Origin of the sequence: Butyrivibrio sp. NC2007 (genome assembly GCF_000421405.1) — a bacterium.
Lineage (GTDB): Bacteria > Bacillota > Clostridia > Lachnospirales > Lachnospiraceae > Butyrivibrio.
This window is the reverse complement of record NZ_ATWY01000009.1, coordinates 1-57,671: the sequence shown is the minus strand read 5'-3', so window position 1 is coordinate 57,671 and position 57,671 is coordinate 1. Positions and strand designations below refer to the sequence as shown.

Below are 57,671 nucleotides of genomic sequence, written 5' to 3'. Positions count from 1 at the left end.
GCTTGAAGTTGCTCCCGGTGTGACTCTTTAACAGACGACTTAAATAAGCCGTCGAATAGCCGGTTACAGACGCAAGTTCATCAAGAGTACCACTCTTATAGTTATGATCGATGTACTCAAGCGCATTGATGGTTGTCTGCTGGCCCTTTGAGCCCATGTCCTTAAGGGTGTCGGAAGAGAGCGCAGCAAGATTCATCAGTAAAAGATCCATCGTAGTATTTACAATCTGGTTCATGCCTTTGTGGCCTGAGGTGAGCGTCCAGATAAGATTCTCAACAAGATTATCCACAGCGACCATATCTTTTGTGTGATACAGAAGATAGTCGCTGTGATTTTTTTTCTCTGACAGCGAAGTGATGATGAAGTCACGCAGCACGTTCTCTCGGTCATAGGAGACATCACTCCGGGAAAAGAACTCCGGGAGGATTATAATGTTTACCGCTATATCTTCGCTGCTACATGGCATGATCTCATGCCTGGTGTGACGGTTCATCAGAAGGATATCTCCTTCGGATAAAAAGAGAGTATCGCCGTCAACGATCTTGGTAGTCAGATTTCCCTTTATCATCACCAGCATTTCTATATAGTTGTGCCTGTGCACCGGGAAGTACGCAAATCTGGTGTGGGGACGGATGGCAATGAGCTTACCCTTCTCAAGGAGCTTGGCAGCATCGATGACAAACTCATCCTCGGAGGTGTAAATATCTTTTGAAATAGCGCCGTTTTCCCTGATAATGCGCTCTTCCTCCTCGGTCATTTTACTTAAGGTTTCAACAAGTTCTTTTCTCATAAATCACCCATAACAATACATGTCAAATAAGGTCCTATTTTGTGAGAGATATGGTCCTAGAATATTCCTCACATATCCCATATTATAGCATTGTTGACACTAAATGTATTGGAGTTTCGATATGAATAAATATTTTCTTGCAATTGACATAGGTGCATCCAGCGGACGCCACATAATCGGATGGCTGGAAAACGGGCAGATGCAGCTTAAGGAAATGCACAGATTTGAGAACAGACAGCTCCAGAGAAACGGCCACCTTGTGTGGGATACGGACAATCTCTGGAACGGGATCATAGATGGACTTAAGGCCTGCAAGGCAGAGGGCATGATTCCTGAATCCATCGGCATCGACACCTGGGGTGTTGACTACGTGCTCCTTGATGAAGCCGGAGAGATGCTGGGTGATGCGGTTGCTTACAGGGACCTTCGAACAGAGGGTATTGAGGAAGAGGTCTTTTCCCTCATTAGTGAAAAAGAGCTCTATGAGAGATGCGGAATCCAGAAGCAGCCCTTCAACACGATATATCAGCTGATGGCACTTAAGAAGGAAAGCCCGGAACTTCTGGAGAAGGCACAAGCTCTTTTAATGATGCCTGACTACCTGGGCTACAAGCTGACAGGCGTAAGGAAGCAGGAATACACCAACGCCACCACTTCGAACCTGGTAAATGCGGCCGGCAAGACTTGGGACATGGAAGTGATCAGAAGGCTTGGACTTCCTGAGAGACTCTTTGGAGAGTTGTCGATGCCCGGCACTGTAGTCGGTAATTTGGCAAAAGACATTCAGGAAGAAGTAGGGTTTGATGCAACGGTAATCCTTCCTGCAACCCATGACACAGGCTCAGCTTTCCTTGCAGTTCCGGCAAGAGACGACTCATCGGTGTTCCTATCAAGCGGAACCTGGAGTCTTCTTGGACTTGAGAACAAAGAGCCTATAACAAGCGAAAACGCAAGGCAGCAGAACCTCACCAACGAGGGCGGCGCCTGGTACAGATACAGGTTCCTTAAGAACATCATGGGACTGTGGATCATCCAGTCCATAAGGCGAGAGCTTAACGGCACGGAATATGTCGAAGGCAGAAAGAGTAAGTACGCAGACGGCAAGAATTACAGCTTCCCCGACCTCATTGCAGCAGCAAGGGAATGCGCAGATTTCGGGGCAGAGATAAATGTCAATGATGATGCATTTCTTTCACCCGAGAGCATGATCGACGCCATCAAGGACCACTGCAGAGAGCATGGTCAGCCGGTTCCCGAGAAAGTGGGAGAAATCATGCAATGTGTTTATCGTGGACTTGCAAAATGCTACGCGGACACCATAAAAGAGATTTCCGCAATCACAGGAAAAACCATCACATCCGTCAACATCATCGGCGGCGGATGCCAGGATGCCTATCTCAATGAGATGACAGCACAGGCAACTGGCCTTACTGTCTACGCAGGACCAATCGAAGGAACAGCGATCGGAAATCTTGCCATTTTGATGATCGCATCAGGAGAGCTTTCTGATCTTCAGGCAGCAAGAGATGTTATCTATAACAGTTTTGAGATAAAAGAATTCAGAGCATAAAACTATATAAACGGAGGAAATACGAAATGAGTTACGAACAGGCAAAAGAGAGATACGCTGCAATCGGCGTTGACACAGAAAAAGCAATCGAGAAGCTTAAGGAGGCTGAGATCGCGCTTCACTGCTGGCAGGGAGACGACGTAAGAGGTTTTGACACAGACCCAAGCAAGCCCCTTACAGGCGGAATCCAGACAACAGGAAATTATCCCGGAAGAGCAAGAACTCCCGAGGAGCTCATGGCTGATATCGACGAGGTTTTAAAGCTTATTCCCGGACGTGCCAAGATGAATCTTCACGCAAGCTATGCAATCTTTGATGATGAGAACGGCGGATGGGTAGACAGAGATAAGCTTGAGCCCAAGCACTTCAAGAAGTGGGTGGATTTCTGCAAGGCTAGAAACCTTGGATGTGATTTTAATCCTACATTCTTCTCACACCCTAAATGCGATCCGCTCACTCTTTCTTCACCCGATGAAGAGACGAGAAAGTTCTGGATCGAGCACGGCAAGGCATGCATCAGGATTTCCAATTACCTCGCTGAGGAGCTTGGCGAAACCTGTGTAATGAACATCTGGACAGGCGACGGCTTCAAGGATATTCCTGCAGACCGTAAGGGGCCAAGAGACCGTTACAAGGATTCCATCGAGCAGATCCTCTCAGAGCCCTTTGATTTTAACAAGGTTAAGCCCTGTGTTGAGTCCAAGGTTTTTGGAATCGGCGTAGAGTCCTATACAGTAGGTAGCGCAGAGTTCACATTGTCTTTTGCAGCGACACATTCAGACAAGTGCATTCCTCTTATGGATAACGGTCACTACCACCCAACAGAGGTTGTAAGCGACAAGATTCCTGCACTCCTGTCATTCTATCCCAACATCGCACTTCACATCACAAGACCTGTGCGCTGGGATTCAGACCACGTTGTACTCTTTGATGATGAGACAAAAGAGATTGCCAAGGAAATCGTACGTTGTGGCGGCCTCGACGGAAGAGTATTCATGGCACTTGATTACTTCGATGCATCCATCAACAGAATCGGCGCTTGGGCAACAGGCTTCAGAAATACTCAGAAAGCTCTTTTAAATGCCCTGCTTACACCTAACGAGGAGCTGAAGAAGTTACAGGATAATTCAGAATTCACCAAGCTTATGATCACACAGGAAGAGCTCAAGACCATGCCATTTGGCGATGTTTGGAACGAGTACTGCAGAAGATGCGGCGCTCCGGAAGATGGCAAGTGGTTTGAGGAAGTTGAAAGGTACGAAAAGGAAGTTCTCTCTAAGAGAGTTTGAACTTTGAATTTATAAATAATAGGAGATGACTGGTAATATGAGAGTTTTAGACGCAGAGTTTACACAAGGCTTTATCCGCATGGCAAACGACGGATGGGAGCAGGGATGGCACGAGAGAAACGGTGGCAACCTTTCCTACAGAATGAAGCCTGAAGAAGTTGATATGGTAAAAGAGGAGTTTTCTGCCGGTGAGTGGAAAGAGATCGGAACAACAGTCCCTGACCTTGCAGGTGAGTTCTTCATGGTGACCGGTTCCGGAAAGTTCTTCAGGAACGTTATCATCAAGCCTGCTGAGAGCTTCGGCATCATCGAGATCGATGACAAGGGCGAGAACTACCGCATCATGTGGGGCCTTGAGGGCGGCGCAAGACCTACCTCCGAGCTTCCTTCACACCTTATGAATCATGAGGTTAAAAAGCGCGTGACAGGCGGTAAGTACAGAGTTATTTATCACGCTCACACAACAAACACCATTGCTCTTACATTTGTGCTTCCTCTCACAGACGAGGCTTTCACAAGAGAGCTCTGGGAGATGGCAACCGAGTGCCCTGTAGTATTCCCTGATGGAATCGGCGTTGTGCCGTGGATGGTTCCCGGCGGAAGAGAGATCGCAGTTGAGACCAGCAAACTCATGGAGAAATATGACGTTGCAATCTGGGCTCATCACGGAATGTTCGCAGCAGGAGAAGACTTTGATCTTACCTTCGGCCTTATGCACACAGTTGAGAAGTCAGCAGAGATCCTGGTTAAGACTCTCTCCATGACAGGAGCAAAGAGACAGACCATCACACCTGATGATTTCAGACATCTTGCTAAGGACTTTAAGGTTACACTTCCGGAGAAGTTTCTTTTTGAGAAAAAATGAGTCACTGGGGACGTTTCAGTTTGACTCAAAATGAGTCACCGGGGACGTTTCAGTTTGACTCAAAAATATATCAATTCACAAGAAGGAGGGTTATAAAATGGCAGATCGTATCGTTTTAAACACCGTGTCTTACCACGGAGCGGGGGCAATCAAGGAGATAGTAGGAATTGCTCAGCAGAAAGGATTCAAGCATGTATTCGTTGCTTCAGATCCTGACCTTATCAAGTTTGGGGTAACAGCTAAGGTTACAGATCTTTTGGACGAGGCTAAGATTCCTTACACTGTTTACTCAAACATCAAGCCCAATCCCACAATTGAGAACGTTCAGAGTGGTGTTAAGGCATTCAAGGAGTGCGGTGCAGATTCAATCATCACCATCGGCGGCGGATCCTCAATGGATACAGCTAAAGCTATCGGCGTTATCATCACAAACCCTGAGTTTGAGGATGTAAGAAGCCTTGAGGGCGTTGCTCCTACCAAGAACCATGCGGTTCCAACAATCGCAGTTCCTACAACAGCCGGAACAGCAGCTGAGGTTACAATCAATTACGTTATCACAGACGTTGAGAAGAAGCGTAAATTCGTTTGCGTCGACACCAACGATATTCCTGAAGTTGCCATCGTTGATCCTGATATGATGAGCTCAATGCCTAAGGGCCTTACAGCTTCAACAGGTATGGATGCACTCACACACGCTATCGAGGGATACACAACAAGAGGTGCCTGGGAGCTTACAGATATGTTCCACTTAGAGGCAATCAAGCTTATCGGCGCTAACCTTCGTGATGCAGTTGAGAACAAGCCTGAGGGAAGAAAAGGAATGGCTATGGCTCAGTACATCGCAGGAATGGGCTTCTCAAACGTAGGTCTTGGAATCGACCACGCTATGGCACACACTCTTTCAGCATACTATGACACACCTCACGGTGTTGCATGTGCTATGTTCCTTCCAATCTCAATGGAATTCAACCGCGACTACACAGGTGAGAAGTACAGAGAGATTGCAAGAGTTCTCGGCGTTAAGGGTGTTGACGAGATGAGCCAGGAAGAGTATCGTGATGCAGCTATCAACGCTGTTAAGCAGCTCTCCAAGGATGTTGGAATTCCTGAGAAGAACGAGAAGATCAAGGAAGAAGATCTTGATCAGCTTGCAACAGATGCTCTTGCAGATGCATGCTATCCCGGAAATCCCAGAGAGGCTACTAAAGAGCAGGTTATCGAGATGTTCAGAATGCTTATGTAATTTTTGTACCGGTTGTGCTTATTGTGCTTATTGCGCGCTCCGCTTACGGCGGGGCGCGTTTTTTGTGCTCCTGATTTTGAGCCCCGGGGACGGAGTCAAGGGCTCATTTTTTTGACCCCTGGGGACGGAGTCAAGGGCTCATTTTTGACCCCTGGGGACGGGGGTTAGGGACCATTTTGGGTAGATGCACATCGGAATACATCACAAGAATGGTTATATTGATCCGTTGGTTTGAATTGATTTTTGAAAAGCATCACAAGAGTTTCTATATGAAAAAATAGTTGGAAATTGCAAAGATTATTTAGGGGCTGGGGGCAAGAAAACTTGATGCCTAGGGCTTTTCATACATCACAACTACCGGCCTACGGATATCATGTGATGCAGTTACTCATTGAGAATGAAAATCACTTTTTACAATTTCCAACTATTTTTTATATAGAGAAATATTGTGGGGTGGCCGAAATTACGTTTCCAACCAAGACCCTGTTCATTGGCCTGTTGTGATGCACTATCTGCTTGCCCCTGTGTAATAGATGGTAATGAAGTGTGATAGAATTAATTATGAGTCAAACTGAAACGTCACCGGTGACTCAATAATAGTAATACAATTTGTGGTAAAGACTGGAGATAGATATATGAAGCTTAGCAAGAAAAAGCTTATTCCATTTATTCTGGCGGCAGTAATTCTGTGCAGTATTGTTTTGATGAGTGGCTGCAGAGACAGTGATGCAATTGATAAAAAGCCGGATGAAGAAACAACTCAGATTATAGACAATACATCAGAAAACATAGTTGGAAATTCATCTGAAAATGCAACTGAAACAACCGACCCAAAAACAACTGATTCATCAGGAGATATAACAGACAATCCAGAAGATAAAGCAATAGATGATGAAACCAACCAAAACCTCGACGCAGTCATCTCAGCCATGTCCATGGATGAAAAGATATCTCAACTGATAATCCCCGCAATCCGAACCTGGAATGATGCAGACGTCACTGACCTTAGCGCTGCACCGGAACTTGCAAGCGCCCTCACAAACCATCAGTACGGCGGAATCATCCTCTTTGGCGGAAATATCACAGGAGCTGAGCAGGCAACAAGACTTGTTTATGACCTTCAGGAAAACAACATGCAGATAGAGGACGCATCAGCCCACATCCCATACCTGATGCCCGTTGACGAAGAGGGCGGAATTGTCATCCGCCTTAACACCGGAACAAGAATGACCGGAAACATGGCAATCGGAGCCACAACAGATGCGACTGCGAACGCAGAAATAACCGGTAGCATTCTTGGCGAAGAACTTGCTGCAATTGGCTTTAATACTGACTTTGCGCCGGTAATTGACGTGAACAATAATCCGGCGAACCCTGTTATAGGAACAAGGTCTTTTTCTGATGATCCTGAAATCGTGGCGAGCCTGGGCGCAGCATATTCGAAGGGACTATCCGGTAGCAATATAATCGCCACCTACAAGCATTTCCCCGGACACGGCGATACCGAAGTGGACAGCCACATAGGGACTCCGTCGGTGGAAAAGACCTATGAAGAGCTTAAGGAAAACGAACTTGTGCCCTTCAAAAAAGTCATAGATGACGGCGCGGACATGATAATGACAGCCCACATAACCTATCCTCTAATCGATGAGGAGAAGACCTTTGGTGACGGGCAGACCAAGGGCTTTTTCCCCGCTACGATGTCTAAGAAGATGATCACCGACATCCTCCGCACGGACCTCGGCTATGACGGCGTCGTTGTGACGGATGCCTTGGAGATGGGCGCAATATCTACAGCAGGACTTGTTCCGGGAAAAGAGAATTCGGAGGAATATGGTGTTGGAATTGCGGCGGAGGTTATAAATGCCGGTGTGGACATGCTTTTGCTTCCGCTTGATCTCAACAGCTTGGCAGCAGCAGATTATTACGATGATTATATTGCAGGGATAGCTGACAAAGTGGCCTCGGGTGATATTAGTGAAAAGAGAATTGATGAGAGCGTTAAACGCATCTTAAGGCTCAAGGCCAAATACGGAATATACGACCCGGATGGAGTGCCTAAAGAAGCTGCGTCAATTGATGAGAGAGTCGCAAAGTGCAAGGAGATAGTCGGATCCAAAGAACACCATGAAAAAGAAATAGAGCTTGCAAGGCAGGCTGTTACTGTAGTTAAGAATGATGGGGATGTTCTTCCGATTAAAGATGATACAAAGAAGGTTGTGATATTAGGGCGTCAGGCAGGCGATGCCACTGCGATAAAATTCGCGTTTGGCGAACTGGTAAAGAGTGCTGAAGTAGATTACTACTACGATTCTTCCGTGGGTGCGATCATGCATTACACCGAGAGCATGAAGAAAAAAGTTCGTGCTGCAGATTATGTCATCGCATTTTCTTATGCCTCCGGAAGCAGCGCACTTGATAAGAGTGACTCTCAGTTTATTGCATTGCATGAAGCTATGTCTGACACTCATAAAGCCGGAGGAAAGTTTATTCTGGTCAGTGAGAATCTGCCCTATGACGCGGCGGTTTATCAGGATGCCGATGCAATTGTCCTTGCTTATATGGGTGCCGGGCTCAATGTTGACCCGACAAGAGATAAGGAAAGCGAAAACGGGATGAGCGCTCGAAATGCCAACGTAGTCGCTGCAATCGAGACAATCTTCGGGGCCAATACGCCAAAGGGCCACCTTCCTGTCAATGTTCCTGTAGTGGAGGAATCGGAAGATGGCACCCTTAAGTATGGTACGAAGTATTTGTATGAAAGAGGCTTCGGCCTGACCTATTGAACGAATTAGGGGAGTCAGTTGGGATGGTTCGGTGTGAGTCAGTGGGGACGTTTCAGTTTGACTCATTTTGCTTCACAAAATGAGTCAAACTGAAACGTCCCCACTGACTCACACCGAACCATCCCCATTGACTCCCCGGACTTTTTTATCTATATGTGTCGGCGGTAATATTATCCAGATCGGCATCCTTAGTCTCTTTTACCTTAACAAGCAGTATAACCAGGCTAAACACCATGAACGGCAGGCAGATGATCATGAAAAGAACATCCATAGGCAGGAAGTTCTGGCACACAATGAACAGTGCCTGGCCCAGGAACATTCCGGCTCCGATGAGAACTGAGATGGTACCCATAACTGAGGAGCGCATGCCTGATGGAGTTGACTCTGCAGGCATTGTCAGGATAAGTGTGTCGGACATTGACCAGAGACCGCCGATTGAGCAGCCGTAAGCAATTCCGGCAGCGATGGGACCAAAGCCGAGTCTGCAGGAGAGCACAAAGGCTAAAAGACCGACAATGGTAAGTCCGCCGAGGATCAGACACACCTTTTTACGTCCGAGCTTATCGGAAAAGAATCCGCTCAGGATCGTCACAAGTCCGTTAAAGAACGGATAGATCACCAGCGCAGTAGCCACCATATCTGTGGACATGGCGCCTTCCAAAACAGTTGCATAATATGAAGTGTAGAAAGTGGTTGCAAAAAAGATAAAGCCTGCAATCAGGATCCACCTCAGCTGTCTGTTGGTAAAGATAAATCGGATGGCCTTGAAAACACCGCCTTCTTCTGATGTACCGTTTGCCTTGTCATCTTTTTTCTTTTGCTCACGCTCTTCATCTGTCAGTGAGAGATAACCAATTCGCTGCTCCACAAATACAGGAGTCTCACGCATAAAGAAATATGAAAGAAAGCCAATAATCAGCGCGGATACCACCGGTATAAGGTAGACCATGCGCCAGCTTGAAGGAACGGTTTCCTTAAGGAACATCCGCGAGAACACTCCGATCAGTGACACGCTCACAAGTGCAATTCCTTTTGCGATAAAGCTGTAGGTGGCACGCTTTTCTTTTGGCGCAGTCTCCATGATATAAAGCACCTGCATATCGTTTGGTGTAAAGAACATCATAAAGAGCATTCCCAGAATGTACCAGACCACGTTCTGTGCGGTCATGACGATACACATTCCAAGCCCCATGCCGATTGTGTTCAGCATAAGAAAGAGCTTTCGGCCGTACTTGTCAGACAGTGCCTTATAGAACGGTGTGATAATAAGAAGCAGATTTGAAAAGACCTGAATAGGAGCCACAACGTTAAATGCACTTGTGTACTCCGGTGAATTGACGTTTCTTGAAGTGATGTTAAAAAGATCGAATAGCACATAGGGCTGCATTGCAGCATTCATGTTGGAGGTGATCTCATCCACGATATAGATTATCGTGAGAACCACCATTGCAAATCCGATGTAGTGGAGTGGCTTTTTTCTTGCCGCCTCCGCCTGTAGCTTTGATAGTTGTCTTAGTTCTTTTTCCTTGTTTGCCATATGTTTCCCCTTCCCCCTTTTGGTGGTCTGCCACCAACTATAATTATAATATTTTTTGAAATAAACAGGAACCAATATTATTTTTTAAGTTTCTTTTAGGTTCGGGTGCCATAATCTCTTTTAGATTAAGAAATAACATGTAAAAAGACATGGATGAATAAACAAGGAGATTTTGACATGAAGAAAAGAGACATCAAAAGAATTTTATCAATAGGAATGGTTACAGTTATGTGTGCAGCAGTTACTGCCTGTGGCGAGGCAGGAGCGAGCACAGCCGGCACTACAACAACTGTTTCAGAAGACACAGCAGCTCCGACAGGAGAAGCACCGGAGGGCGGAGCAATCGACGGACAAGCACCAGATGGACAAGCGCCTGATGGACAGGCACCAGATGGCCAGGCTCCTGGCAACCCACCGGAAGGCGGAGCACCTGACGGCCAGGCACCGGGCAATCCTCCCGGAGGCGGATTCGGCGGCGGAAGCAGCAGTGCAGATATAGATTACACAGGAGCTGAGGAGATAACTTCAGCAGACACACAAAAAGATCAGACTTATGCCAGCACCACAGCAGATGAGAGCGCACTTCTTATCAGCACATCAGATGATGTGACAATCACCAATCCGACAGTCACCAAGACCGGCGACTCTGACGGTGGAGATAACTGCAACTTCTACGGGCTCAATGCAGCAGTACTTGTAAAAGACGGATCCACAACAACCATCACAGGTGGAAGTGTGACATCAGATGCTGACGGCGCCAACGGTGTCTTTTCCTACGGCGGAAACGGCGGCCAGAACGGAGCTACAGGTGACGGAACAAAGGTCATTATCTCAGATACAAAGATTACGACAACAGGCGATGGATCAGGTGGTATCATGACTACCGGCGGCGGAATCACAGAAGCGTACAACCTTACTGTTGAGACCAGCGGCAGATCATCAGCTGCCATCAGAACAGACAGAGGTGGCGGAACGGTTACCGTTGATGGCGGATCTTATACAACTAATGGACTTGGATCACCAGCAATCTACTCAACTGCAGACATTACGGTGTCTAATGCAACTCTTACATCAAACCTTTCAGAAGGCGTATGCATTGAGGGTATCAACTCAATTACACTTAATGACTGCGACATGACTGCAAACAACACCGACACAAACGGTAATGCTACATTCTACGATACAATCATGATCTATCAGTCAATGTCAGGTGATGCGGATAGCGGAACTTCTACATTTACCATGAACGGCGGAAGTCTTACCAGCAAGAACGGCCATGTCTTCCACGTTACAAATACATCGGCAGTTATCAATTTAAGTGGTGTGAATATCATCAATAAAGATGCGGATAACATCCTTCTGTCAGTTTGCGCAGATGGTTGGACAGGTGACACTAACAAGGCGACTCTCAACGCAGATGCTCAGGATCTCGAAGGCACAATCCTTGTAGGAAGTGATTCAGAGCTGACACTCAACCTCGCTAACGGTTCAAGCTTTACCGGCTCCATCGGTGGAAACATCACCAATGCCAAGGGCGATACTGTATCAACAGAGGTCGGAACAGTAGCTGTATCAATCGACAAGAACAGCATATGGACACTTACAGCAGATACTTACATCACATCTTTTGATGGTGATATATCAAGCGTAAATACAAACGGATATACTCTTTACGTCAACGGCGTAGCAATGTAAAAGACAAGCCGGTTCCATGATATGGGGCCGGCTGTTTTTATGATCCCCTGACTCCGTCCCCAGGGCTCACACTACACCTGCGAAATGGGCGTTGGCGCTTAAGGGGTGGTGTTCTTCGTTCAGCATCCTGAACTGTGATGGCGGATAGCCGGTGCTCTTTTTGAAGGCCCTGGTGAATGCTGTGCTGCTGGCAAAGCCCGCCTGATAGGAGATGTCGGTGATGGACAGCTCCGGGTTTGATAAAAGTGTTTGGGCATAGTTTATGCGCATCTGCTGAAGATACTGATAAAATGTTGCTCCGGTATAGTCGCTGAAAATCCTCTCGAAATGGTATTTGCTGAAGCCTGCGTAGGCTGCGATGCTCTCAAGGGTAAGGTCTTCGGTGAAATGCTCCGAGATATAAGCGCATACGTTGCTAAGAGGAATGCTGTTTTTAAAAGTGCCTGACTCTGCAGATAAAGCCGATCCCTGGAAAAGAGAAAGGTTCTTGCCACAGTAGGAAATGAACTGCATCAGTATTGAGTAAATCTCAATCTCGTCGTAGGGTTCAAGCCTGGTAAAGGCAATTGATGTGTCGTCATCATCAATCTGATCCAGCTGCTTTTGCAGAGCAGAACCGAAATATAACTTCATAATTTCATCAATATATTTACAGAGCCTGTCATACACATCCGTAGGACAGGTCTTTTTCTTTATATGAAGAGCAGGAGACATAAGTCTGAATGCTTTCTCAATTTCTTTTAGCGTAATGATCCCTGAAAAGTCGGCCTGAATATAGACCCTTGCACCCGGAGTCGGGGAAAAGATCTCGTGGAGAACCGCAGGGCAGATCATGAGGATATCATCTATCTCGACGTCATAGGTCTGATTTCCGCAGACAACCCTGTAGGGAGCTTCCTTGGGAATGATGATCTCGATGTCCGTGTGCCAGTGCGGAGGAAAGTCGGAATGAAGACGGTTTATGAACATACGAAGATTGGTGCCAACCTTATGATTGACCTTTTCTTTGGCACTGAAACTTAAGTCGAGCTGACTCTTCATACAGATATCCTCCTATCACGATTCTCATAGGCTAAAAATTGCCATAATTCTAAACAGAATATAAATAAAAAGCCTAAATAGTTGCCTTTTTAATGGGTATTATAGCATACAAATTGCGAAATAAATAAAAAATTATGAGCATGTTGCACATTTCAGATAGCAATTTTTGCATGGTGCATAGCAATTATTTGTGAGCATTATTTCGTGAACTCCTTTAAAGTTAAGTCATCGGGGGCAGAAATTATCTGCTAAGAAAAAATAGGAGGGTATAGTATGAGAAATAAAATAATGGCAGTTTTATTTGCATCGGTATTGTCAGTAACAACACTGGCAGGCTGTGGAAGCCAGCCTACAGCTCCGGCAGGAGGCGCTTCTGACACAGGCGCAGCACAGACTGCACAGACAGACACAGCAAAGGCAGATGCTACAACAGCAGATGCACCGGCAGCATCAGCAGGAAAACAGACGGATGGCAAGAATCTTCCTGAGCTTACAACAGAGCCTATGACAATCACTCTTTGGGACATATCCACTGAGGATCCCAACAAGTCTATCTCAGAAGGCGCAGTTGCAAGATTCATGGCTGACTATCCTAACATCACAATCAACCAGGTTCATCAGCAGAACGACAACTACAAGCAGCAGCTGGTTGTAGCAATGAGTTCAGGACAGTGTCCTAACATCTACTGCCACTGGGGCGGCGGTCCTATGGCTGAGTACTACAAGTCAGGCTTTGCAAATGACATCACAGATATGTATGCAAAGTACGATCATCCTGAGTTCGTAGATGCTGCAGTTGCACAGTCAACTTACGATGGCAAGATGCTTGCGATTCCTTTCAGCGGACTTACAGGCTGTGACATTTTCTACAACAAGACAATATTTGCCCAGCTCGGTATCGAAGTTCCTACAACCATCGATGAGCTCGAGGCAGTTTGCGAAAAGCTTAAAGAAAACGGAATCATTCCTTTCTCACTTGCAAACGCATCAAAGTGGACAGGATCTATGTACTACATGTACCTCGTAGCACGTCACTCAGGAAATGCTGAGTTCGATGCAGCCTACACACAGGAAAACGGCGGTTCATTCACAAGCCCTGCATTCATCTATGCCGGCACAAAGATCCAGGATTGGGTTAAGAAGGGATACTTCCCTGACGGCGTTAACTCCCTTTCAGCAGATGATAACCAGGACAGAGCACTCCTCTATGACGGATCTGCAGCAATGATGCTTCACGGCTCATGGCAGGTTGGCGGAATCAAAGCTGATAACGAAGAGTGGTACAACGAGAATATCGGCGTTTTCCGTTTCCCGGAAGATACAGAAGCTAAGGCAGCAGGCGTTCCTCAGAACGTTGAGATCGGAACAGCCATCGGTATGGGACTTACATTTAACTGCTTCAAAGAAGACGGATCTGTTGATCAGGATATGCTTGATGCCTGCTACGTACTTGCAACTCAGTACTTCAATGATGATACCTACAACGCAGCACAGGTTGCAGCAGGAACAGTTCCTTCAATCAAGGGCTTCAACGAGAACATCGAAGATCCTAACAACAAGTACATCATCGATGAGTTCTTCAAAGCATCAAACGTTCAGCTTTGGTACGACCAGTATCTTCCTGCATCTGTAACAGAAGTTCACAAGAACTGCATGACAGAACTCTTTGGACTTGAGAAGACTCCTGAGGAGATCGGACAGGAACAGGATGCAGCAATGCAGAAAGCTTTGGCGGAATAACACACATCCTTAAATATTTTAAACGCTGCCCACGGGGGAGATACTTTCCTGTGGGCAGTTTCCCATGAAAAGATAATTTTGACATAAATCAGGAGGATATATATGGGGAAGGGGAGTAGTAATATAGGGCTCGCAAAGGCTAAAGCCAAGAGTACAGCCCAGGCAGCGACGGTATTTCTTTTACCTGCGCTGATACTTATAGCGGTTTTCATCGTATATCCCGTCATTGATACTTTCTTGATCAGCGGATTTAAGTGGAACGGTATTTCAGCGGACAGGATATATATTGGTCTTGATAACTGGAATTCTCTCATACACGATGAGATGTTCTGGAAGTCTTTTACCCATAATCTCATCGTAATGGTTTTCTCAATCCTGTTGCAGATTCCCATTGGCATGCTTCTGGCTACATTTCTTGATGCCGGAGGCAGGAAATTCAATATCTTTAAGATCATATGGTTTTTGCCGTATCTTATGAGCTCGGTTGCCATCGCATTCCTCTTTGTATATGCGCTTGCGACCAACGGCGGACTTGTTTCCTCCCTCGCAACCATCATTCAGGGTAAAAGAACTACCGTCGACCTTCTCGGTACTGCACCAAATGCTCTTTACACCGTAATAGGGGTTATGGCGTGGCAGTTCACACCCTTTTATATGGTTTACTTTATTGCCGGCTACGGAAACATCGATACGACTATCTATGAAGCTGCGATCATCGACGGAGCAACAAGGGGACAGTACATCCGTCACATCGCGATTCCTCTTCTTGGCCCTATCTTCAAGACTGCCTGCACAATGTCACTTATCGGGTCACTTAAGTACTTTGATATGATCTGGAACATGACCCAGGGCGGACCGGCAGGCACTACAGAGCTCATGGCGACTTACATGTATAAGCTTTCCTTCCAGCAGTTCAATATGGGCTACGGCTCAACGGTTGCTGCAGGAATGTTCATACTGATCACGGCCATAGCACTTCTCTTTAATAGGGTATTCAAGGTTACGGAGGATTATTGATATGAGGGAAAAGACAATTCAGGATGATTATCGTGCATCCAAAATAAAATCAAGAATTGCATGGACCATAGCGATCATTTTTGCGGTTGTTTGGCTCGTCCTTACGCTTACGCCTTTCTTCTTCATGATAATGAACTCTTTCCGTAAGCAGTTTGACATGCTTCAGCAGGGTGTTTTTCATCTTCCGGACCCCTGGTATTTCCAGAACTATGTTGAGGTTGTTACCCATGGATTCTTTGGATATTTCCTGCGAAGCGTTATAGTGGTTGCGATTTCACTGGTGCTTATGCTTGTGATATCTGCATTTGCAGCATATCCTCTTGCAAGAATGAAGTTTAAGCTAAATGTCTTTATATATGCAACAATTGTGGCCATGATGTCGGTGCCTATGCATGTGACTTTGATACCTATCTTCAAGCTCACAACAGCTGTGGGCCTCTATGACAAACTCTGGTCACTGATCGGGCCTTACGTTGCATTTGCACTTCCGATGTCTGTCTTTATCCTGACAGCATTTATGAAAACAATCCCAAAGGAGATCGAGGAATCTGCAGAAATTGATGGTTGCAATCGCTTCCAGAATTTCTTTAAAATGATATTACCACTGTCCAAATCGGGATTATCAACACTGGCAATTTATAACGGCGTTTCAATGTGGAATGAGTTTGCATTTGCTAACACATTTCTCCTATCGCCGGAAAATAAGACTCTCCCTCTGGCACTTGGACAGTTCAAGGGTGAGCACTCACTTAACATACCTATCAACATGGCAGTTCTGACACTCTCAGTCCTTCCCATGATCATTTTGTTTATCGTTTTCCAGGATAAGCTGGTCAAAGGAATGATGGCAGGAGCAGTTAAGGGCTGAGCAAAAACTAATCGAGAAGAAAGAGGTCTTTTATGGTAATTTATGTTGATGCTAATGCAAAGCATGACGGCAACGGAAGTAAGAGTCTGCCCTTTAAGAGAATAAATGAGGCAGCAGCTGTTGCTAAGGCGGGCGATGAAGTCCTGGTTGCACCCGGAACTTACAGAGAATATGTAAATCCCGTAAATGCAGGAAGAGAAGATGCGCGCATTGTTTATAGGAGTCAGGAACCACTGGGCGCTGTTATCACAGGCGCAGAGAAGGTCACGGGCTGGACAAATTATAAGGGAGACGTTTGGACGGCAAGAGTTAAGAACGGTATTTTTGGCGGATACAATCCATACACAACTCTTGTTTACGGCGACTGGTATTTCGCAACTCCCAACAAGCACACAGGCTGTGTGTGGATAAATGACCGCGCTCTCTACGAGGCACTCAGCATTGAGGAGTGCGTGGCAGCAGAGGTTTATGACTGCTCCTGGGATCCGGAGAACTCCAAATGGAAATGGTATGCCGAGCAGGACAAGGAGAAGGATGAAACCGTATTCTACGCAAACTTTGGCGGCGCAGATCCGAACAAGGAAAACGTTGAGATCACCGTAAGGCGCGAGTGCTTTATGCCTGAAAAAGAGGGCGTTGGATATATTACAGTAACAGGCTTTAATATCAACAAAGCAGCAACTACCTGGGCTCCGCCTGCAGCTTATCAGGACGGAATGATCAGTCCTCACTGGAGCAAGGGCTGGATCATCGAGGACTGTGAGATCTGGGGAAGCAAGTGCGCAGGAATCTGTGTCGGACGCTACTACGATCCCGAGAACAGCAATTTCTATACAACCAAGCACGTTAAGAGTCCTACCCAGATGGAGAGGGATTCGGTCTGCCGTGGTCAGTACTATGGTTGGTTAAAAGAGAAGATTGGCGGACATATAATTCGCAGAAACAATATCCATCACTGTGAGCAGGGCGGAATCATCGGCCGTATGGGCGGTGTTTTCAGCATCATCGAGGACAACCATATCCATCACATCAACAACATGATGGAGCTGGGCGGCGCTGAGATCGCAGGTATCAAGATGCATGCAGCCATTGACGTTGTGATGAGACGAAACCACATCCACCACTGCACCATGGGAATCTGGTGCGACTGGGAAGCACAGGGAACAAGGATCACTCAGAACCTCCTTCATGACAATGAGCGTCCTTCATTTGCCAAGCAGCTTCAGGGCGGAATGACCTGTCAGGATATCTTCGTTGAGGTCAGCCACGGACCGACACTTATTGATAACAACATTCTCCTGTCCGATGTTTCACTCCGCATCGCAACTCAGGGCGTAGCTATGGTGCATAACCTCTGCGCAGGCTCATTTACCATGGTGGGAGAGGGAACAACCTGGAGATACACACCATACCATATGCCTCACAGAACAGAGGTTATGGGCTTTATGACAATACTTCACGGAGACGACCGAATCTACAACAATATCTTCATTCAGAAATGGCCTTCTGAGGATCTGGTTCTTGAGAACGACTCTGACCCGAGCCAGAAGCAGATTGAGAACAGAAAGGTCGGAACCTACTGTTTTGACGAGTATCCTACCTATGATGAGTGGATAGAGCAGTTTGATATGGATGAAGAGCATCCGAACATGATGAAGCATGCTGAGCCCCACTTTGGACATCTTCCTGTCTGGATTGATGGAAACGCATACTTCGAGGGTGCAAAAGCCTGGAAGAATGAGAAGAACTCTTTTGCTGATGAATCAGGAAAAGTATTTGTCGACGTTGTGGAGAAGGATGGAGGTTACTTCCTGGATACAAATATCTATGAAGTGCTTAAGGGCTTCAAAGCTGACATGATCTCAACAGATACTCTGGGTGAAGCTTTTGAGCCTTCACAGAAGTTCGAGAATCCTGATGGAACACCGATCACCTTTGATGTGGATTATCTTGGTGAACACAGGGGAACAGAAGTAATTCCCGGACCATTTGCAACTGCAGACGGAGCTTCAGAGAAGCTATACTAAATTGAACATGCTTATGTTATATCCCGCCCGGTCATTTCGACCGGGCGTTTTTGAGCCCTAGGGACGGAGTCAGGGGCTCATTTTTGACCCCTAGGGACGGAGGTAAAGGCGCAGCATAAAGAAACTCCCCTAGTGACTCACACATGCTATAATAGTTCCCAGAGGAGAAAATTGTATTATGAAGATAAAATGTGATTACTGCGGAAATACATACGAGGATACTCTGCACCAGTGTCCTGACTGCGGAGCTCCCAACCCTTCCCACAAAAACGAGAAGGGTCCCAAGACCATTGAAGAACTGCAGCAGTGGTACAAGTACAGAAATCTCCCGGCCCCTGAAGTGACACGATTTTTCATCGGCGTCGACTACAAGGAGCCAAGAGCTTTTGGTATCTATAAAGATGACAACGGAGATTTTATTGTCTACAAGAACAAAGGTGATGGCTCAAGAGCTGTTCGCTATCAGGGCAAGGATGAAGAATATGCTGTAAATGAGCTCTACCAGCGCCTTAAGGATGAGATCGTTCATCAGAAGGCGAACAATAAAGGTGGAGGTGTAACTCGCTCCGGTGGCGGAGGTGGTTTCGGATCAGGAGGGAGATCCGGTTCCGGCGGCGGTTTATTTAATGGTATAAGAAGTCTCTTTTACATAGTAGTCGTCATCATAATGATAAGTGTCTTTGTCAGCAGTCTTCGCGAAAACAGGCACAGAGGCTATTACAGATACGACAATGATGTCTACTACTACATAAGTGATGACTGGTACGTCTATGATGATGGCTGGCGGGAAGTCAGCAGTACTGCTCCCGGCCCTGCAACAATATCGGAGAACTATGATGAATACTATGTTTCAGATACCTGGGATTCATCAATGGGCACAACTGACTGGGATGAATCATCCTACTACGACAGATATCATTCATCCAGCGATGATAATGACTCAGACTACGATTGGGGCAGCGATGACAGCTGGGATTCCGGTGGAACTGACTGGGATTCTGACTGGTAATTCTTTTTTCACGGAGGGGACGACATGTCCGAGAAATACAGCCTTATCTTTCCTGACCAGAAACTTGAATATAAGAAACTCAGCGACCTCACTGTCCATGACATCGGCATGGACAGTGTTCTTATAAAGCTCTCTAAGGAAAAGAATGAGCAGACCTATATTACCAATGTCATGAAGCTCGTGACTGCCGATGCCCACAACGCGCAGTACAGGAGCGATGTCTTTGACGACATTTACAGAAACAAGGCCATGCGGGAAGAACTCTTAGAGCTTTTGGACCGCGTCAATTTCCTGAAAGAGTACGGCAGCTACAAGCATGACGGCGACCATGAACCCGGAGTCTGGGACCTGGTCCACAGGCTTGAGGAAATCCGCGACTATATAGACAGCATCGAGGCGATCCAGAAGTGCCTTGATGGCGCTGACCTTCATTCTGAGGGGCTTCTTGGGCTTAAGAAGTATGTAAACGACCTCTATGAGGACAACGGCTTCGAGGGCCTGAAAAAAGACATTGCAGAGCTCAAGGCAGATACCAACAATCTTAAGAGTGTAACAGTCGGCATCAACCTAAATGAACGCTTTGAAGCCAGCGGAATAGGCCTTATTTCCGTCAACAGCAGGCCATTCTCCAAGTCCACCATGGTCAAGCACTTTGTAGACAAGGTTTCGGCAAAAGACAATGTTCAGGCCTCCACTGACTGGGACGATAATTACAGATTTGATGAGATTCAGGCCAAGGCCCCACTGGGTACAGGTGCAGACTTTATTCCTCCTGTATTCAGCCCGCTTGCCATGATGAGCATGATGAAGGTGTCGGAAGCGGATGATACTACAAAGTCCGTCACCAACTACATGGATAAGATAACAGACAGGATGCTGAGCCAGACGGTCAAGCACCTTAGAACTGTTCTCAATAAATACACTATGGTCACCGTGACCGATATAACCGACCTGATGCCGGAGTTTATCTATTACATCAGGTGGGCTGAATATGTTGAAAGCATGACAGGGAAGGGAGCTGTCTTTTGCAAACCATGTGTCATTGAAGCCGGCAGCAGCGAAAAGTCCATGGATGCGCAGGGAATTTACAACATCAAACTCCTGACTGAGCATGCCGGCGAAACAGCTGCAGACATAGTTAAGAACAACCTTGATTTTACAGATGAGCACACGCTTTATATCCTGACCGGCGCCAACATGGGCGGTAAGACTACGATAACCCAGACCGTGGGACAGCTCTTTTTCATGGCACAGGGCGGAATCTATGTGCCCGGAACCAAATTTGAATATGTGCCTGTGGATGCAATTTACACGCACTTCCCGGCGGATGAGGACAAGACCATGGACCTCGGGCGCCTTGGCGAGGAGTGCAAGCGCTTTAAGGAGCTATACGAACCGGCTACGGGAAAGAGTCTTTTGCTGCTAAATGAAACTTTCTCAACCACTTCGTTTGAAGAGGGGTACTTCATTGCCAGGGACTGCTCCAAGGCAATCCTTAAAAAGGGCATCAGGACCATTTACAACACTCACATGCATAAGCTCGCCATCGAGATTGATGAGATCAACGATGACGCAGTTACTGCCAAGGCAGCATCCCTTGTGGTAAAGGCTGATGAGGGACGACGCCTTTATGAGGTAGAGGTCGGTCCGCCAAAGGGTCTTTCTTATGCAAAAGACATTGCGGAAAAATACGGAGTGACTTATGATATGTTATGTGAAAATTGAGAAAGAGAGGAAACTTTAATTGAAAACACTTGCAATAATTCTGTTTGTGGCAATGTATGTAGGGCTGATCACATTCCCCAAAAGGCGTGCGATCATAGCGCTAGCCGTTGCTGCAATATATATAATTACGGGGATACTTCCGTACAACACGGTATTTTCCGTTGTTGACTGGAACGTCCTACTGATGATTTTCGGTACTTTGCTACTTGTTGATTATTTCATCGATTCCAAGATGCCGAACCTGATCGCGGATCACCTATTGGATCTGGCACCCAACGTTATGTGGGTTACGATCTTCATGTCACTGTTCTCAGGTATCATTTCAGCATTTATCGACAACGTGGCTACACTCCTTATGGTTGCGCCCGTTGGACTTGCGGTTTGTAAAAAGCTTAAGATCAATCCGGTTCCTATGATCATTTCAATCGCAGTATCATCCAACCTTCAGGGAGCTGCAACACTGGTCGGTGATACTACATCAATCATGCTCGGCGCTTATGCCAAGATGGACTTCAACGATTTCTTCTGGATGAACGGAAGACCGGGTATCTTCTTTGCAGTTGAGCTTGGAGCTCTTTTAACCGTTCCGATCATGATGATCCTCTTTAGAAAAGACAAAGAGCCTGTATCTGCAGAAGAGAAGACAAAGGTTACAGATTATGTTCCTACCATCATGATGGTGGCACACGTAGTTCTCCTCATGGCTGCTTCATTCATTCCTGAGAAGCCTGAGATCACAAACGGTCTTATCTGTCTTGGATGTTCAATCGTAGGTATGGTTTGGGAGTACTTTAAGGATCACGATGCTGATCGAATCGTGAGAGTTGTCAAGAATCTTGATTATGACACTGTGCTTCTTCTTACAGGTCTTTTCATGGTAATCGGTGGAGTTACAAACGTTGGACTTGTTGACGATCTTGCAAACTTTATCGTTAAGGCAGGCGGAAACAATCTGTTCCTGCTGTTCACAATAGTAGTTTGGGGATCAGTTCTTATCTCTGCATTTATTGATAACATTCCTTACGTTGCTACCATGCTTCCTGTTCTTCAGGGAGTTACTGCATCCCTCGGAATTGCACCTTATCTTCTGTATTTCGGACTGCTATGCGGAGCAACACTTGGCGGAAACATCACTCCTGTAGGCGCAAGCTGCAACATCGCAGGCGTTGGAATGCTAAGAAAAGAGGGACACGAGGTTTCCTTCTGGGACTTTGCAAGGATTGGAATTCCATTTACCCTGGCAGCAGTTATCGGAGCGTATGTTTTCCTTTGGGTTTTGTGGAGATAATGGTATAATCGATTTTAATATTTTGAATATAAAGAGGAGCTTTAGTTATGGCAGAAGTATATAACCATCACGCAATTGAAAAGAAGTGGCAGAAATACTGGGAGGAGAATCAGACCTTTAAGACAGATGTCTGGGATTTTTCAAAGCCCAAGTATTATGCACTTGATATGTTTCCATATCCTTCAGGAGTAGGTCTTCACGCAGGTCATCCGGAAGGATACACAGCTACAGATATCATGTCACGTATGAAGCGTATGCAAGGATATAACGTTCTTCATCCCATGGGATACGACTCCTTCGGACTTCCTGCTGAGCAGTATGCTGTAACAACAGGTAATCATCCTGCAGGATTTACAGAGAAGAATATTCAGACCTTCAGTAAGCAGCTCAAAGAGCTCGGATTTGACTACGACTGGTCCAAGATGATCGCAACCAGTGATCCCAAGTTCTACAAGTGGACACAGTGGATCTTCAAAAAGCTCTACGAAGCAGGTTATGCTAAGCACATCGACATGCCTGTTAACTGGTGTGAGGAGCTTGGTACAGTTCTTTCAAATGATGAGGTTATTGACGGTAAGTCAGAGCGTGGCGGATACCCTGTTGTAAAGAAGATGATGAAGCAGTGGGTAATCGACCAGCAGGCATTTGCTGAGGAGCTTCTTGACGGCCTCAACGAGATCGACTGGCCTGAGTCAACAAAAGAGATCCAGAGAAACTGGATCGGTAAGTCAACCGGTGTAGAGGTTGATTTCAAGATTGTCGGCGGCGGAGAGTTCTCAATCTTCACCACATGTATCGAGACAATTTACGGTATCACATTCATGGTTCTTGCTCCCGACGGAGAGATTGTTAAGGGACTTATGGACCGCGTTGAGAATCCTGAAGAAGTTCAGGCATACATTGACGAGACACTCAAGAAGAACGACCTTGATCGTACAGATCTTAACAAGACCAAGTCAGGATGTCCTCTTAAGGGACTTTATGCTATCAACCCTGTAAACGGCAAGGAAGTTCCACTCTTTATCGGTGATTTCGTTCTTGCAAGCTACGGTACAGGTGCTGTTATGGCTGTACCTGCTCACGATCAGAGAGACTTTGAGTATGCAGAAGTTCATAAGCTTCCGCTTATCCAGGTAATCAACAATGCAGAGGGAACAGTTGATATTTCCGCACATGCATTTGAGAAGCAGGATTATCTCGGCAAGGGCTGCATCCTTATGAACTCTGAGGAGTTTGACGGCCTTACAGTAGAAGAGGCCAAGAAGGCTATTACCAAGAAGCTCGTAGATATGGGCGTTGCAAGAGAGAAGGTCAACTACCACTTCCGTGAGTGGATCTTCGCAAGACAACGTTACTGGGGCGAGCCTGTTCCATGTGTATACAAAGAGGACGGAAGCATCGTATTCCTCGATGATTCAGAGCTTCCTGTCATCCTTCCTGAGCTTGAAGATTACAAGGGCAAGAACGGTAAGGCTCCTCTTGAGAATGCAACAGAGTGGAAGGCCTATGACAAGAACGGACTTAAGGGCACAAGAGAGACATCAACAATGCCCGGTAGTGCAGGTTCTTCATGGTACTTCTTAAGATATATCGATCCGGATAACGATAAAGAGTTTGCTAATCAGGAGCTTCTTAAGCACTGGATGCCGGTTGACCTTTACATCGGCGGACCTGAGCATGCTGTAGGACACCTTATGTACTCACGTATCTGGAATAGATTCCTTTATCATAAGGGTCTTTCTCCTGTAAAAGAGCCTTTCAAGAAGCTCGTACATCAGGGAATGATCCTTGGCGAAAACGGAATCAAGATGGGTAAGAGATTCCCTGAGTTCGTTGTTAATCCAAGTGATATTGTTGAAGAGTACGGCGCTGACACACTTCGTCTCTACGAGATGTTCATGGGACCTCTTGAGGTTTCAAAACCCTGGAACTCAGCAGCAGTTACCGGCGCAAGAAAGTTCATAGGCCGTGTATATACATTCTTTACAGAGCCTTCTAATATTACTGAGCAGTCAGGCGGAAACCTCGAGAAGGTATATCACCAGACTGTTAAGAAGGTTTCAGGTGATTTTGAGGAACTTGGCTTCAACACAGCCATCGCCCAGATGATGATCTTCGTAAACGCAGTTTACAAGGAAGGCAAGTGCCCAAGAGAGTATGCTGAGAACTTCATCAAGATGTTCTCCTGCATCTGCCCTCACGTAGGTGAGGAGATCTGGCAGCTCCTTGGCCACGATAACACCATCGCATTTGAGCCATGGCCAACCTATGATGAGTCCAAGTGCGTTGAGGATACTGTTGAGATCGCAGTTCAGATCAACGGTAAGGTTAAAGAGAAGCTCTCCATCGGCAAGGAAGATCCTAAGGACGAAGTTATCGCCAAGGGTAAAGAGCTTATTGCTGATAAGCTTGAAGGCAAGACTATTGTTAAAGAGATTTATGTTCCCGGCAGGATTGTTAACATTGTTGTAAAGTGAGCCATGCAGCGAAATAAAAAAGGCCTCCACTCGTGCTTGCACGATGTGGAGGATTTTTTTGTTTCGGTATACGGCGAATGCCGTCAAGCGACACTAGAAGTGCAGAAATCTGTGATTTCGTTGCACTTCTGCGCACAGAGTGGGAATCGCCAGGGCGATTTCGAGCAGGCATGGCGGGGTAGAGGGATTCGCCATGCGATTTCGAGCGAGCATGGTCTCTATTGACTTATCGTGTAGACCAAAGTCATGCTCTTGTGCAAATATTTGATTTGGCATGACTTTGGAACCATGGAAAGTCATGCTCTTCTAAAAAATCTTGATATAGCATGACTATGTTATCATGCGCAACAAGAAAAAATGCTATTGGCATGACTTTCACTACAAATATATTCATGCCGAATAGGCGAATTGGTGCATCCGCATGACAAGCCCTAAAGTGCATGTCATGCCAGTTGATATTTTCCTCTATTGGCATGACTTTTGCTAACGCTTTTGAGTAAATTCATAAACAGTGCTGCGCTATTCAATATACAAGCTTGATCAAGTGCTTTATATGAGCGATATTACGTAAAATTCTTAAGATATACCCTCTTAAAATTAATAATTCTTCATAAATTCTTAAAGACTAATCAGTCTAAATTATGCTAATATCATCATCAGTCTGATACGGATTGTGAAGTATAATCTGAATGTTGATCAGTTATATACCGGTAGTGGCGTTCTGCCATCATCACATCAAATCTCACTGTATTCATTACTAAATCTATCAGTTTTATTACACGAGAATTATCCAGATGACCGGTTCCACCAATTTTTAAGAAATGTCATTGTTAATTGTAGATTATACCAGTGACAAAAAATATCAGAGTAAAGGAAAGTAAAAAGTACAGAAAGTTAAAGGAATAACTATGGAAGACAATAAGAGAGAACTGGAAAAGCAGCTTATTCTGCTGAAGAAACTAAAAAAGCGCTCAGATGAGAATTTGAAAAAACTGAAGAATGCGCCTGAAGAATGTATTCGGACATCCTCAAGAGGAAACTTTCATCAGTATTATCGCAAAGATGAAAATTCGGGAAAGCGTATCTACGTGAATAAGAAGAAGTTTGATGAAATCCGTCCTATCATCCAAAAGGAGTATGAGCTGAAGGTTAATAAAGTGATTAACGAGCAGATTAGCATATTGGAGAAATATATAATTCATAGCAATATTAATGCAATCACAGATATTTACAAAGAAACCAGTAATGCAAAGAAAGCTATGATAACTCCTATAATCTCAACCGACGAGGATTATATCAAAAAATGGCTGGCATCCATGCCACCATGTCAGAATCCATATCCACCAAAGAGATCATTTGAAACCATGAATAAAGAGATATCTAAGAGTAAGAGTGAAAAGATAATAGCTGATACTATGTTTAATATGAAAATTCCGTATATATATGAGCCGCGTTTGGATTTAGACAACCGTATTACCAAGTATCCTGATTTCGTGGCTCTAAATATCAAGAAAAGAAAGACCATATATTGGGAGCATTTAGGCAGGCTTGGAGATGCGGATTATTGCCTGGATAATTTTAACAAGTTAATGATATACGAACAGAACGGAATTGTTCTTGGCGATAATCTGATCATAACCATGGAATCCAATGATATAGATCTGGATATTCACAGTGTATATGAGAATATCAACAGATACCTAATGTAGCCCACCCATCCCCAAAAAAGCATTTGCAAATATACAAAGATGTGATACAATTAGATTGCGCGAAATACAAAACAATTCAGCTTGCACAAGCTTTAAATCAAGAATAAAAGCCCGGGATAACAGGCCTAAAAAATATGGAGGCAAAGTATGAGCACATTAGTAACATTTTTCAGTGCTGAAGGCACAACAAAAGCAGTAGCAGAGGGATTTGCAAAGAAGATCGGAGCTGATTGTTTCGAGATCGTTCCGACAGAGCTTTACACAAAGGCAGATATTAACTACCTCAATCCACTTTCAAGATGTAACAAGGAACAGGTTGGTAAAAAAGATGTTCCTGTTAAGGGAAAGGTTGAGGATTTCGATAAGTATGACGTTATCTACATTGGTTTCCCTATCTGGTATGCAGCAGCGCCAAGAGTAATTTACACATTCTGCAAGGATTATAATTGGGAAGGCAAGAAGGTTTACGCCTTCGCAACTTCCGGCGGAAGCGGAATCGGTAAGACAGCCGAGAAACTCGGAGAGTATATCAAGGGCGCTGCGGTATTGGATGCCAAGCTTGTACATAACGCAGATGAAGTAGCAAATTGGTAAAAGAGATATTAACACAATAAACATTAAGGAGGAAAGATAATGATCTACGATTACACACTTAAGACAGGAAAGGGAGAGGAACTTTACCAAGTTCATCATTGACCGCGAAGGAAACGTGGTTGCAAGATTTGAGCCAACAGCCGACGTAGTTGACGTTGAGGCTTGCATCAGCTCACTTCTTTAATATTTTAAATAATTATACAATTTCCTTCACAAGCATTCTTGACTAACACGCTTTAAAGCGTTACAGTATTAAATAGAATGTTTGTTGGAGGGAAAATCTTATGATTATCAAAGCACTGTTACTGGTGGTATTCTTTGCAGTAATGCTTACAATCGGCTTCATCTGCAGGAAGAATTCCACTGATGTCAATGGTTTCGTTTTGGGTGGAAGATCTGTTGGCCCCTGGGTTACAGCTTTTGCTTACGGAACATCTTACTTTTCGGCAGTTATTTTCGTTGGTTACGCCGGTCAGTTTGGCTGGAAATACGGAATAGCATCTACCTGGGTCGGAATCGGAAATGCCCTTATCGGATCACTCCTTGCATGGGTAATTCTTGGACGTAGAACCAGGATCATGACACAGCATCTTAATTCCGCAACAATGCCTCAGTTCTTTGCGGCAAGATTTGGCGGAAGATCTCTTAAGATTGCAGCTTCAATCATCACTTTCATATTCCTGATACCATACACAGCATCATTGTATAACGGTCTTTCAAGACTTTTTGGTATGGCATTTAATATCGATTATTCTATCTGCGTTATTGTTATGGCAGTACTCACCGGTATTTACGTTATCGCCGGCGGATACATGGCTACAGCCATCAACGATTTCATTCAGGGTATCATCATGCTGATCGGTATCTGTGCAGTTATTTTATCTGTACTTAACAGTCAGGGCGGATTCCTTGCAGCTCTCGACGGCCTTGCAAGAATAAGCGATGAGAGTGTTTCAACAACACCTGGCATCTTCGCATCTTTCTTTGGACCCGATCCTCTTAACCTTGTGGGCGTAGTACTTCTTACATCCCTGGGTACATGGGGACTTCCTCAGATGGTTCAGAAGTTCTATGCGATAAAGAGTGAGAGAGCAATTTCCAAGGGAACAATCGTATCTACATTCTTTGCTTTTGTAGTTGCCGGCGGATGCTACTTCCTTGGCGGCTTTGGAAGGCTCTTTTCCGATAAGGTTGATATCGCTAATGGCGGATACGACTCAATCATTCCTACAATGCTCTCAGGCATGCCTGATATCCTTATAGCTGTTGTGGTTGTGCTGGTACTTTCAGCTTCAATGTCCACACTTTCATCACTGGTTCTTACCAGCAGTTCAACTCTGACTTTGGACCTTTTGAAGGGCCATGTTTACAAGGAGATGGATGAAAAGAGACAGCTCCTTATCATGAGGGCTCTCATAATTGTATTCGTTGCCATCTCTGTTGTTATCGCAATCATTCAGTACAAGCAGAACGTGACCTTCATCGCTCAGCTCATGGGTGTTTCATGGGGAGCTCTGGCAGGTGCATTCCTGGCTCCGTTCCTCTATGGACTGTACTGGAGGGGCACAACCAAGGTTGCTGTATGGGTTAACTTTGTATTCTCTACAGTTGTAATGCTTGCAAATATGGCATTTAGAAGCAGCTTCCCTAAGCTTCTTCAGTCACCGATCAACGCCGGAGCATTCTGCATGCTGGCAGGACTTGTTATTGTTCCTGTGATATCTCTTTTCACAAAGAGACCGGATGCTGCACTTGTGGATGGTGCCTTCGCCTGCTACAACAAGGAGGTCATGGTTCACCAGAGCACATCCCTTTCAGACGAAGAGGAGTAATTATAAAGACTATACGCGCGCCCCGGGGAGACCTGGGGCGATTTTAAATTAAGACATGATTGGAGCGATTAACCGATATGGTCATTGATATTCATACACATACATTTCCGGATAAGATTGCTGCCGGAGCAATAGACGCGCTGAGCAGGGAAGCACACATTAAGGCACATACGGATGGGACAGTTAGTGGGATTCTGGCCTCTATGGAGGAAGCTGACATAGATGTCTCGGTGGTTGTTCCTGTTGCGACAGCTCCGTCGCAAGTTGTGAAGGTCAACGATTCATCGCTGAGAAATAATGAAAAATACTTTGATGAGAATAATGACAGTGATGTATCTGGAAGGAGAAGAGTTCTTTCGTTTGGCTGCATCCATCCTGAGTTTTCTGATTATCGGACGGAGCTAAGAAGAATAGCAGAACATGGGATTAAGGGAATCAAGCTCCATCCTGTCTATCAAAAATGTGACATAGATGACGTAAAGTTCCTTAGAATAATTGATTGCGCAGCGGAGAACGGACTTATTGTTCTGACACATGCTGGCATTGATATCGGATTTCCGGGTGTAGTTCATTGCTCACCAAAGATGTGCAGAAATGTTTGGAATGAGATTGAAGGTAATAGCCATAATCTGATCCTGCCGGGAGAAGGTGACAAGAAGGATAGTGGTTTTAAGTTTATACTTGCTCATATGGGTGGCTGGACAAACTGGGATGAGGTTCCGGAGCTTCTTGCTGATACAGGGGTGTACCTGGATACTTCGTTTTCATCTGATTACATTGAGCCTAATGGCGATGGCTACTGGGACGATAAGGACACTAGAATGCTAGATTCTAATGGTTACATGAAGATCATCCGCGCCTTTGGCCCGGAACGTATGCTCTTTGGCTCCGACAGTCCCTGGACTAAACAGAAAGAGAGCAGGCGGTTTATTGAAAAATTGCCTTTATCAGAGAAAGAGCAAAAGCTCATCCTTGGAGAAAATGCAGCCAAGCTTTTGGAAATATGAATCAATCAAATAAAAGGAGTCAATGGGGAGTCAATGGGGACGGTTCTTTTTGACTCTTTTTTGTTGCCTAGTCCTTTAAGACGGCTGTATACATGCAAAACCTATGTGCATACCGTAAGCGGAAATCACTGCATCATGCAAAGCTACTGTATATGAACGAAAAGTTTGTATTTACAGTCAGAGAGAGCACAAGATTCAGTGAGATGCTACTGTATGGAAATAGATTTGCAATAGATACTGTTGAAAAAGTTGCTAAAAAGCTCTTACATATGGATATGGTATGGTTTAACAAGGAAAATCTTACTGTATAGAAAGTAAAAACATGCATATACAGTAGGTACTTGCGTAGATAGTAAAAAACGCTACTGTGCCAGGATAAAAATAACTTCTATACAGTAGATCAGACGAGAATTGTCCTATGACTCCGCCTAGGGACCCCAAAATGAGCCGCTGACTCCGTCCCCAGGGCTCAAAAAATGAGCCACTGACTCCGTCCCCGGGGCTCAAAAAGTGGTATAATGGTGGCTGTAGTTTTTTTAGAGGAGAAATGTTATGAAAAGACGAATACTTACGATAATTACAGCCACTGCGCTGATTACAGCATCATTGTCGGCATGCGGGAAGACTAATGAGAACGCGGGAACAGAGAGCGCCAGCGTTGAGGCAGCAGAGACGGATGCAAGTAGCGAAGAAGGCGCAAGTGAAGGGACTGCCGAAGGTACAGGAGATGAAGATGCCAAAACAGACGAAAAGCCCATCACCATCGTAACCCACCCGGTATCCTGCGAGGTTTCAGGAAAAGAGGTTTCTACCGGAAGCTACCCGGAGATTGCGATGACTCCAGAGTTTTCCGGCCAGTACTTAAACCTGTATTCTGAAATATATAACCTTAACGCCTTTTGGAAAGACAGCGTTGAGTACAGCGTTAACGAGTACGCTTTCTATCAGATGGACAGCGAGACACCTATCGATTATCCCTATTCATCTGAGATATCTGCTGATGTAGTAAGGGCAGACGATGCTCTGTTCACCGTTCTTGTAAGCTACTACGACTACTCAGGCGGAGCACATCCAAGTCACAGCACTGAATCAGTCAATATTGATCCGGCAACAGGCAAAACCATGGAGTTCGCAGAGGTTTTAAACGACACAGCCAAAGCAGCCAAGGCAATCCATGACGAGCTCTACGCCTCATACCCTGAACTAAAAGATGAATTTGATTCCTTTACCTTCCTTGATGAGGGTCAGACAATTAACGATTATTACGAGGCCAAGATCAATAATAACCTCTACACCTGGAATATCACCACAGAAGGACTTCACATAGTATTCTCGCCCTATGAGATGGCTTCCTACGCTGCAGGATATCAGGAAATCCTTCTAACCTATGATAAGTATCCTGACCTTATCAAGGAAGAGTACATCCCCACATCTGACCTGGAAAAAGAGACAATGGTCGGAGCAAGAGAGATGGAAAAAGAGATGATACAGCCCTCAAGTCCCAACTATGTAGAGGACGAAAACGGCGAGTTCCACCTGGTAAATAGCGAGGGTATCAAGGTTGCAAACAAGAGCTGGAAAGCCTTCACAGAGGACGGAAGAGGCCCCGATGACGGAGAGCACATTACCCTGACGAAGACCAATGAGGAAAAGACAGACTGGCTTGATACCGAGGCCTGGGCAGACCAGCACGGGTTCGAGGTTGCAAAGCTCCCTTATTCCGATGATGACTACACCTACGTTGGTGAAATGCCAATGGACTACGCATACATGTACAACCGACTGGATATTTACGACCACTCAGGAGACACACTTCTCTACAGCCTTGATCTGTACGATCTCTGCAACGGACCTGATGAGGAGACAGGCACTTACTCAAGGACAACCCAGTACATCAGGTGGGCCAAGATCTACGACGGAACACTTTATGTTTCAATTGGCCACAACGGCTATTCTTCCGAGGAGCCAAACAGCAGCTACATGGTAGCAATTGCTCCCGACACCGGATACGTTCTCTGGAGAAGTGAACCTCTTGTTGCCAACAGCAACAACTTCCTTCTGGTAAAAGACACTATCATCTGCGGATACGGATTCACAGCCGAGCCTGACTTCATCTATCTTCTTGACAGATTTACAGGTCAGATCATGGAAAAGATCCCTGTAAGGAGCGCGGCATACCAGTTTAATGCAGTAGGCGACACCCTTTACGTAGCGACCTATAACACGGCTTACGAATTTGAAATAACAACTAAATAACCATAAAAAGTTATTGTTTTTTAATACATTTATCCCGCTGAATATCGTACAATTTTATTATGGAATATTATGCAGAAATATGTCCTGTCAACGAATAACGGAGATGATAGCGTGGGATATTGGATAGCTGTAGTAGATGATGATGCATTGTTGCTTAGAAGCGCAAAAGACCTGCTTGAAGGGTATGCTATGCGCGTTAGCCCTTTGCGCTCAGGTGCTGCGCTTTTAAAATTCATGGAGACAAATACACCGGACCTGGTAGTCCTGGATATTCTCATGCCCGATATGGATGGATTTGAAACATTCCATGCCCTTAGGGCTCTTGAGGAGAAACTGGGAAGACATACCACTCCGGTTATTTTTTTGTCCGGCGAAAACGATACGGCGGCAGAAAGAAGAGGCCTTAGAGACGGCGCTTCAGATTTTGTAAGAAAGCCGATTGATAAAGATATTTTTATAAGCCGTATTTTCAATACTATCAAAAGTCATAAAACCATTGAGCTCCTGACTGAAAAGGCTACTCTCGATAAGCTTACCGGTTTTATGAATAAGGCCAGCGGAATTGAGAAAATAACAGAGATATGTCAGGATCACACCGGGGCAATGCTGCTCTTTGACCTGGATAATTTCAAGCTGGTCAATGATATCTACGGTCACGATATGGGAGATCAGGTGCTGATCGCCTTCTCTGAGATCGTGAAGCATAACACAAGAGAAGAGGATGTAATAAGCAGGATAGGCGGCGATGAGTTTCTGGGATTTTTCGGAAACATTACTTCTGAGAATGCGGTAAAAAGTCTCACTGACAGATTAAACGATCAGATCCTGAACAGGTGCGTAAAGCTGATGGGAGAAGAGTTTGATCTGCCTATAGGTATTTCAGTAGGCGCAGCCTTTGTTCCGAAGCATACAAGAGATTATACCACTCTCTTTAAGTGCGCCGACTCCGCCATGTACAGAGCAAAGGAAAGTGGCAAGCATGGTGCCCAGATTTATGATGAGGAAATTTATGATAAGGCCTCGGACGATGAGAGCGATTTAGAGGCTGATCTTTCAAGACTTAGCCGTATCATGGAGGAACGTGGCGAAGCCGACGGTGCAATGGTCATAGGAAAAGAGACTTTCTACCAGATCTATAGATTTTCAATCCGCTTCCTCTCCAGATATAAAAAAGGTGCCGAGAAGATACTCTTTAACCTGTCGGTTGATGAAGATGAGAACTTATCAGACTTTACAAAGCAGTTCATTGAAATGCTTAAGAATAAACTCAGGAAAAGTGATGCCATAGTACAGATCAAGTCAGACCAGATTCTGGTATTCTTGCCCATTATCACCAAAGAAGAAGGCGATATGGTTGCAGGGCGCATAGAAAAAGCCTTTGCTGAGATGAATACCGGATCGGCCAAGATGGAATATATAGCTAAGCACGTTTCTTTTGAGAGTAATGAGGAATAATATGAACCGTAGTAATAACGAGAGACTTATCATTCTGCTTATATCCATTGGCTGTATCGGGCTTTCAATCGAGAGCCTTATGCTTGGGTGGGAATTCTGGGTTCCGCCACTTCTTATGGTAGGAGCTGTTTCGTTGTGGGGCATGCACATCACAGGAAACCCTGAATATAAAGTAAGGCAGGTGGCATATCTGGTCTATGTTATGCTTATGGTATTCTATCATGGCGTACATGGAACTTCTTATTATGATGTAGCCATAGTCATTGTTCTTGTTATGGTTGCGCTTTCCCTCTTAAATCATATTTACATCTTAAATCTTCTCTTTGTTGAATACTGGATCGTCCTTGGAATCCAGCTTTATCTTGCGGGAAAAGAGAAGAGCGCTCCCTTTGACACAGTAAATACCTCAAGACTGCTGCTTCATATAGCCATAGTTACTATGGTTTATTTCATCTGCATAAGATTTGTAAGAGACAGGATTGAAATGATAAATGAAGGAGAAGAAAAAGAAGCCCGAATAGAAGCAGTAGATGCCGATATGGAGGACTTTCTTTCGAATATCTCCCATGAGCTGAGAACTCCTGTAAACGTTGTGCTTGGCATGAGTGAGATGCAGATTAAAAAAGATCTCGGCAAAGAGGCGTACTCCATCAAACAGGCCGGAAACAGGCTTGCCTATCAGATTGAAGATATTCAGGATTACACAGAGTGTAAGCGTGAAAATATGATTCTCGAAGAGGATGTATACACCTGTACATCGCTTATAAATGATATAGTCGTAGAATACAGAATGCTGGAAAACGACAAAAATCTGGATCTGATAGTTGACCTTGATCCAAGAGTACCTTTAAAGATGCAGGGAGATTCCAAAAAGCTTCATAAGATATTCAGGCACCTTTTGGAGAATGCAGTTAAGTTCACCAGAAGGGGTGGCATCTATGTAAGAGTATATGCAGAGAAAACTGACTATGGCGTTAATCTTTGCATAGAAGTGACTGATACCGGTATTGGTATCGATCGCAAATCCATTGCAATGGTTTCCGAAAGCATGTATCAGGTTAATAAAAAGAGAAATCGTAACACCGGAGGAATAGGACTGGGTCTGTACATTGTATATGGTTTTGCCCACAGTATGGGCGGTTTTGTTAAGATTGAGAGTACACCGAAAAGCGGAACCACAGTCAGAGTAACAATCCCTCAGAAAGTAATAGATCAGACTCCCGGTTTGTCCATTTCAGAAAATTATTCGGGAGATATTATTTTCCATTCACGTTCGGATAAGTTTAAAGTGCCTAAGGTGCGCGATTTCATAAAGGCTATGGCTACCAATCTCGCAACCGGATTGAAGGTATCTCTTTATTCTGCTGAAACAGTAAAAGAAATTGAACACATAAGAGAGAAGAGCGAAATATCGGCCATCTTTATGGGTGAGCAGGAGTATCAGGATAACACGGGATACTTTGAAGAGCTGAGCAAAAACGGCGTTGTTATAGCAGTATCCTCCAATCCCGGATTTAAACCAATACCCGGAAGCCGTGTCATCGTTCTGCCCAAGCCTCTGTACGGCTATCCTGTCACCAGGGTTATAAATGAGGGCTACGAGGCAACCGGTCTTGATAGCATCGATCAGGTCACTCACCCTAACCTTAGAGGCATAAGAGCTTTGATTGTAGATGATGAGCCGATGAATCTGATTGTTGCGGAAGGAATCTTTAAAGATTTCGAGATGTACACAGATGTCGCAGGAAGCGGAAAAGAGGCTGTCGAAAAATATCGTAAACATGATTATGATGTTATCTTCATGGATCATATGATGCCTGAAATGGATGGTGTGGAAGCAATGAAACTCATCAAAGCGGCGGCAAAAGAAAGAGATAAGAAAGCAATTGTAATTGCTCTTACTGCCAACGCAGTTTCAGGAGCCAGAGAGATGTTCATGAGGGAAGGGTTTGACGGATTTATCGCAAAGCCCATGAGTATCCCGGAGTTTGAGCATGTTATGCTCAAGGTACTTGCCCAAAACGGCACAGATAGAGGAGGGCAGGCATCATGAAGAAAGACGCGGTTATAATCAGAATAATAAAAGCGATAATGGACCCGGAGAGGGAGTTTAGGGAGAGAGTCTATCTTGCACTGACAGTTGTCTGTGAAGTGACGGCCATTATAGCCCTGTTCGGAGATATTATCTTAAAAGAAAATCCATATGAAATATGGGTTATTGTCGGTGCTGTCATTTTTATTCCCGGCGTCATGCTTTATGGCTTTCGCAGAAAAAAGATTGAGTTTTCCATAAAGGTTACGGTTCTGGGACTGGTATTTTTGATCCTTCCGGGACTGTACTTCTTTGGCGGTGGTATCAGAGGCGGAGGCATTATCTGGTTTATATTCACCTTCACCTATGCAGGCCTTGTTCTTGCCGGAGCCTGGAGGATAGTCACTTTTGTCTGTATTGTGATCATGGCTACTATCTGTTATACACTTGAATACCTTTATCCTGAGCTTATCTACAAGCACTCCAATGAGATGTTCCTGGTTGACTCGTTTATATCTATTGTTCTTGTGGGCTTTGTCTGCTTTTCCATGACATGGCTCCAGAATTATATGTATATGGGCGAGAACAAAAAAGCCAGAGAATCAGCAAAAAAAGCTGAGGACCTTTCTCGCGCTCAGAACAGATTCTTTTCCAGCATGAGCCATGAGATCCGCACGCCTATAAATGCCATTCTTGGACTTAATGAGCTCATCCTGCGTGACAAGAGCGCTTCGGATGAGGTTATAAGAGAGGCATCGGGAATCCAGGGCTCCGGTAAGATGCTCCTTACTCTTATTGATGATATTCTGGACTTCTCAAAGGTGGAAGCGGGAAGTATGGAGCTTGTACCGGTCAACTATAATGTAGGCGACATGTTTTCTGAAATTGTAAACATGTTCTGGGGACGAGCCAATGACAAGGGGCTTAAGTTCAACGTTATCATAGATCCTAAGCTTCCGAGCGTCCTTTATGGCGATGAAGTTCGTATCAAGCAGATTCTGGTAAATCTGATCAATAATGCCATAAAATACACATCCGAAGGTTCTGTGGATCTTAGAGTTGAGAGCGAGATCAGAGGCGGAGATATGGTAGATATTACCATGTCTGTTTCTGATACCGGAATTGGAATCAAGAAGGAAGCCCTGCCCTTTATTTTTGATGTGTTTAAGAGAGTTGATGAAAGTAAGAACAGACACATTGAAGGAACGGGACTGGGTCTTTCAATTGTAAAGAACCTGACAGAACTCATGGGCGGAACAGTGTCTGTAAACAGTATTTACGGAGAAGGCTCTACATTTACTGTTTCGTTTTCTCAGGAGATTGCGGATTCTACAGCAATTGGAAATCTTAATATTCACAGCGAGAGTGAGTCAAAGAGAAAGACCTATGAGAATCTTTTCCATGCTCCTGAGGCAAAGGTTCTTATCGTTGACGATAATGAGATAAACCTTGAGGTTGAGTGTAAGCTTCTTGAAGGAACTCAGATGGTGATTCACGGAGCAATGAGCGGAAAAGAAGCATTGGAGATGTGCCTTAAGGAAAAATACGACGCCATACTCATGGACCACATAATGCCTGAGATGGATGGAATAGAATGTCTTTCAAACATTCGAAATCAGGATGGCGGACTTAACAGATCAACACCTATAGTGGTACTTACGGCCAATGCCGGCTCCGTTGACAGAGAGACCTATTACAGAGCAGGATTTGACGGATATCTGGTAAAGCCCGTCTCCAGCGAATCTCTTGAGAGCACGCTTATGAGATATATCGTTCCTGATAAGCTTATTGTCAGGAAGAGCAATATGGTTGTTGATAAGGCGGACATTAACGCCTCTGCCGGATACTCGGGCAAGATGCCTCTTCTTATAACATCGACCAGTATGTGTGATCTGCCGGAGGTACTTACCAGCAGGTTTATTCCTATTTTGCCTTTCCTTATCAAGACAGAGGAGGGCGTATTCAAAGACGGTGTACAGATGAGTGCCGATGAACTTGTGCGTTATATGAGCACAGGAAAACAGGCCGAATCTTCGCCACCGGATGAAGCTGCTTACAGAGATTTCTTTGCAATGAATCTCAAGCAGGCTCACCATATCATTCACATAGCTATATCGACAGGTATGAGTGAGGACTACAAACTTGCATGTGAAGCAGCAAGGTCTTTTGACAATGTTACCGTAGTAAATTCTGAGTCTGTATCCTCAGCTACCGGAATTTTAATTCTTATCGCCATCAAGCTTGCACAGATGAATGCTTCCGTAGAGGAAATTGTATCAGAGCTGGAGGACGTAAAGAAGAGATTAAGATGCAGCTTTATTATCGATGATACAGAAACCATGGCTAAGAGGGGATTTATCAGACCGGAACTTGATCAGCTTGCAAGGAGTCTCTCCCTTCATCCATGCCTTAGATTAAGAGATGATGCCTTAAAGATCGGAGGCATCTGGCTTGGCAGTACCCAAAGAGCATATAGGAAATACATAAATAAGGTATTTCCTGTAGATGTGATTCCGGATCCGGAAGTTGTAATTGTAACTTATGTCAACGTTCCGATAGAGACCCTCAGGTGGATCAAAGAGGAGATCAGTAAGAAAGCTTATTTCGAGAACGTTGTGTTCAAGCAGGCTTCAGCTGCCATATCTTCAAACTGTGGCCCCGGAACCTTCGGTATCATATACTTTGTTAAGTCCAACAAGTCTTACAACTTAAATTCCTACTTCAATGAAAGCATGCGCCTTTTCAGAGATGAGCAGGAGGATTACGATGCAGTAGATGAAGAGGAGGTAAAAGAGCCTTTGAAATGGTATGAGGCCATTGACGGAATCGATGGTAAATTAGCGATCAAGAACAATGGATCAGAGGAAGGCTTCAGGAAAATTCTCAAGTTCTTCTATGATTCCATAGACAGTAAGGCAGAGGAACTCGACAGATACTATTATGAAGAGGATTACAGCAACTATGTTATCAAGGTGCATGCGCTGAAAAGTTCATGCCGTCTTATAGGTGCGATGGGAATATCCGAAAAGGCACAGCTTCTTGAAAACGCGGGAAAAGAAGAAAGATACGATTACATCAAGCAGAACCACTCGGTATTTTTGCGTGAGTATAGAAGCTTTAAAGATGAACTCAGTGAATTATTTGAAGAGGATACACCTGCGGATGCAGAAAAAGAGCCAAAGCCTCTTGCGGATGAGTTTCTTATGGAAAGCGTCTATGAAGGACTTAGGGATGGCGCTGATGCCATGGACTGTGATGCTATCGATGCTGTCTTTAAGGAAGTAGAAGGTTATGCAATACCGGAAAATGAGGCTGAAAAGTTTAGTGCCCTTCGCATGATGGCTGATCAGTTTGACTATGAGGGAATGTTGGAGATACTAAATGGAAACGGTAATTCAGGTAAATAATGAGATAAATAACTTTGTATGGGACATCTCTGATACCTTCAACGGACTTATGATCATACCTAATCTCATAGGTGTGCTGTCGCAGCTTCCGCTTATCATTAAGCTTACCAGGAATTATACTGACAGGAAGATAATGGGGAAAGACATAGAACCCATGCTTTCCTACGATCATGATATTCAGGAGGCGCTAAGGAATGTTCAAAAGGGAGCAGACTAAAATAAAAAATGAAAAAGGGCTCCGTCATAAAGGCGGGGCCCTTTGGTATTACTGTAGTGTCAGATGTTGGAAATCTCTTCCTGGGTAAGAACCTTGACACCTGCGCCTGTAAGACGTGCTTCAGCAGCCTTGGTGTCTGCAACACGGAAGATCATGCAGGCTCTGTCTGTGTTCCTGCCACCCGGGAAAGCATACATATACTCAATATTTACGGACTCATCCGTAAACTTATCAAGGAGCTTATCAAGTCCGCCGGCTTCATCTGGAATCTCGATTGCGAGAACCGGTGTAAGGCTTGCTACAAAGTCGTGCTCCTTAAGAGTGCTGACAGCTTCCAGAGCATCATCCACAATAAGTCTTGCAATTCCAAAGTCCTTGGTCTCTGCCAGGGAAGTTGCTCTGAGGTCGATGCCGTGGGAAGCAAGAACGCCTGTCATTTTCTTCAGGGTTCCGGGTTTATTCTCAAGAAAAACGGAAATCTGCTGTACGCTCATTCTCTTATCCTCCTGAATTAATTATAACATCAGATCTTTCTCTTATCTATAACTCTGACAGCCTTGCCCTCTGATCTTGCGATGGACTTAGGAGCAAGAAGTGAAACCTTAGCCTTGATGCCGAGCATTGACTTAAGGTCAGCCATGAGTTTCTTCTGTCTCTCTTCAACTTCACCGACATTATCATTGAACATCTCAGGTGTCATCTCAACCTGAACATCAAGAGTATCAGTGTTGTTTACACGGTCAACAACGATCTGGTAGTTAGCTGCATAACCGTTGTTGAGAAGAACAGTCTCGATCTCGCTCGGGAATACGTTGACACCTCTGATGATGAGCATGTCGTCTGATCTTCCCATAGGCTTAGCCATTCTGACATGGGTTCTTCCGCAGGAGCATTTCTCTCTTGAAAGTCTGCAGATATCCTTGGTGCGATAACGGATCATGGGGAAAGCTTCCTTGTCGATAGCTGTAAACACAAGTTCACCCTGCTCGCCTTCAGGAAGCACCTCGCCGGTATCGGGATCGATTATCTCAGCAATAAAGTGATCTTCATTGATGTGCATTCCCTGCTGAGCTGAACATTCAAAGGCAACTCCGGGACCGGAGAGCTCTGTAAGACCGTAGATATCGAAAGCCTTGATGCCCATGGTCTTCTGGATGCTCTGTCTCATTTCTTCACTCCAGGCCTCAGCACCAAAGATGCCTGCCTTAAGAGGAATATCATCTGGGCCGTATCCCATTTCCTGCATACGCTCGCCAAGATATGCAGCATAGCTTGGTGTACAGCACAGGATTGTAGCGTTAAGGTCTTTTATAAACATGATCTGTCTGTCGGTATTACCTGAACTCATGGGGATTGTAAGGCTTCCGACCTTGTGTGAACCGCCGTGAAGTCCTGCACCGCCTGTGAACAGACCATAGCCGTAGGAAACCTGAACAACATCCTCATTGGTTCCGCCTGCAGCCATGATGGCTCTTGCGCAGCAATCCTCCCAGAGGTCTATATCATTCTGTGTATAATAGGCAACAACTCTTTTACCGGTTGTGCCTGATGTTGAGTGGATTCTGACAACGTCGTCCTTGGGAACTGCAAGAAGTCCGTCGGGATAGGTCTCACGCAGATCTGCTTTGGAGAGGAAAGGAAGCTTATGAAGATCATCAACAGATTTGATGTCGTCAGGTGTAACTCCTTTTTCTTCCATCTTTTTGCGGTAGTAAGGGACATTGTCCCATACGTGCTTTACCTGTTTTACAAGCTTTTCTGATTGAATCTTCCTTATTTCCTCATAAGGGGCACATTCAATCTCGGGTTGATAATAATGCTCCATAAGATACTCCTCCCAATTAAAAGAATTACTGATTTTTGCCAAGCTGGAATGCTTTCTTGTTCATTTCCAGGAATTTCTCGGGTACATTTGCTTCAAGAGACTTCATCCATGCTTCTTCAGGAAGATCGAAGTAGTGGGAGAGTCTTCCGAGAAGAACAATGTTTACAGCCTTTGCTGAGCCGGCCTCTTCTGCGAGAGAGAGGCAGTCGAGGGCATCAACTTTGGCACCGGACTCCTTAAGCTTTTTTACCAGGTCAGAAGGATACTCTGCTGCTCCTGTGATAACAGGCATGGGATCGATCTGCTGGGTGTTGGTCACGATCTGGCCGTCCTTCTTAAGGAAGGGAAGCCATCTTGCAGCCTCCAGAATTTCAAATGATACGATGTAGTCTGCCTCGCCCTTGTCGATCACAGGGGAAAAGACCTTGTCGCCGTATCTTACGTATGTGACAACGGATCCGCCTCTCTGGCTCATTCCGTGTACTTCTGAAACCTTAACGTCATAGCCCTGGCTCATTAAGAGATGTCCAAGGAGTTTACTTGCAAGAAGTGAGCCCTGTCCGCCAACGCCCACGATCATTATATTCTTTGTTTCCATCTTATTTGTCCTCCTTCATTCCTTCAAAAGCCCCAACAGGACAAAGCTGACTGCATACGTTGCATCCTACGCAGAGAGTATTGTCGATGGTTGCCTTGCCATCCTTCATGGAGATGGCGGGACATCCGATCTTCATGCAGCTCTTACAGCCAACGCACTTATCTCTGTTGATGCTAAGAGGTGGATTGTGCTTGACGTACTTAAGAAGAGCGCAGGGACGTCTTGAAATGATAACTGAAGGAGCAGCTGCTGCAAGTTCCTCTTTAAGGACCTTGTCACACTGATCAAGGTTATAAGGATCAACAACTCTGACTCTCTCAAAGCCCATAGCTCTGCAAAGGGCTTCAAGATCGATCTTGCCAGCAGGGTCACCTTTAATGTTGTAGCCTGTTGTAGGGTTCTGCTGATGTCCTGTCATACCTGTGATTGAGTTATCTACGATGACAATTGTTGAATTGGACTGGTTGTAGGCAACGTTTGCAAGACCTGTCATACCTGAGTGCATGAAGGTTGAGTCACCGATAACAGCGACGGTTTTGTTCTCGCTCTCAGCGCCTCTTACCTTGTTAAAGCCGTGAACAGCACCGATTGAAGCACCCATGCAAAGTGTCATCTCGATGGCACCAAGCGGAGGAACAGCTCCGAGTGTGTAGCATCCGATATCACCAAGTACGGTGCAGTTATTCTTTTTAAGAGTGTAGAAAAGACCTCTGTGAGGACATCCTGCGCACATAACAGGAGGTCTGTTTGGAATTGCATCCTCAAGTGCAAAGGAGTCATTTGTGTCTTTTCCGAAGGCCTTTGCAATGAGGTTCTGAGAGAACTCATCGCATACAGGAAGAAGGTCTTTTCCTGTAACAGAAAGACCAAGGGCCTTAACGTGATTCTCGATGATCGGATCAAGCTCCTCAACAACAAAGAGCTTGTCAACCTTGGCTGCAAAGTCCTTGATGAGCTGATTTGGAAGAGGATTGGTCATACCAAGTTTAAGAACTGATACGCTGTCACCAAATACCTCTTTTACATACTGATAAGAGGTTGAGCAGGTGATGATACCAATCTCGGTTCCGCCCATTTCAACGCGGTTGAGTGGGCAGTTCTCAGCGTACTCGATAAGCTTTTTTGTGCGCTCCTCAACGATTGGGTGGCGCTTCTTGGCATTACCGGGCATCATAACGTATTTGCCGATGTTCTTTTCATATGGGAAATCCGGAACGTTTCTGTCACCTGTCTCTACAAGGGACTGGGAGTGCGCAACTCTTGTGCACATCTTAAGAAGTACCGGAGTATCGAATTTCTCTGAGATTTCGTAGGCGAGCTTTGTAAACTCAAGGGCCTCAGCTGAATCTGAAGGCTCGATCATGGGAACCTTGGCAGCGATGGCGTGATGTCTTGAATCCTGCTCGTTCTGTGATGAGTGCATTCCTGCATCATCTGCAACAACGATGACCATTCCGGCATTTACACCGGTGTAGGACATTGTATAAAGAGGATCTGCTGCAACGTTGAGACCAACGTGCTTCTGTGCGCAGAAGCTTCTGCGACCTGCAAGGGATGCGCCGAATGCTGACTCCATGGCAACCTTCTCGTTGGGAGCCCACTCACAGTAGATCTCATCATATTTAGCAGCTTCCTCAGTAACCTCTGTACTGGGAGTTCCGGGATAGCTGGAAATAAAGCAGACTCCGGCCTCGTAAAGACCCCGGGCAACAGCCTTATTGCCCAGCATGAGCTGCTTGTTCTCATTATTGTTCATTACATAAACCTCCTACCTTCATATCCGTGCTTTAAAGCACTAAAGTAAAGTATACATAATTAATGAAAAAAGGTCAAACCGGAAATGAGTATCTATTTGATTTTTTTCTAAAAAAAATGTATACTCAACTTTAGTGCTTTAAAGCACATTAGTGCACGAGTTATTTTTAGGGGGTTTTACAAAATGCCAATCACAGATTTACTTGAACGAAACAGTAAGCTCTATGGGGAAGAGGTTGCTCTTGTTGAGATCAATCCTGAGATCAAGGAAGAGCAGAGGGTTACCTGGAGAGAATATGAACTCATTCAGCCCACTTCCACAGCTTACTATAGAAGACAGATCACCTGGTCGGTTTTTGACGAGAAGGCAAACAGAGTTGCCAACATGCTTATCGAGAGAGGTATCAAGAAGGGCCAGAAGTGCGCAATTCTTCTTATGAACTGTCTCGAGTGGCTGCCTATTTACTTCGGTGTACTTAAGGCCGGAGCAGTGGCTGTTCCTCTCAATTTCCGTTTTGATTCGGAAGAGATTGATTACTGTCTTAAGGCTTCGGACTCGGATGTTTTATTCTATGGACCTGAGTTTATCGGACGTATCGAAGATATCGCCCAGAAACTAAAAAAAGAGATGCTTCTTCTTTTCGTGGGAGATCAGTGTCCTTCATATGCTGATGACTATTACAGATATGCATCCAATGCTTCATCCCAGGCTCCCAAGATCCTGGTTGAGGACAAGGATGATGCAGCTATCTATTTCTCATCGGGAACAACAGGTTTCCCCAAGGCTATTCTTCATATCCACACTGCTCTTATGCAGTCAGCCAAGATGGAAGCCATGCACCATGAGACTACTCATGCAGATAATTTCCTTTGCATCCCTCCTCTGTATCACACAGGTGCCAAGATGCACTGGTTTGGTTCATTATACACAGGCTCAAGAGCTGTTCTTTTGAAAGGTAATTCACCTGAGGCAATCTTCAGAGCGGTATCTGAGGAGAGATGTACCATCGTTTGGCTCCTCGTTCCGTGGGCACAGGATATCCTGGCAGCTCTGGATTCCGGCAAGCTCAAGATGGAGGATTACAGGCTTAAACAGTGGAGACTGATGCACATCGGTGCGCAGCCGATTCCGCCATCACTGGTTCGCCACTGGCTTGAGTACTTCCCTGATCACAAGTACGATACAAACTACGGACTTTCAGAGTCCACAGGTCCCGGCTGCGTACACCTTGGTATGGAGAACGTCCACAAGGTAGGCGCCATCGGTATTCCCGGATATGGATGGAAGACCAAGATCGTCGACGAGGATGGAAACATCGTTGAGAAAGGCGAGATCGGTGAGCTCTGCGTTAAGGGCCCCGGAGTCATGGTTGAATACTACAAGAACCCTGAGGCTACAGCTGAGATATTAAAAGATGGCTGGCTCTTTACCGGTGATATGGCCCGTCAGGATGAGGACGGCTTCATCTTCCTTGTTGACCGTAAGAAAGACGTTATCATCTCCGGAGGTGAGAACCTGTATCCTGTACAGATCGAGAGCTTCCTGATGAAGAATAACAAGATTCACGACGCAGCAGTTATCGGTCTTCGCGACCAGCGTCTTGGTGAGATAGCAGCAGCTATTATTCAGGTAAAAGAGGGTATGACCTTAACCGAGGATGAAGTAGAGGAGTTCTGCCTCGATCTTCCAAGGTACAAGAGACCTCGTAAGATTATTTTTGCCAATGTTATAAGAAATGCTACCGGAAAGATAGACAAACCTAAGCTCCGTGAGATATACTGTGGATTGCATATTGTAGAAGAGCAAAATCAGTCATGATATTATTGAACTGATTTTAATGATTGGAGCTGTATAAATGGGTAGTTTTGAACCTGTATCACTACTTAAATGTGAGACATATGAATACAGTGAAGTTAGAAAGGCTCTTGAAAAGAGCCTTTCTTTTATTCATGGGCTTGATTTTATTAAGGATGGCATGAGGGTTGGCATCAAGGCCAATCTTGTCACCGGAATGGCACCTGAAAAAGCTGTTACAACACACCCGATATTGATCAAAGTAGTGTGTGATATGTTAACAGAAAAAGGAGCATCGGTTGTTATCGGTGACAGTCCCGGAGGCCTGTATACATCTGCGTTCTTAAAGGGTATTTATAAGAACTGCGGACTTCTTGAGCTGGAGGGTGACAAGGTTAAACTCAACGATGACTTTACTGTTAAGGATGCTGAGTTTCCTGAGGCTGTTTCCATCAAGAACTTCATCTATACCGGCTGGCTTGATGAGTGCGATGCGATAGTAAACATCTCCAAACTCAAGACCCATGCAATGATGGGCATGAGCTGCGCGGTCAAGAACATGTTCGGTACGATACCCGGAACCACCAAGCCTGAGTACCACATGAGATTTCCTGTTGAGAAGGCCTTTGCCAACGTAATGGTGGATCTCAACGAGTTCTTTAAACCTGTGCTCTATATTGTTGACGGAATCGACGGTATGGAGGGCAACGGTCCTACAGCCGGGGAAAAGAGACATGTAGGAGTTCTACTCTCGTCTAAGAGGCCTTATGCTCTTGATATGGTCTGCGCCGACATCATCGGAATGACTATGAATGATGTGGCAACCATTGGCGCTGCCTACGAGAGAGGTCTTGGCCCCAAGGATATAAACGAGGTGGAAGTGCTTGGCGATATAAAGCTGCCTGATGTGAGGATTGCTGATTTTAAAAGAGCTACCGAGCACCAGAGCATTACTTTTGAGGGGAACGGGGCATTTAATGCTGTTAAGGCATTTGCCTTTAAGATTGCTTTCAGTTCCAAGCCTCAGGTTAAAAAGAATGAGTGCATAGGTTGCAAGAAGTGCTTTGAGACCTGCCCTGCTTCTGCAATAACTATGGTTAATGGAGAGAATAAAAACGGCAAGAACGGCAAGGTTCCGCAGATAGACAGAAGTAAGTGCATCAAGTGCTTCTGCTGTCAGGAGTTCTGCCCTGTTGGAGCCATGAAGGTCAAGAATAACGCCCTTGGCAGACTTGTTAAGAAGATAGGTTAAATCTGTATGTTCACGTATGAGATTAAGTCTGATAAAAAAGATGAACATAAGTATATAGAGATCACGGGCTACGAGGGAAGCGTAGCCCATCTTAATGTTCCGAAGGAGATTGACGGGATCAGTGTTGAGGCTATCGGCAATCACTCTTTTTCCGGAAGAAGTGACCTTGTCAGTGTTTCGCTACCCGAGAGCATAAGGACTCTTTACGGCTTTGCGTTTCATAACTGCAGAAATTTAAAAAAGATTTCTCTTTATGACAGCATCGATGATTACTACGACGGAGTCTGCAGGCAGTGCGACAGCTTAAAAGACATAGAGATTGTTTTAAACCGGGGATGGTTTGAGGTTGTCAGAAACTTCCTTGCGGATTATGATGGTAATCTACGCTTTATGCTGACTCTCCCTGATGGAGAAAAAGCGCTTCTTACGTTCCCGGGGTATGTCTATGACTTTAACGAGAATACCATGGCCAGGACCATTCAGTTCTCGATAGCAGGTTCGGGGATGTTTTACAGGGAGTGTGTAGACAGACGTTCTATGGATTACCGCGGCTATGACAGACTCTTTGAGAAGGCGCTTATTGATGGTAACGCGGTTTCCGAGGATATTGCCATTGGAAGACTGTTGTACCCGGTAGAGCTTTCTGAGAACTTCAGGGACATGTACGAGAGTTATGTAAGTAAGAACTCTGAGTCTATACTGCTGAGGCTTGTGGAGATGGCTGAGAGCGAGCCGGAGACTGTAGAGGTGATAAAAGCTCTTTTGACCTATAAAAAGAATTCTCCGGGCAGCAGTTCATTGCTCGATGGAGATAGCGTTGATAAGGCAATCAAAGTGACTGCTGATAAGAAGATGGCTCTTTTGTCGGCGGTTCTTATGGAGTCAGCAAAAGATAAAGCCGGTGCAGCGCCGGACGTATTTGAGTTTTAAATTTTACATTAGAAAGATTGGATTTGTTTTTATGGAAAATAAACAGCGTGAGGGCTTCGGCTCAAGACTTGGATTTTTGCTTGTTAGTGCAGGCTGTGCGATTGGAATCGGAAATGTATGGAAGTTTCCGTATGTTGCGGGAGAAAACGGCGGAGGAGTTTTTGTAATGTTCTACCTCCTGTTCCTTCTCATCATGGGAATTCCCGTTATGTCAATGGAGCTCGCCATAGGAAGAGCCAGCGGAAGGACGCTGGTCGGGGCGTATAAAAAGCTTGAAAGAAAGGGCAGCAAATGGCACATCCACGGATGGACATCAATGATCGGATGCTATCTTCTGATGATGTATTACACCACGGTTTCCGGCTGGATGATGAATTACTGCTACAAGTTCATGATAGGAGATTTCAGGGATCTTGGTGAGGGAGAGGTTTCACAGGTTTTTGACAGCCTACTGAGCAGCCCGATAGAGATGGGAATCTTTACAATGATAACTATTATTCTGGGATTTCTTGTATTGTCATTCGGTGTTCAGGGCGGACTTGAGAAGGTAAACAAGGTCATGATGTTAGGACTCCTTGTACTGATCTTCGTCCTTGCGGGAAACAGCCTTACCCTCAGCGGAGCAGCACAGGGAATGAAGTTCTTCCTTCTTCCTGATTTTGAACAGGCAAGGCAGGTTGGATTCAAGAACGTGATAACAGCTGCAATGAATCAGGCGTTCTTCACCTTGAGCGTCGGTATGGGCTCAATCGAAATCTTTGGAAGTTATATGTCCAGGGAAAAGACACTTCTGGGAGAGGCAGGAAGGATCGCTATCCTTGACACCCTGGTTGCCATTGTGTCAGGTATCATCATTTTCCCGGCGTGCTTTAGCTTTGGAGTTGCACCTGAGCAGGGACCGTCACTTATATTTGTGACTCTGCCAAACATTTTCATCGGAATGCCACTTGGTATGGTCTGGGGAACATTGTTCTTTGTGTTTATGTCTTTTGCAAGCTTCTCAACTGTAACAGCTGTTTTCGAAAACCTGGTTGCATGCATTACCGATAACTTTGGAATTGACAGATGGAAAGCAATTGTTTTTAATTGCATCTTCATGATATTTGCCAGCCTTCCATGCGTCCTTGGATTCAACAAATGGAGCGGCATAAATTTCTTTGGCAAAGGAAACGTCCTTGATTTTGAGGACTTTATCGTAAGCAACTTAATGCTCCCTATCGGATCACTTATCTTTGTTATTTTCTGCGTTTTCAGTTTTGGCTGGGGATTTGATAATTTCCGCCGGGAAGTCAACGATGGAGAGGGCTTAAGAATGCCAAGGGCACTTAGACCTTATCTTAGATTTGTATTGCCGATAATGATACTTGTGATCATTGTCAGAGGATTGATGTAAAAAAGTGAGTCAGTGGGGACGTTTCAGTTTGACTCATTTTGCCACGCAAAATGAGTCAAACTGAAACGTCCCCACTGACTCACTTTTTTTATCTTTCTTTTCCGTAGAAGAACAGTCCAAGCATTCCGGGACCAACATGTGAACCGGAGAATGGCTCATGCATTGCGATAGTAATTGGAACATTCGGAACAATCTCTTTTACCATCTTCTCAAGAGCCTTGGCATCATCAAGGCAGTCGCCGTGGGAAATGCAGATATGCTGATCCGGTGTATCCATTACCTTTTCTTTGAATTTCTTGACCAGAGCACTGATTGCCTGGCTTCTTCCTCTTACCTTGCCGCAGGTTACGATGTGACCTGTGCTGTCTCCGTAGAGAATAGGCTTGATGTTGAGAACAGTACCGATACTTGCTGCAACACCGCTTACACGGCCGGTTCTCTTAAGGAAGTTAAGATCATCGACAGTGAAGTACTGACAGGTGTGAGGTACAGCATCATCCACAATTGCTGCAGCCTCTTTTACATCGACTCCGTCTTTGGCAAGTGCAGCTGCCTTAACAGCGAGCAGACCATTTCCAAAACCACAGCCGTGTGAATCAACGATATGGATAAAACGTCCCGGGAACTCCTCCATAAGTTCATCTGCTGCAATCTTGGCAGCGTTGTAGGTTCCGCTGATACCTGAGCTCATGGAAACATAAATGATATCGTTTCCCTGCTCGAGCTCGGGACGAAAATGTGTCTCAAAAAGGTGAGTGTTTAAAAGAGATGTCTTTGCAACCTTGCCGGCGCGAAGCTGATCATAAAAAGACTTGCCATCAAAATGATCTACATCTCCAAGATAAACCTGTGGTACATCCTCCATTAAGTATTCATCAGGAATCAGTTTGATCCCCTCAAGCATTTCCTGCGGAAGATTTGCACAGCCATCTGCAAATACAACAAAACTATAGCCCATAATAATCCCCATTTCTTTTGATTAATTCTCATCGAATATATAGTATTATAATGCATAGGAGTTTATTATAACACCAAAAAGTCTTAAAAAACGGTATAAAAATGGCAGATAGAGATGTAAGTCTTCGGGAAAACCTTGAACAGACAGGGAAAAGCGTCCTCGGAGCCTCAAGAACAGAACTTTATATAGATATGCGATTCATGGCATCAAGCCTATCAAGCCTTGGCTATGAGATGGATCTTTCCACCACAAGTATTGGCACGGATGCAGTAAACATCAGGTTTAATCCGACTTACGTGCTAAGGCTCTTTGTGGAGGAGCCGGGCAAGCTCAACAGGACCTATGTCCACATGCTCCTTCATTGCATATTTAAACATATGTATTACTCAAAAACTTATGAGGATGTGCGGCTCTACGATCTCTGTGCCGACATCGTTGTGGAGTCGATTTTGGACAGCCTTGATTATCAGTGCATCTACCGGGTGACATCAGACTATCGCGACCGCTGGTATGCTCTTTTGGAAAAAGATCTTAAGGTTCTGACGGTACAAAAACTCTACCGGTACTTCTCTGATCCTGCCAACGAGCTTGAAGAGAGGGAGTATGAGAAATTAGAGCGGGAGTTTAAGCTTGATGACCATAGTTTCTGGCTGCGCCTTCCGGAAGATGAGCCTGATCAGGAAAAAGATAAACCGCCTTTGGATGACGATATGGACTCGCCCGAGGGTAAGCCCGATGATACTCAGGATAATACTCCTAAAAAAGAAAAGTACATAAACCCAAGGCGCCTTAAGCAGATAGAGAGAAAAGAAAAGGACTGGGATAAGGAAGCAAAGCGCCTCCAGACTGAGATAGAGACCATAGGGAAAAATGCAAGTGACAGGCTTGGAAAGCTAGACTGGGTACTTAAGTTTGAAAATACCTCCCGCACGGATTACAGAGAGTTTTTGCGGCGCTTTAAGGTGCTGAGGGAGGAAGGCGGAATCGACATGGACAGCTTCGATTACGGAATGTACTCTTTTGGCCTTGACCACTATGGCAATATGCCTCTTATCGAGGAGAATGAGTTCAGGGAGGTCAAGAAGATACAGGAGCTGGTCATTGCCATAGACACCTCCGCTTCCTGCAAGGAGACAACAGTCCAGCAGTTTCTGAATGAGACAGCAGCTCTTTTGCTGACAGGAGACAGCTTTTTTCAGAGGATAAAAATAGTTATCATAGAATGTGACGATCAGGTGCAGAGAATCGAGAATATAACTTCTGTCGATGATATGAAGAAATATTCCGAAGGCATACATGTTGAAGGCGGCTATGGAACGGATTTCAGGCCTGTGTTCGAGAAGGTTGAAGAGCTTAGGAAGAGAGGGGACTTTGAAAATCTGAAGGGCCTCATCTATTTTACCGATGGCTACGGAACATTTCCGGAGACACCGACCGGGTACGATACAGCTTTCGTGTTTGTGGAAGATTCGGATTATGAGGACGAAAACGTACCGGACTGGGCGTACAAACTGTACGTATGAAAAGATCTTTTGACATAAAAGACAGATAGAAGAAGGGAAAGACATGAACATAAATCAGGCAAAAGAAGAAGTTAAAAACGCAGTCAGGGTCTATCTTCAAAAGGACGAAGCCGGGCAGTACGAGATACCGGTTGAGAGACAAAGGCCTATCCTTTTGATGGGGCCTCCCGGAATCGGTAAGACTGCCATCATGGAGCAGATCGCCCACGAGCTTTCGGTGAACCTCGTGGCTTACACCATTACCCATCACACCAGGCAGAGTGCCATCGGACTTCCCATGATCTCCGAGAAGGAGTTTGGAGGAAAGATGTATTCCGTTACCGAGTACACCATGAGTGAGATAATAGGCGCTGTGTATGAGCAGATTGAAAAGAGTGGAGTGCAGGAGGGAATTCTTTTCCTGGATGAGATAAACTGTGTATCTGAGACACTTGCGCCCACCATGCTCCAGTTCCTGCAGTATAAGACCTTTGGAAGCCACAGGCTTCCTGACGGCTTTGTTATCGTGACAGCCGGAAATCCGCCTCAGTACAATAAGTCCGTAAGGGACTTCGATATAGTTACTTTGGACCGTGTAAGGCAGATCAATATCGAAGAGGATTTCGATGCCTGGAAGGACTATGCTTACAAGGCTTCGGTCCACGGAGCCATCATGGCTTATCTCGAGATCAAGAAAGACAATTTCTATAGCATAAAGACAGATGTTGAGGGAAGGAGCTTTGTTACCGCCCGTGGCTGGGAAGACCTTTCGAGGACCATGAAGGTCAGCGAGAAGCTTGGAATCCCGATTGATGAGAATCTCACAGCCCAGTATCTTCAGAACAAAGAGATCGCAAGGGATTTTGCAACTTACTATGAACTGTATCAGCGCTACAATGAGCTCTACAAGATTCCGGAGATTCTGGAAGGAAGATTTCCTGAGGATAAAGAGAGCATCAGGAAAGGCTCTTTTGACGAAAAACTCAGTATCATAGGCCTTCTTACAGACAGACTCATGGAGGAATTCAGGAGTTATGGCAAGGAGCAGGCAGTTCAGAAGATTTTGTTTGATACTATCAAGGAGTTTGGCGCTTTCTCGGAGGATGAGGAGTCCAAAAAGGCAAACGCAAACAGATGGTATAAGGACCGCATCGGAGTCATGGAGCTCAAGCTTGATAACGACAGAGAAGCCGGAATGGTCAGCCACGAGGATGAGCGCATAAGGGCACTGGCCATAAGCGCCCTGGAAGACCTTGTATCATACCTCACCTCCAACATGGGACCTACCCCTGAGGTTACAAGCGCCTTTGTGCTTTCAAAGAACTGGTTTACCAAGAGAGAAAATGTCCGCCAGGAGAACATCAAGGTGACAGGAGATCACCTCACTAACAGCTTCAGGTTCCTGGAGGAGACTTTCGGGGATAAGGAGTCCCTGACCGGCAGCCAGGAGATGGTCATCTTCCTCACAGAACTCTCAAGCGCTTATCACAGCCTCAAGTTCGTCAGGGAAACCGGAAACGATGCATATTACGAATACAATAAACTTTTGCTCCTCTCAGACCGGAAATCCGAACTGAAGGAGATCGCAGAAAGCCTCATCTTTTGAGGCTTTCTTTTTTGAGCCCTGGGGACGGAGTCAAGGGCTCATTTTTGGTCCCTGGGGACGGAGTCAGTGGCTCATTTTTGGTCCCTAGGGACGGAGGTGAGGGACCATTTTTTTGTATAATATATAAAATTTAATGATAAACATTAAAATATAGTTGACAAAGAATAAAATGAATTGTATTATACATTTAACGATAAACATTAAAAATTAAATGTTTTCGTTAACCCCGGGACTGAAATAAAAAATGAACAACAAATAGCAAACCACAAACTACAGTATATAACTCAACATTAGGAGGAAATGAAATGAACAAGGAAAATGCAATCAGCAAGATAAACAGTATCGGTAAGGCAGGAAGGATCCTCAGCAAGATAGCTATGATCGCTCTTGAGATCGGATGCGTAGCAATGATAGTAAGCGGAATAATGTTCCTTACAATTCCTAAGGAAGATTTCGTATTCAAGATGAATGATGAAGCAACACTCACCGTTAACCTGGATTCCAAGATGATTGGCTCACTTACATCAGCAAGTAAGGACGCTGAATCCGGCAACCTTCCGCAGGGTTCAACATCAATCAACGGAGTCGACTATTCTTTTGAAGATGTGACCTTTGATCAGGATGGCAAGATAGCTACCTTTAAGCTCCAGGGTGACGGAGCAACAATTACAAGTGGCAGAATAGCAGCAATATGCTTCGTGGCAGCAGTATTTATGGCAATCAACGCACTTCTTTTCTTCTACGTAGGCAGGCTCTGCAAGTCACTGGAAACCTGCAATTCACCTTTCGAAGAAGGTATCATAAAGGGCATGAAGAACTGTGCATGGGTACTGATTCCCTGGTGCGTTTTAGGCGGCGCATTTGAGAGCTTTATGGCTACAGCATTCACAAGTAACATCAGAACTGGCTTTAACATCGATATCCCAACTGTTATCGTGATCCTGCTTCTCTTTGGACTTGCATATGTATTTAAGTATGGTGCAGTTCTTCAGACAGAGTCTGACGAGACACTTTAAGGAGGCGCTTATGGGTAAAATAGTACTTAGACTGGACCGTGTGATGGCCGATCGCAAGATGAGCCTTAACGAGCTCTCTGAAAAGGTCGGTGTCAGCAACGTAAATCTCTCCAAGATAAAGACCGGAAAGATAAGCGCCGTGCGCTTTTCAACCCTGGAGGCCATCTGCGAAGCCCTGGACTGTCAGCCGGGAGATATCCTGGAATATGACAAAAACCTTGAATAAAAATAAAACAGAGACAGTAGGGAACGATAAAATCCCGCTGTCTCTGCTCATTTATACCTTTAATTTTATCTGCTGCTACTTCTGTACTGTACAGGAGTCATTCCGTATTTTTTCTTAAAGAGCCTGTTGAAATGCTCAACGTTCTGATAGCCTGCTGCCTCAGCAACCTTCTCAACCTTCATGTTTCCGTTCCTAAGGAGTGTGCTGGCCTTGTTGAGTCTTATTCTCTTTACGTTCTCTCCAAAGGTCATACCTGACTTCTCCTTGATGTACTTGGAGAGGTATGGCTTTGAAAGATAGAACTGGCTTGAGAGATCATCCAGAGTTACTGTCAGGTAGTTCTCCTGAATGTAATTGATGATGGAGTTGATCCTCTCGTCCTTGCTGTTCTTGATGCTTCTTACTGCATCAATCTGGTTTACTGCGATTACCAAAGCTCCGATTGATGACTTGATGATATCCTCATCAATTCCTACACCCCAATACTTCTGGCCGTTGTAGGTAATTCCAACGTAGGAGCAGGCCTTTGAGGAAGAACCTCTTGAAAGAGCGTGCTCTTCGTAGGTTGAGAGTTCGTAGCTGATGTTGAAGTACTGCTTGATGGCATTACTTACAGCATCGAGACGTCCATTTCCGTTAGCCTCTACGATGTGATCCTTGTCTGCGTGAGATATTGTAACCTCAGCAAGAATACCGTCTATCTGCTTAAAGTGTACTTCAGGAATCCTGAATACATTGTCGTTGTGTACGTACTTATCCTCAAATATCTGATAGATCCTTGCAGGTGAAAGCTCAGCATGCTCTCTGTCTGAGATATCCTTGATGGTATAGCTGATGTCTGCCTGCATTTCCTTTGGAACCATCATACCGTAGTTGGTCTTGAGGATGTAGCTTACGCCGCCCTTTCCGGACTGGCTGTTGATCCTGATAACGTCTCCGTCGTACTCTCTTCCAAGGTCCTTGGGGTCAACGGGAAGATAAGGTACTGACCAGATTCCCTTGTCCTTCTTCTGATCATGCCAGGAGAAGCCCTTTGAAATAGCATCCTGATGTGAGCCTGAGAAAGCGGTAAATACCAACTGTCCTGCATAGGGCTGTCTTTCGTAGATGCGCATTCTTGTAAGTCTCTCGTAGGTCTCGCCCACTTCCATGATATGTGAGAAATCAAGTCCCGGATCTACACCGTGTGAGTACATGTTGATGGCAAGTGTAACGATATCAACATTTCCTGTTCTCTCGCCGTTTCCAAAGAGTGTACCCTCGATTCTGTCAGCTCCTGCAAGGCATCCAAGCTCTGCATCGCTCACGCCCGATCCTCTGTCATTGTGAGGGTGAAGAGAGAGTGTTACTGCCTCGCGGTGCTTTAAGTTCTTGCTTATGTATTCAACCTGAGTTGCAAATACGTGAGGCATTGCGATCTCAACGGTTGTAGGGATGTTGATGATAACTTTGTTCTTCTTGGTCGGCTTCCAAACATCAAGGACAGCGTTGCAGACTTCAACCGCATAGTCTACTTCTGTGCCCGGGAAGCTCTCAGGTGAGTATTCAAAAGAAAAATTGCCGTTGGTTTCCTTTGCCAGCTTATCAAGGAGTTTAGCTCCCTCAACAGCGATCTTCTTAACTTCTTCCTTACTCTTTTTGAACACCTGCTCACGCTGAGCTACGGATGTTGAATTGTAAAGATGGATGATGGCTTTTGGAGCACCCTTAACGGCTTCAAAAGTTCTTTTGATAATGTGCTCTCTTGCCTGGGTGAGAACCTGAACCGTAACATCGTCAGGGATCATGTTCTTCTCTATAAGAGTTCTTGCAAACTCAAACTCAGTCTCTGAAGCTGCCGGGAAGCCGATCTCAATCTCTTTGAAACCAAGGTTGACCAGCATGGTAAAGAACTCAAGCTTCTCATCAAGGCTCATGGGCTCTATAAGGGCCTGGTTGCCATCGCGAAGATCTACGCTGCACCAAATGGGTGGGTGATCCAGATAGTCCTTCTTAACCCAGTCAAAAGTAGGCTTGGGTGGCATAAAATACTGACGCTGGTACTTCTCAACATTCTTCATAACTGTGCTCCTCTTTCTGTCATTCATTTGCTAAATCTTGATTTATTTTCACCTGCAACATTAAATATATCGGGTTAAATTTGATATATATTATGTTAAAAGTGTAAATTTTAATCAATTTAGCTGATGGATATTATCATAGCACAATTATGTACAATTACATCATGGTGAAATTAATCACTTTTCTTGATATATTTTAATGAAATGAGTCAAAGTGAAACGTCCCCGGTGTCTCAAAATGAGTCAAAGTGAAACGTCCCCGGTGTCTCATTATGAGACAACGGGGACGTTTCACTTTGACTCATTCATCTTTATGAACTATTACGACAGTTCCGACAGTGACTATATTAAAGAGCTCCTCTGCCTTGTCGTGTGGCAGGTTTACGCATCCGTGTGAGCCGTTTGTCTTGTAAATGTTTCCACCGAACTTCCTCCTCCAGGTGGCGTCATGCAGTCCACAGCCGCCTCTTGAAAACGGCATCCAGTAGTCAACCCAGTTGTGCCAGGTAGGACCGGTCAGATAGGTTCCGGCGACGTGGCCATACACTGCGAAAACTCCGGTGGGAGTGCTTCTTTGTTTGCTGACATCGCCTGATACACAGTCGCTTTCCCAGACAGGTGCGCCATCCAGAATGTAGATTACATGCTGGGTTGTGAGGTTGACGTCAATATAAGTGTTAAGCGGGGTTCCGGCTGCTTCCTCCGCAGCGTTCTGAAATCTCCCTTCACCGATCCCGAAGGTCAGATAATGATTTATCAGAGCCGGCTGGCTTGTTCCTACAGCTGCTGCCACATCCGGGTATCTCTCGGCGTAGTAGACGGGATCAAACCCGCTTGCCATAGCCTGCATCGGGAAAAGAATGATCGCAATCGCCGCCAATATACAGCTCAGAGCCATGCAAAAGAGTCTTTTCTTCATTGTTCATGCTCCTGTTGAATAAACGAAAAATTAAGCAAGTCAATTATTCATCAAAAAGTAATCGCTGTGCCGTACTAAAATTATAGCGCATTTAATATAAAAAATGTATAAATATTGGCTGTTTGAGGGATGCCTGACCTTTTCCGGCACCATAGAAAAAAAACGCCAAATTTGCTATAATCAGAGGTGACCGGTTTTGCGCAGCAGGTCAGGGGAGGAACACTTTGGATATCATCAGAAAACAGGAAACAAGGTCAGGGTTTGAAAAGTTTATTACCATGCTGGCCCTGATAATAGTGTGTATTCTAATTAACAGCGGCGGAGCACTTATATGTAACAGCTTAGGGCTTCCCTTGTACC

Annotated in this window: 42 protein-coding genes and 1 pseudogene (1 of these 43 running past the window's edge); 33 read left to right on the top strand and 10 right to left on the bottom strand. The window is 45.1% G+C overall.

What is annotated here, in order from left to right; genetic code table 11:
• Window positions 1–790, bottom strand: the 5' portion of a protein-coding gene (locus G632_RS0108650; RefSeq protein ID WP_022768624.1) for an AraC family transcriptional regulator. 182 nt of this gene lie to the left of the window's left edge; the window shows 790 of its 972 coding nt (coding positions 1–790); it begins with the start codon at window positions 788–790; its stop codon lies beyond the left edge, outside the window.
• A gap of 121 nt (window positions 791–911) precedes the next feature.
• On the opposite strand from G632_RS0108650, the gene rhaB reads away from it, so the two are divergent.
• The 5 genes from rhaB to G632_RS19400 all read left to right on the top strand — a co-directional run bounded on the left by rhaB (window position 912) and on the right by G632_RS19400 (window position 8,543).
• Window positions 912–2,360 carry a rhamnulokinase gene (gene rhaB, locus G632_RS0108645; RefSeq protein WP_022768623.1) on the top strand — a complete coding sequence of 483 codons (1,449 nt, stop codon included), beginning with the start codon at window positions 912–914 and terminating at the stop codon, window positions 2,358–2,360.
• 26 nt (window positions 2,361–2,386) lie between these two features.
• A complete protein-coding gene (locus G632_RS0108640; RefSeq protein ID WP_022768622.1) occupies window positions 2,387–3,649 on the top strand; it encodes an L-rhamnose isomerase in 1,263 nt (420 codons plus the stop codon).
• Between the two features lie 37 nt (window positions 3,650–3,686).
• Window positions 3,687–4,514, top strand: coding sequence for a rhamnulose-1-phosphate aldolase (gene rhaD / locus G632_RS0108635; RefSeq protein WP_022768621.1), 828 nt, complete (start codon window positions 3,687–3,689; stop codon window positions 4,512–4,514).
• Window positions 4,515–4,611: 97 nt separating this feature from the next.
• On the top strand, window positions 4,612–5,757 hold the full coding sequence (fucO, locus tag G632_RS0108630) for a lactaldehyde reductase (protein ID WP_022768620.1): 1,146 nt from the start codon (window positions 4,612–4,614) through the stop codon (window positions 5,755–5,757).
• Window positions 5,758–6,392: 635 nt separating this feature from the next.
• Window positions 6,393–8,543, top strand: coding sequence for a glycoside hydrolase family 3 protein (locus tag G632_RS19400; protein WP_022768618.1), 2,151 nt, complete (start codon window positions 6,393–6,395; stop codon window positions 8,541–8,543).
• A gap of 145 nt (window positions 8,544–8,688) precedes the next feature.
• Here the strand turns inward: G632_RS19400 and G632_RS0108615 are convergent, their stop codons facing one another.
• The gene (locus G632_RS0108615) at window positions 8,689–10,080 is read right to left on the bottom strand and encodes an MFS transporter (protein ID WP_022768617.1); all 1,392 of its coding nucleotides are present in this window, start codon (window positions 10,078–10,080) and stop codon (window positions 8,689–8,691) included.
• 177 nt (window positions 10,081–10,257) lie between these two features.
• Here G632_RS0108615 and G632_RS0108610 point away from each other — a divergent pair, with 177 nt between their 5' ends.
• Window positions 10,258–11,775 (top strand): hypothetical protein, encoded by a 1,518-nt coding sequence (locus G632_RS0108610; protein ID WP_022768616.1) that lies wholly within the window; start codon window positions 10,258–10,260, stop codon window positions 11,773–11,775.
• A 66-nt stretch (window positions 11,776–11,841) separates the two neighbouring features.
• Here G632_RS0108610 and G632_RS21140 read toward each other — a convergent pair whose 3' ends face one another.
• Entirely contained in the window at window positions 11,842–12,816 is a 975-nt protein-coding gene (locus G632_RS21140; protein ID WP_022768615.1) for an AraC family transcriptional regulator, read from the bottom strand.
• Between the two features lie 273 nt (window positions 12,817–13,089).
• Here G632_RS21140 and G632_RS19390 point away from each other — a divergent pair, with 273 nt between their 5' ends.
• The 19 genes and pseudogenes from G632_RS19390 (at window position 13,090) to G632_RS0108510 (ending at window position 39,476) form a co-directional block, all read left to right on the top strand.
• Complete coding sequence (locus G632_RS19390; protein ID WP_022768614.1) at window positions 13,090–14,556, top strand: extracellular solute-binding protein; 1,467 nt, start codon at window positions 13,090–13,092, stop codon at window positions 14,554–14,556.
• Window positions 14,557–14,658: 102 nt separating this feature from the next.
• Window positions 14,659–15,573, top strand: a complete 915-nt coding sequence (locus tag G632_RS0108595) for a carbohydrate ABC transporter permease (RefSeq protein ID WP_022768613.1) — start codon at window positions 14,659–14,661, stop codon at window positions 15,571–15,573.
• Between the two features lies 1 nt (window position 15,574).
• Window positions 15,575–16,441, top strand: coding sequence for a carbohydrate ABC transporter permease (locus G632_RS0108590; protein ID WP_022768612.1), 867 nt, complete (start codon window positions 15,575–15,577; stop codon window positions 16,439–16,441).
• Between the two features lie 32 nt (window positions 16,442–16,473).
• Window positions 16,474–18,468 carry a right-handed parallel beta-helix repeat-containing protein gene (locus G632_RS0108585; protein ID WP_022768611.1) on the top strand — a complete coding sequence of 665 codons (1,995 nt, stop codon included), beginning with the start codon at window positions 16,474–16,476 and terminating at the stop codon, window positions 18,466–18,468.
• Between the two features lie 178 nt (window positions 18,469–18,646).
• Window positions 18,647–19,477 carry a hypothetical protein gene (locus G632_RS0108580; protein ID WP_022768610.1) on the top strand — a complete coding sequence of 277 codons (831 nt, stop codon included), beginning with the start codon at window positions 18,647–18,649 and terminating at the stop codon, window positions 19,475–19,477.
• A 24-nt stretch (window positions 19,478–19,501) separates the two neighbouring features.
• Window positions 19,502–21,202 carry a MutS-related protein gene (locus tag G632_RS0108575; RefSeq protein ID WP_026512481.1) on the top strand — a complete coding sequence of 567 codons (1,701 nt, stop codon included), beginning with the start codon at window positions 19,502–19,504 and terminating at the stop codon, window positions 21,200–21,202.
• Between the two features lie 19 nt (window positions 21,203–21,221).
• Complete coding sequence (locus G632_RS0108570) at window positions 21,222–22,490, top strand: SLC13 family permease (protein ID WP_022768609.1); 1,269 nt, start codon at window positions 21,222–21,224, stop codon at window positions 22,488–22,490.
• A 47-nt stretch (window positions 22,491–22,537) separates the two neighbouring features.
• Window positions 22,538–24,967, top strand: a complete 2,430-nt coding sequence (gene leuS / locus G632_RS0108565; RefSeq protein ID WP_022768608.1) for a leucine--tRNA ligase — start codon at window positions 22,538–22,540, stop codon at window positions 24,965–24,967.
• A 908-nt stretch (window positions 24,968–25,875) separates the two neighbouring features.
• Entirely contained in the window at window positions 25,876–26,676 is an 801-nt protein-coding gene (locus G632_RS0108555) for a hypothetical protein (protein WP_022768606.1), read from the top strand.
• Window positions 26,677–26,823: 147 nt separating this feature from the next.
• Window positions 26,824–27,270 (top strand): flavodoxin, encoded by a 447-nt coding sequence (locus G632_RS0108550; RefSeq protein WP_022768605.1) that lies wholly within the window; start codon window positions 26,824–26,826, stop codon window positions 27,268–27,270.
• Window positions 27,271–27,349: 79 nt separating this feature from the next.
• Window positions 27,350–27,454, top strand: a pseudogene (locus G632_RS22670) (glutathione peroxidase); the annotation flags it as partial.
• Window positions 27,455–27,554: 100 nt separating this feature from the next.
• Window positions 27,555–29,102, top strand: a complete 1,548-nt coding sequence (locus tag G632_RS19385; RefSeq protein WP_022768604.1) for a sodium:solute symporter family protein — start codon at window positions 27,555–27,557, stop codon at window positions 29,100–29,102.
• Between the two features lie 77 nt (window positions 29,103–29,179).
• Window positions 29,180–30,109 carry an amidohydrolase family protein gene (locus tag G632_RS0108540; protein WP_022768603.1) on the top strand — a complete coding sequence of 310 codons (930 nt, stop codon included), beginning with the start codon at window positions 29,180–29,182 and terminating at the stop codon, window positions 30,107–30,109.
• A 152-nt stretch (window positions 30,110–30,261) separates the two neighbouring features.
• On the top strand, window positions 30,262–30,420 hold the full coding sequence (locus G632_RS21970; RefSeq protein WP_022768602.1) for a hypothetical protein: 159 nt from the start codon (window positions 30,262–30,264) through the stop codon (window positions 30,418–30,420).
• A gap of 241 nt (window positions 30,421–30,661) precedes the next feature.
• On the top strand, window positions 30,662–32,365 hold the full coding sequence (locus G632_RS0108530) for a DUF3298 and DUF4163 domain-containing protein (RefSeq protein ID WP_022768601.1): 1,704 nt from the start codon (window positions 30,662–30,664) through the stop codon (window positions 32,363–32,365).
• Between the two features lie 111 nt (window positions 32,366–32,476).
• Complete coding sequence (locus G632_RS0108525) at window positions 32,477–33,820, top strand: diguanylate cyclase (protein WP_022768600.1); 1,344 nt, start codon at window positions 32,477–32,479, stop codon at window positions 33,818–33,820.
• Between the two features lies 1 nt (window position 33,821).
• Complete coding sequence (locus G632_RS0108520; RefSeq protein ID WP_022768599.1) at window positions 33,822–35,873, top strand: hybrid sensor histidine kinase/response regulator; 2,052 nt, start codon at window positions 33,822–33,824, stop codon at window positions 35,871–35,873.
• The gene (locus G632_RS19380; protein WP_022768598.1) at window positions 35,870–39,259 is read left to right on the top strand and encodes a DegV family protein; all 3,390 of its coding nucleotides are present in this window, start codon (window positions 35,870–35,872) and stop codon (window positions 39,257–39,259) included. Before G632_RS0108520 ends, G632_RS19380 begins: the two co-directional genes overlap by 4 nt.
• Window positions 39,234–39,476, top strand: coding sequence for an alanine:cation symporter family protein (locus G632_RS0108510; RefSeq protein WP_022768597.1), 243 nt, complete (start codon window positions 39,234–39,236; stop codon window positions 39,474–39,476). The genes G632_RS19380 and G632_RS0108510 overlap by 26 nt, the downstream gene beginning before the upstream one ends.
• Before the next feature lie 59 nt (window positions 39,477–39,535).
• On the opposite strand, the gene G632_RS0108505 is transcribed toward G632_RS0108510, so the two are convergent.
• From G632_RS0108505 to iorA, 4 genes are read right to left on the bottom strand one after another with little or no spacing between them, the layout of a single operon-like run.
• Window positions 39,536–39,970 (bottom strand): ACT domain-containing protein, encoded by a 435-nt coding sequence (locus G632_RS0108505; RefSeq protein ID WP_022768596.1) that lies wholly within the window; start codon window positions 39,968–39,970, stop codon window positions 39,536–39,538.
• A 29-nt stretch (window positions 39,971–39,999) separates the two neighbouring features.
• Window positions 40,000–41,301: a phenylacetate--CoA ligase family protein gene (locus G632_RS0108500; RefSeq protein ID WP_022768595.1), complete on the bottom strand. Its 1,302-nt coding sequence runs from the start codon at window positions 41,299–41,301 to the stop codon at window positions 40,000–40,002.
• Between the two features lie 25 nt (window positions 41,302–41,326).
• Window positions 41,327–41,899 carry an indolepyruvate oxidoreductase subunit beta gene (locus G632_RS0108495; RefSeq protein ID WP_022768594.1) on the bottom strand — a complete coding sequence of 191 codons (573 nt, stop codon included), beginning with the start codon at window positions 41,897–41,899 and terminating at the stop codon, window positions 41,327–41,329.
• Window position 41,900: 1 nt separating this feature from the next.
• Window positions 41,901–43,655 (bottom strand): indolepyruvate ferredoxin oxidoreductase subunit alpha, encoded by a 1,755-nt coding sequence (gene iorA, locus G632_RS0108490; RefSeq protein WP_022768593.1) that lies wholly within the window; start codon window positions 43,653–43,655, stop codon window positions 41,901–41,903.
• A 183-nt stretch (window positions 43,656–43,838) separates the two neighbouring features.
• Between iorA and G632_RS0108485 the strand changes: the two genes are divergently transcribed.
• The 4 genes from G632_RS0108485 to G632_RS0108470 are packed head-to-tail and all read left to right on the top strand — an operon-like array spanning window position 43,839 to window position 49,024.
• Entirely contained in the window at window positions 43,839–45,473 is a 1,635-nt protein-coding gene (locus G632_RS0108485; RefSeq protein WP_022768592.1) for a class I adenylate-forming enzyme family protein, read from the top strand.
• 37 nt (window positions 45,474–45,510) lie between these two features.
• Complete coding sequence (locus G632_RS0108480) at window positions 45,511–46,701, top strand: DUF362 domain-containing protein (protein WP_022768591.1); 1,191 nt, start codon at window positions 45,511–45,513, stop codon at window positions 46,699–46,701.
• Between the two features lie 6 nt (window positions 46,702–46,707).
• Entirely contained in the window at window positions 46,708–47,631 is a 924-nt protein-coding gene (locus tag G632_RS19375) for a leucine-rich repeat protein (RefSeq protein WP_022768590.1), read from the top strand.
• A gap of 31 nt (window positions 47,632–47,662) precedes the next feature.
• Window positions 47,663–49,024: a sodium-dependent transporter gene (locus tag G632_RS0108470; protein ID WP_022768589.1), complete on the top strand. Its 1,362-nt coding sequence runs from the start codon at window positions 47,663–47,665 to the stop codon at window positions 49,022–49,024.
• An 88-nt stretch (window positions 49,025–49,112) separates the two neighbouring features.
• On the opposite strand, the gene G632_RS0108465 is transcribed toward G632_RS0108470, so the two are convergent.
• Window positions 49,113–49,982 (bottom strand): DegV family protein, encoded by an 870-nt coding sequence (locus G632_RS0108465; protein ID WP_022768588.1) that lies wholly within the window; start codon window positions 49,980–49,982, stop codon window positions 49,113–49,115.
• A gap of 101 nt (window positions 49,983–50,083) precedes the next feature.
• Between G632_RS0108465 and G632_RS0108460 the strand changes: the two genes are divergently transcribed.
• From G632_RS0108460 to G632_RS0108445, 4 genes are all read left to right on the top strand, one after another.
• Window positions 50,084–51,505, top strand: coding sequence for a vWA domain-containing protein (locus G632_RS0108460; RefSeq protein WP_035782398.1), 1,422 nt, complete (start codon window positions 50,084–50,086; stop codon window positions 51,503–51,505).
• A 43-nt stretch (window positions 51,506–51,548) separates the two neighbouring features.
• Complete coding sequence (locus tag G632_RS0108455) at window positions 51,549–53,090, top strand: ATP-binding protein (RefSeq protein ID WP_022768587.1); 1,542 nt, start codon at window positions 51,549–51,551, stop codon at window positions 53,088–53,090.
• Window positions 53,091–53,395: 305 nt separating this feature from the next.
• On the top strand, window positions 53,396–54,106 hold the full coding sequence (locus tag G632_RS0108450; RefSeq protein ID WP_022768586.1) for a hypothetical protein: 711 nt from the start codon (window positions 53,396–53,398) through the stop codon (window positions 54,104–54,106).
• 10 nt (window positions 54,107–54,116) lie between these two features.
• Entirely contained in the window at window positions 54,117–54,332 is a 216-nt protein-coding gene (locus G632_RS0108445; RefSeq protein WP_022768585.1) for a helix-turn-helix domain-containing protein, read from the top strand.
• Between the two features lie 65 nt (window positions 54,333–54,397).
• On the opposite strand, the gene G632_RS0108440 is transcribed toward G632_RS0108445, so the two are convergent.
• Together G632_RS0108440 and G632_RS0108435 are read right to left on the bottom strand one after the other, a co-directional pair.
• Window positions 54,398–56,392, bottom strand: coding sequence for a 2-isopropylmalate synthase (locus G632_RS0108440; protein ID WP_022768584.1), 1,995 nt, complete (start codon window positions 56,390–56,392; stop codon window positions 54,398–54,400).
• Window positions 56,393–56,693: 301 nt separating this feature from the next.
• Window positions 56,694–57,311 (bottom strand): L,D-transpeptidase, encoded by a 618-nt coding sequence (locus tag G632_RS0108435; RefSeq protein WP_022768583.1) that lies wholly within the window; start codon window positions 57,309–57,311, stop codon window positions 56,694–56,696.
• Between the last annotated feature and the right edge of the window lie 360 nt (window positions 57,312–57,671).

Coding starts and splice junctions, on each gene's coding strand:
- rhaB (WP_022768623.1), top strand. CDS start 912: ATGAATAAATATTTTCTTGCAATTGACATAGGTGCATCCAGCGGACGC.
- G632_RS0108640 (WP_022768622.1), top strand. CDS start 2,387: ATGAGTTACGAACAGGCAAAAGAGAGATACGCTGCAATCGGCGTTGAC.
- rhaD (WP_022768621.1), top strand. CDS start 3,687: ATGAGAGTTTTAGACGCAGAGTTTACACAAGGCTTTATCCGCATGGCA.
- fucO (WP_022768620.1), top strand. CDS start 4,612: ATGGCAGATCGTATCGTTTTAAACACCGTGTCTTACCACGGAGCGGGG.
- G632_RS19400 (WP_022768618.1), top strand. CDS start 6,393: ATGAAGCTTAGCAAGAAAAAGCTTATTCCATTTATTCTGGCGGCAGTA.
- G632_RS0108615 (WP_022768617.1), bottom strand. CDS start 10,080: ATGGCAAACAAGGAAAAAGAACTAAGACAACTATCAAAGCTACAGGCG.
- G632_RS0108610 (WP_022768616.1), top strand. CDS start 10,258: ATGAAGAAAAGAGACATCAAAAGAATTTTATCAATAGGAATGGTTACA.
- G632_RS21140 (WP_022768615.1), bottom strand. CDS start 12,816: ATGAAGAGTCAGCTCGACTTAAGTTTCAGTGCCAAAGAAAAGGTCAAT.
- G632_RS19390 (WP_022768614.1), top strand. CDS start 13,090: ATGAGAAATAAAATAATGGCAGTTTTATTTGCATCGGTATTGTCAGTA.
- G632_RS0108595 (WP_022768613.1), top strand. CDS start 14,659: ATGGGGAAGGGGAGTAGTAATATAGGGCTCGCAAAGGCTAAAGCCAAG.
- G632_RS0108590 (WP_022768612.1), top strand. CDS start 15,575: ATGAGGGAAAAGACAATTCAGGATGATTATCGTGCATCCAAAATAAAA.
- G632_RS0108585 (WP_022768611.1), top strand. CDS start 16,474: ATGGTAATTTATGTTGATGCTAATGCAAAGCATGACGGCAACGGAAGT.
- G632_RS0108580 (WP_022768610.1), top strand. CDS start 18,647: ATGAAGATAAAATGTGATTACTGCGGAAATACATACGAGGATACTCTG.
- G632_RS0108575 (WP_026512481.1), top strand. CDS start 19,502: ATGTCCGAGAAATACAGCCTTATCTTTCCTGACCAGAAACTTGAATAT.
- leuS (WP_022768608.1), top strand. CDS start 22,538: ATGGCAGAAGTATATAACCATCACGCAATTGAAAAGAAGTGGCAGAAA.
- G632_RS0108555 (WP_022768606.1), top strand. CDS start 25,876: ATGGAAGACAATAAGAGAGAACTGGAAAAGCAGCTTATTCTGCTGAAG.
- G632_RS0108550 (WP_022768605.1), top strand. CDS start 26,824: ATGAGCACATTAGTAACATTTTTCAGTGCTGAAGGCACAACAAAAGCA.
- G632_RS19385 (WP_022768604.1), top strand. CDS start 27,555: ATGATTATCAAAGCACTGTTACTGGTGGTATTCTTTGCAGTAATGCTT.
- G632_RS0108540 (WP_022768603.1), top strand. CDS start 29,180: ATGGTCATTGATATTCATACACATACATTTCCGGATAAGATTGCTGCC.
- G632_RS21970 (WP_022768602.1), top strand. CDS start 30,262: ATGAACGAAAAGTTTGTATTTACAGTCAGAGAGAGCACAAGATTCAGT.
- G632_RS0108530 (WP_022768601.1), top strand. CDS start 30,662: ATGAAAAGACGAATACTTACGATAATTACAGCCACTGCGCTGATTACA.
- G632_RS0108520 (WP_022768599.1), top strand. CDS start 33,822: ATGAACCGTAGTAATAACGAGAGACTTATCATTCTGCTTATATCCATT.
- G632_RS19380 (WP_022768598.1), top strand. CDS start 35,870: ATGAAGAAAGACGCGGTTATAATCAGAATAATAAAAGCGATAATGGAC.
- G632_RS0108510 (WP_022768597.1), top strand. CDS start 39,234: ATGGAAACGGTAATTCAGGTAAATAATGAGATAAATAACTTTGTATGG.
- G632_RS0108505 (WP_022768596.1), bottom strand. CDS start 39,970: ATGAGCGTACAGCAGATTTCCGTTTTTCTTGAGAATAAACCCGGAACC.
- G632_RS0108500 (WP_022768595.1), bottom strand. CDS start 41,301: ATGGAGCATTATTATCAACCCGAGATTGAATGTGCCCCTTATGAGGAA.
- G632_RS0108495 (WP_022768594.1), bottom strand. CDS start 41,899: ATGGAAACAAAGAATATAATGATCGTGGGCGTTGGCGGACAGGGCTCA.
- iorA (WP_022768593.1), bottom strand. CDS start 43,655: ATGAACAATAATGAGAACAAGCAGCTCATGCTGGGCAATAAGGCTGTT.
- G632_RS0108485 (WP_022768592.1), top strand. CDS start 43,839: ATGCCAATCACAGATTTACTTGAACGAAACAGTAAGCTCTATGGGGAA.
- G632_RS0108480 (WP_022768591.1), top strand. CDS start 45,511: ATGGGTAGTTTTGAACCTGTATCACTACTTAAATGTGAGACATATGAA.
- G632_RS19375 (WP_022768590.1), top strand. CDS start 46,708: ATGTTCACGTATGAGATTAAGTCTGATAAAAAAGATGAACATAAGTAT.
- G632_RS0108470 (WP_022768589.1), top strand. CDS start 47,663: ATGGAAAATAAACAGCGTGAGGGCTTCGGCTCAAGACTTGGATTTTTG.
- G632_RS0108465 (WP_022768588.1), bottom strand. CDS start 49,982: ATGGGCTATAGTTTTGTTGTATTTGCAGATGGCTGTGCAAATCTTCCG.
- G632_RS0108460 (WP_035782398.1), top strand. CDS start 50,084: ATGGCAGATAGAGATGTAAGTCTTCGGGAAAACCTTGAACAGACAGGG.
- G632_RS0108455 (WP_022768587.1), top strand. CDS start 51,549: ATGAACATAAATCAGGCAAAAGAAGAAGTTAAAAACGCAGTCAGGGTC.
- G632_RS0108450 (WP_022768586.1), top strand. CDS start 53,396: ATGAACAAGGAAAATGCAATCAGCAAGATAAACAGTATCGGTAAGGCA.
- G632_RS0108445 (WP_022768585.1), top strand. CDS start 54,117: ATGGGTAAAATAGTACTTAGACTGGACCGTGTGATGGCCGATCGCAAG.
- G632_RS0108440 (WP_022768584.1), bottom strand. CDS start 56,392: ATGAAGAATGTTGAGAAGTACCAGCGTCAGTATTTTATGCCACCCAAG.
- G632_RS0108435 (WP_022768583.1), bottom strand. CDS start 57,311: ATGAAGAAAAGACTCTTTTGCATGGCTCTGAGCTGTATATTGGCGGCG.